The following is a 57,671-nucleotide window of genomic DNA, read 5'->3' on the forward strand; positions in this document are numbered from 1 at the left end:
GAAAAATAGCGCCCCGGGACATGCCGGTGGCCTCTTCGAGCCGGTGGACCGTCGCGCCGTTGTATCCGAATCGCGCGAAACACGTGCGGGACGCGCTGAGGATCTCGTGGCGTCGAGCATCGAGCTGGTCCTGACTCACCCTGGGCACACCGGTGATCGTGTCATGGGCCAGGACTTTCTTGCAATCCGTACGTACGGCTTACTAGAGCCGGGTGTCCCACGATCGGATGATGCGAATTGCGTCATGCTCTCAGTGTTTTGTTAACAGTCCTGGACTGGTTGGTTCCGGGTGTGCTCACGTAAAGTGCCCGCGTGCCTCTAGTCTTCCTCGCTCTGGACGACACCCTGCTCGATCGCAGCGGTGCGTTCCGGCTGTGGGCCAAGGGGTTCCTGGACGAGATCTCGGCGCCACAGGACGACCTGGAGTGGCTGGTCGGGGTCGACGCGGACGGTCTGACCTCCCGTTGGGACCTGGCGGATCTGATCCGTGACCGCTATCGGCTGCGGATTCCGTCGATCGATCTGGTCGACGAGCTGAACGGCGGGCCGCTCACCTACGAACGCCTCGACCCGATGGTCGGTTGCGCTCTGGAGATCGCCGGTGACGCGGGGCTGGTGCCGGTGGTGGTCACGAACGGGGCGGCCGAGCAGCAGGACGCCCGGATCCGGCGGACCGGACTGGACCGTTATGTCGCCGACTGGGTGATCTCCGAGGAGTGCGGCGTCAGCAAGCCCAATCCGCGGATCTTCGCGGTGGCCGCCCAGCGGGTGCGGATGCGGCTGGCCGGGGCCTGGGTGGTCGGCGACAGCCCGGAGGCCGACATCGGCGGGGCCGCGGCGCTGGGTCTGCCCAGCGTGTGGCTACATCGCGGGCGGGAGTGGGTGGACAACCGGTTCGCGCCGACCCACGCGGTGGGCAACGTGATCCAAGGCCTGTCCGCGATCATGGCGGCACGCTGAAGGGCGACACGCTGAGGGGCGGCACCCCACAGGGCGGCACGCTGAATTAAATGGGTTGCGCTCGTGCGGGTGATCCGCGAGAGTCGACCGCGCACTGAAGTCCCCGGGCGATCAGCCCGACGAGAGAGAAGGGGGTGGACCAGATGGCTGTCGTTGTGATGCCTGCTGTCCTCGCTTCCCCGAAAACTTCTTTCTCCGAGGAGAACCTCCAGTGCGCGAGCACGACTCTCACAGCTCCACCACCATGCGCGGCAAGCGCCGCAAGTTCGACGACGACGACCCCACTTTCGTAAAGCGCGGCCGGATCGAGCCGGCCCTGAAAGAGGACCCGGATCTGCCCGAGGAGGGCGACCGCTGGTCCACGTGGGACGGCGCTCTGCACGGCCCCGAGCCTCGCCCCGACTGGGTCCGCACCGAGTACGGCGCGGTCGACACCGAGCTGGGCATGCTCAAGACCGGCAAGGAAGCCGATGTGTTCCTGGTGCGCCGGGCCGTTCCGGGCACCGACAAGATCAGCATGTTGGCCGCCAAGCGCTATCGCGACGGCGACCACCGGATGTTCCACCGCGACGCCGGCTATCTCGAGGGGCGCCGGGTCCGCCGGTCCCGGGAGATGCGGGCGATGAGCAACCGCACCGCCTTCGGCAAGGAGATGATCTCCGGGCAGTGGTCGGCGGCCGAGTTCGGCGCGCTCGGCCGGCTGTGGGAGATCGGGCAGGAGAGCGGCCTGGTCTGCGTCCCCTACCCGGTGCAGTTGATCGGCACCGAGCTGATGATGGAGTTCATCGGCGACTGGGAGACGGGGGAGGCGGCGCCACGGCTCGCCCAGGTCCGGGTCGACCCCGATCAGCTGGCCGACCTGTGGCGGCAGATGACCGACGCGCTGTCGGTGCTGGCCCGGGCGCAGGTCGCGCACGGTGACCTGTCGCCGTACAACACGATGGTGCACGACGGACGGCTCGTCATGATCGATCTGCCGCAGATCGTCGACGTCATCGCCAATCCGCGCGGGGGCGAGTTCATCGCCCGTGACGTGCGCAACGTGGCGAGCTGGTTCCGGTCGCGGGGCCTGACCATCGACGATGACGAGCTGATCGAGCGCCTGCACTTCGAGGCGGGGTTGCGCTGACCGGCGACTCTCCGCTGACGGGCCGGAGCCGGGGCCGCGTGGCCCCGGCTCACCTCACTGAATGTAGCCCTCCACCTCGGCGGTGCTGTGGGCCTTCTCGCCGTCCGGATCGTGGCCGGCGTCACGGGCCGCCCGGCGGCGGCGCAGCAGGTCCCAGCACTGGTCGAGCGACTCCTCCAGGTCCTTGAGACGGGCGTGCTCCTCGTCGGACGAGATCTCGCCCTCGCTCAGCTGGCGGCGGAGCCGGTGCTCCTCGTCGACCAGGTCGTTGATCCGGCCGAGCACTGTCTTGTCATCCATGACCGAAGCCTATTCACCACACCGGCTCCGGTGGCACACCGCGTGGTGCGTCCGGCAGCCCGAGGCCGGACCGCATCTCCGCGATGTCCTCCCGGAGCCGGTGGAACAGCGCCGGCGGGTCGTCGGCGAGGGCGCCCAGCGCCGCGGCCCGCCGGCCCAGGTCGTGTTCCCACCCCACGGCCAGGCGGTCCGGGCGGATCCGGTCGAAGTGCTTGCGCGCCAGCGCGACGTCTCCGCTCAGGCCGGCCGCCGCGCCGGCGTGGAAGGCGTTCCACCACGACGTGGCGTTTATCCGGCTCTGCGGGGCCGACAGCACCCGCGCCACGTCGGCCGGCGTGGCGATCTCCTGCCGTAACTGCTCGACACGCCGCCGGGCGATGCCGGTGAGCTGCTCGAGATCGGTGGCGAACTGGTCGTCGCGCACGTGCCGGATGCTCTGCACCCACACGTGACCGTCCTGGGACCGCTCGGTGGCGAAGTCACCGGTGTCCTCCCGCCAGTAGACGGGGCCGCCCAGGTCGTAGGTGAGCTCTCGCATCGGGCCCCACAGGAACTTCGCGGCGACCGCCAGCCGCGTGTCGCCGCCGCGGGTCCGTTCGAGGACGACGAGGAGCAGCCACCAGCCGCGATCCTCGACCCACGTGCGGGTGCGGTTCTGGCGGCGCAGGCCGAGCGGGCGCAGCGCTGCCTGGGCCGCGGCGACGACCATCTGATCGGGTGTGGGCATCGATCGACCCTAACGGGGATAGGGTCGGCCGGTGACGCTTGACGCTCAGAGAGAGCACATTCTCTCCGGCCGGATGTACAACGACCTCACCACGGAGCTGGTGCAGGCGCGGGAACGGACCGTGCTGCTGACCGACGAGTACAACCGGAGCTTCGGTCAGCCGCAGGCCGGGCGGGAGGCGATCCTGCGGCGGCTGCTGAAGTCGGTGGGTGAGGGTTGTCACTTCGAGCCGACGTTCCGGTGTGAGTTCGGCTTCAACATCAGCATCGGGGACGCGTTCTACGCCAACTTCGACTGCGTGATGCTCGACGGCGGCGGGATCACCATCGGCGACCACGTGCTGTTCGGGCCGCGGGTCGGGATCTACACGTCCAACCACGCCATCGACGCGGTCGAGCGCGCGGCCGGGGCCTGCTACGCCAAACCGGTGACGATCGGGGACGACGTGTGGATCGGCGGCGGCGTCACCATCAACCCGGGCGTGAGCATCGGCGACGGGGCGATCGTCGCCTCCGGCAGCGTGGTCACCAAGCCGATCCCGGCCGGGGTGATCGCGGCCGGCGTCCCGGCCCGGGTGCTGCGCGAGATCACCGAGGCGGACGAGACCGGCTTCCAACCTTGATGCGGTACGGGGGAGCGCCTCTTGCGTGAAGTGGGGGCGCGTGGACCGTACCCCTATGGGAAAGCCCGCCTCCCGGAACCGGAAAGCGGGCCTTGACCAGGCAATATCAGCTGCGAAGCATCTTGCGCAGCACGTACTGCAGGATGCCGCCGTTGCGGTAGTAGTCGGCCTCGCCGGGCGTGTCGATGCGGACGACGGCGTCGAATTCGACGCCGGTGTCCGTGGTGACCTTGACCGTGCGCGGCGTGGTGCCGTCGTTGAGCGCGGTGACGCCGGCGAAGGAGAAGGTCTCCGTGCCGGTGAGGCCGAGCGACGCGGCATTCTCGCCCTGCGGGAACTGGAGCGGGAGCACGCCCATGCCGATCAGGTTCGACCGGTGGATGCGCTCGTAGCTCTCGGCGATGACCGCGCGGACGCCGAGGAGCATGGTGCCCTTGGCCGCCCAGTCGCGGGACGAGCCCGAGCCATACTCCTTGCCGGCGAGGATGACCAGCGGGATGCCGGCCTCCTGGTAGGCGACCGAGGCGTCGTAGATGGTCGTCTGCTCGCCGGTCAGGTGGTTGAGCGTGAAGCCACCCTCGACATCGGTCAGCAGCTGGTTGCGCAGACGGATGTTGGCGAACGTGCCACGGATCATGACCTCGTGGTTGCCGCGGCGCGAGCCGTAGCTGTTGAACTCGGCGCGCGGGACGCCGTGCTCGGCGAGGTACTTACCGGCGGGCGAGTCCGGCTTGATCGAGCTGGCCGGGGAGATGTGGTCGGTGGTGACCGAGTCGCCCAGCTTGGCCAGCACGCGGGCGCCGGTGATGTCGGTCACCGGGCTCGGGTCGGCCTGCATGCCCTCGAAGTACGGGGGCTTGCGGACGTAGGTGGAGTCCTCGGACCACTCGAACGTCTTGCCGGTCGGCGTCGGCAGTGACTGCCACTGCTCGTCACCGGCGAAGACGTCCTGGTAGGCGGCGCTGAAGCCCTCGGCACCGATCGCCTGCGCGATGGTGTCGTCGATCTCCTTGGCCGACGGCCAGATCTCGTGCAGGTAGACCGGCTCGCCGTCCGACCCGGTGCCGAGCGGCTCGGTGGTGATGTCGATGTCCATCGAACCGGCCAGCGCGTACGCCACGACCAGCGGCGGGGATGCCAGGTAGTTCATCTTGACGTCCGGGTTGATCCGGCCCTCGAAGTTGCGGTTGCCGGAGAGGACGCTGACCGCGGTCAGGTCGTTCTCGTTGATGGCGGCCGAGACCTCCTCGGGCAGCGGGCCCGAGTTGCCGATGCAGGTGGTGCAGCCGTAGCCGACCAGGTTGAAACCGATCTTGTCCAGGTACGGCGTGAGGCCGGACCGCTCGTAGTAGTCGGAGACGACCTTCGAGCCCGGGGCCAGCGTGGTCTTGACCCACGGCTTGCGGGTCAGGCCGCGCTCGACGGCCTTCTTCGCGAGCAGCGCCGCACCGATCATGACCTGCGGGTTGGACGTGTTCGTACAGGACGTGATGGCGGCGATGACGACCGCACCGTGGTCCAGCTCATACTCCACGCCGTCCTCACCCTTGACCCGGATGGGGTTCGAGGGGCGGCCGTTCGCGCCGTTCGCCGCGCTGAAGATGTGCGGCTTGTCGGCCGGGTCCTCGACGCCGTTGGCCGGCGAGTCGCTGGCCGGGAACGACTCGGCGCTGGCCTCGTCGGCGTGGCCCTGGGGCTGAACGTAGTTCTTGAGGGCGTCGCGCCACATCGGCTTGGCGGTGTTCAGCGGGACGCGGTCCTGCGGGCGCTTCGGGCCGGCCAGCGACGGGACGATCGTCGAGAGGTCGAGCTCCAGCTTCTCGCTGAAGTCCGGCTCGGCGGCGGGGTCGAGCCAGAGGCCCTGGCGCTTCGCATACGCCTCGACCAGCGCGACCTGCTGCGCGGAGCGGCCGGTGAGCTTCAGGTACTCGATCGTCTGCTCGTCGATCGGGAACATCGCGGCGGTCGAACCGTACTCCGGCGACATGTTGCCGATGGTCGCGCGGTTGGCCAGCGGGACGGCGCTCACGCCGGGGCCGTAGAACTCGACGAACTTGCTGACCACACCGTGCTTGCGCAGCATCTCGGTGATGGTGAGCACCAGGTCGGTGGCGGTGGTGCCGGCCGGCGCCTCGCCGAACAGCTTGAAGCCGACGACCCGCGGGATCAGCATGGAGACGGGCTGGCCCAGCATGGCGGCCTCGGCCTCGATGCCGCCGACGCCCCAGCCCAGCACGCCCAGGCCGTTGACCATGGTGGTGTGCGAGTCGGTGCCGACCACGGTGTCCGGGTAGGCCTGGCCGTTGCGCTCCATGATCGTGCGGGCCAGATACTCGATGTTGACCTGGTGCACGATGCCGGTGCCCGGCGGGACGACCTTGAACTCGTTGAACGCGGTCTGGCCCCAGCGCAGGAACTGGTAGCGCTCGCGGTTGCGCTGATACTCCAGGTCCACGTTGCGCTGGAAGGCGTCCGCCCGGCCGAACAGGTCGGCGATGACCGAGTGGTCGATGACCATCTCAGCCGGCGACAGCGGGTTGACCTTGGTGGGGTCGCCGCCCAGGTCCTTCACGGCCTCACGCATGGTGGCCAGGTCGACCACGCAGGGGACGCCGGTGAAGTCCTGCATCAGCACCCGTGCCGGGGTGAACTGAATCTCGACGTTCGGCTGTGCGTCCTTGTCCCAGCTGCCGAGCGCGTTGATGTGGTCGGCGGTGATGTTCGCGCCGTCCTCAGTGCGCAGCAGGTTCTCCAGGAGGATCTTCAAGGAGTAGGGCAGGCGCTCGTGCCCCTTCACCTTGTCGATCGTGAAAATCTCGTAGCTCGCGTCTCCGACGCGCAGCTCGCTCTTCGCACCAAAGGTGTCGAGGCTGGCCACCGTCATCTCCTTCACACCCAGCGACTGGAAGTCAAGTCTTTCGCACCGAAAGGGCGACCTCTTGGTTAGGTATGCCTAACTCTCGGTTGCGCGTCTTCGGTAAACCGTACGTCCGTCTTGCTAGAACCTGCAAGGCGGGTCCCACGCGACGATCCTCGCAGTCCGTCGTCGGGACACCCGGAAAATGTCGTATCCCGCTGGGATGATGTGCCGGTGACGACGATGGAGATCATTGCGAGCGCGTCGGCCGCCGCCAGGACACGGCCGCAATGGCTGATCGTGCACTACCAGCGACCCGACGGCGACTATGCCGACTGGGTCCTGCACGCCTGGGGTGACCTCGCGCCCGGCGCCGACTCGCTCTACCCCGACGGCGTCCCCTTCGCCGGTGAGGATGCGTGGGGCCGCTTCGCCTGGGTGCGGGTCGCCGACGACGCACGGGAGATCGGCTTCCTCATCCTCAGCCGGCAGGGCGCGAAAGACGTCGAGATCGACCGGTGGGTCACGCTGAGTGAGGGCAGTGAGATCTGGGTCACGGCCGGCGACCGCCGAGTCGTGACCACATCGCCGGACGTGCCGGTGCCCGCCGCCGAGACCGTCGTGATCCACTACCGGCGCCCCGGCGGCGACTACGCGGGGTGGGGCCTGCACTGCTGGGAGGGCGTGCCGGTCACCGAGAAGACGCGATGGCACCGACCGCACATGCCCACCCGCTTCGACGCGTTCGGCGCGGTCTTCGAGGTGCGGGTCCGGGCGGACGCCGTCGGGCTGCGCTATGTGCTGCACCGGGGCGAGGAGAAGGACCTGCCCGACGACCAGCGCCTCGACCTCACCGTGGCGCGCGAGGCCTGGCTGGTCGCCGGGGTCCCCCAACCGGTCCGGCCGGATGTCGGGACGCTCGGGCCCGAGCTCGACCCGGCCCGGGCGCACGCCGTCTTCATCGACCGGGGGACCGTCGCGCTGCCCGAGTGGTTCGCCTCCCGGGCCGTGAGCCTCACCCTCGGCTCGCTGCCCCTGGTGCCCCGGCCCGGGGGCCTGTTCCAGGCGCAGAGCCGCCGCTTCCCGCACCTGCGCGCCTACCGGGCGTTCGCGGTGCGTGAGCTCGACGAGGCGGCTCTCGGTGAGCTGCTGCGTGATCAGCTCCTGGTCACCGGGCGCGACAGCGCGGGCGAGGTGGTGGCGGTCACCGCCGTGCAGCTGCAGGGCGTCCTCGACGACCTCTACGCCGGCGCTGCCGACGCCGAGCTCGGCCCGGTGATCGACGACGCGGAGCGGCCGCGCCTGTCGGTCTGGGCGCCCACCGCCCGCACCGTCGAACTCGAGCTCTTCCGGGAGCCTGGCGAGGAGCCGCGGATCCTGCCGATGGAGCGCGACGACACGACCGGCGTCTGGTCGATCACCGGCAAGCGCAAGTGGCTCCACCGGTGGTACAGGTTCCGTGTCCAGGTCTGGCAGCCGGCCGCCCAGCGGGTGGTCACGACCAGCGTCACCGACCCGTATTCGGTCTCCCTGGCCACCGACTCCACCCACAGCCAGCTCGTCGACCTCGCCGACCCGGCGCTGTGCCCGCCCGGCTGGGCCGACTCCGTCCCACCGGAGCCGGTGCCCCCGGCCCGGAGGCAGATCACCGAGGTCTCGGTCCGTGACTTCTCGATCGCCGACGTCACGGTGCCGCCCGAGGACCGCGGCACCTATCTGGCGTTCACCCGCCACACCTCGGCCGGGATGCGCCACCTGCGCTCGCTCGCCGAGGCCGGGCTCACCCACGTGCACCTGCTGCCGGTCAACGACTTCGCCACCGTGCCCGACCGGCGGGCCGACCAGGCGGTTCCCCTCTGCGACCTGGCGTCGTTCCCGCCCGACTCGCCGGAGCAGCAGCGGGCCGTCATGGCGGTGGCCGACTCCGACGGCTTCAACTGGGGCTACGACCCGTGGCACTGGACGACTCCGGAGGGCAGCTACGCCACCGACCCGGCCGGCGCGGCGCGGATCGTGGAGTTGCGCGCGGCCGTCGCGGCGCTCCACGCGGCGGGCCTGCGGGTGGTCCTCGACGTGGTCTACAACCACACCATGGGCGACGGGCTGGACAGGTTCAGCGTCCTCGACCGGATCGTCCCCGGCTACTACCACCGCCTGCTCGCCGACGGCAGCACCGCCGAGTCGAGCTGCTGCCCCAACACGGCGACCGAGCACACCATGATGGGCCGGCTCGTGGTCGACTCGCTGGTCACGTGGGCACGCCACTACCGGATCGACGGCTTCCGGTTCGACCTGATGGGCCATCACCCGAGGGAGAACATCCTGCAGGCGCGGGCGGCCCTCGAGCGCGTCCGGCCGGACATCGCGCTCTACGGCGAGGGGTGGAATTTCGGCGAGGTGGCCTACGACGCGCGGTTCGCGCAGGCCACCCAGGTCAACATGGCCGGCACCGGGATCGGCACGTTCAACGACCGGCTGCGCGACGCGATCCGCGGCGGCGGGGCCTTCGGCGACGACCCGGCGGTGCGCGGCTTCGCGACCGGGCTCGGCGCGGCGGTTCCGCTGTGGCTGCACGACCAGGTCAAGGTGGGGCTGTCCGGGGCGCTGGCCACCTACCGGTTCCTGGCCCACGACGGGGTCGAGCGCAGCGGCGCGCAGATCGGCTACAACGGCTCGCCCGCCGGTTACGCCCACGAGCCGGGCGAGGCGGTCAACTACGTGGACGCCCACGACAACGAGATCCTGTATGACGCGATGGCGTTCAAGCTCCCGGCCGGCATCTCCCAGATCGACCGGGCCCGCATGCAGGTCCTCGCGCTGGCGCTGGTGGTGCTGAGCCAGGGTGCCGGGTTCGTGGCCCTCGGCTCCGAGCGGCTCCGGTCGAAATCGCTGGACCGTAACTCGTACAACTCCGGTGACTGGTTCAACCAGATCCGCTGGGATCCGGCTCTCGGCAACGGGTTCGGGGTGGGGCTGCCACCGGAGGCCGACAACGGCGACAAGTGGGACTGGGCACGACCGCTGCTCGGCGACCCGTCGATGGTCCCGTCGCCGGACGTGATCGAGCTGGCCGCCGAGCGGTACCGGGAGTTGCTACGGATCCGCCGGTCGTCGCCGGCCTTCGGGCTGCCCACCGCCGAGGAGGTGGAGCGGCGGCTGTCGTTCGCGCCCGGCGGCCCGGCCGAGCAACCGGGCGTGATCGTGATGTGCCTGGACAGCAGCGGGCTGGACGCCCACTGGGCCCGCGTCGTCGTGGTGTTCAACGCCACCGACGGCACGGTCCGCCCGGCGATCCCGCAACCGGACCGGTTGCGGCCACACCCGGAGCAGACGGGCTCGGCCGACCCGGTGCTGCGGGCCGCCACCCCGTTCGAGGTGCCTGCCCGGTCGGTCGCGGTGTTCGTCGACGACATCTCGTGAGGCGCGGCGCTTCCTGAAGTCACGGCGGTCCGGGAGTCACGGCGGTCCGGGAGTCACGGCGATCCGGGAGGTGCCGCGGTTCGGAGGTGCCGGGGTCCGTGGGGCGTGGCGGTCCGGGAGTCACGGCGGTCCGGGAGGTGGGTGGCGGTCCGCGGAGGCATCCCGTGGCCGGAGGGCTGCGCGACTGCGCTACATTGCGCCGCGTGAGGCGTCGAGCGGAGGTCGTGGTGCGGGTAGAGCGTGCCCTGTGCGCGTTGATGGTGGTCGGGCTGGTCGGCGGCTGCACCTCGTCCAGCGACGACAAGCCGAAGATCGAGGACCCGAGTCCGGCCGTCGCCGCGTCGGCGCCGCCCTGGACCGAGCCGGCCGCCTACAGCTTCACGCTGACCCGCGGCTGCGAGTCCACGCCGGTCGGTGAGTACCGGGCGACCGTGAAGGACGGGGTGCTGAGCGCCGCCGAGCGGGTGGGCGCGGTGGCCGTCGTGCCGTCGGCCTCGGCGGAGGTCGACCTCGGCCCGGTCACCGAGGGGCAGCAGGGCGAGGAGATCGACGTGCCGACGCTCGGTGAGCTGGTCGCCATGGCCGAGACCGCCGGTGAGGACGGCGCCACGGTCGCCACCCGCTACGACACCACCGACGGCCACCCGGTCCAGGTGAAGATCAACGTCGAGGACGATCCGGCCGCCGCCGAGTGCTGGAACGTGACGGAGTACAAGCCGGGATCCTGACGGCGAGTCCAGGTTCCAGGGCGCCGCGGGAAATCGCCGTCCCGGGGCCGGCGCCGCGGGGAGAGAACGCCGTCCCGGCGCCCGGATCAGGGGCGCAGGACGTCGCCGGAAACGCCGTCCCGGTGCCGGATCAGGGGTGCAGGGCGTCGCGCAGGAAGTCCCCGCCCTGCCGGGTCGCGGCCTTCGCGGCGTGCGTGTCCTTGAGTGCGTTGAGCAGCACGAAGTCGTGGATGATGCCCTGGTAGCGGACGGCCGTCACGTCCACGCCGGCGGTGCGGAGCTTGGCCGCGTACGCCTCGCCCTCGTCTCGCAGCACGTCCGCCTCGGCGACGATGACCAGCGCCTTCGGCAGCCCGGCCAGGTCCTCGACGGTGGCCCGCAGCGGTGACGCGGTGATCTGCGCCCGCTGTGCCTCGTCGGTCGTGTACTGGTCCCAGAACCACTGCATGCCGTCCCGGCGCAGGAAGTAGCCCTCGGCGAACTGGTGGTACGAGTCGGTGTCGAAGCTCGCGTCGGTCACCGGGTAGAACAGCAGCTGAGCGGCGATCGCCGGGCCGGAGCGCTGCTTCGCCAGGATGGTCAGCGCGGCGGTCATGTTGCCACCGACCGAGTCACCGGCGACCGCGATGCGGGTGGCGTCCAGGTCGTGCTCGGCGCCGTGCGTGGCCACCCACTCGAGGGTGGCGTAGACCTGCTCGACGGCGACCGGGTAACGGGCCTCGGGGGAGCGGTCGTACTCGACGAAGACGGTGGCGGCGTTCGCCCGTACGGTCAGCTCGCGGACCAGCCGGTCGTGGGTGTTCGCGTCGCCGAAGACCCAGCCCGCGCCGTGCGTGTAGATCAGCACCGGCAGCGGCCCGGTCACCCCGGCCGGCCGCAGGATGCGGACCTTGACCTCGCCGGTCGGGCCGCCCGTGAAGGTCAGGTCCCGCACGTCGGCGGCGGGCGTGTCGACCCCGGCGCCGTCCTGCACCGACTCGACCGCCTTGCGGCCCTCCTCGGGACCCAGGTCGAAGAGGTACGGCGGGTTCGCGGTCGCCTCGACGAAGGCCTGCGCGGCCGGTTCGAGCACGGGCTTGGGGTAGCTCATCTGATCCTCCTGGAGATCGGTCGAGGATCAGCCAACCGGAGATCAGTGCGTCATCAGTGCATTTCCGATGCACTCGTGATCCGGTCCACGGTGGCGACGTACCGGTCCACGTGCTGATGACCGAGAACCTGCCGATAGGCCGGCCCGTGCCGGCGCATCAGGTCCCGGAAGGTGTCGCACGCGGCCCGCGCCTGCTCGTGATCGCCCAGATGGTCGCAGGCCTCGGCGAGGAACGCGTAGATCGGGAGCTGGATGTGGATCTCGCCGGGCGGGACGTGCTCCGCCGCCCACCGGGCCATCGCGGCGGCCTGCCGGTGATCGCCCAGCAGCAGGGAGGTCTCGGCGAGCCGGGCGGCCGCATTGTTCCGGAGGTCGTCGAGCTCGGTGGCGTGGGCGATGTCGAACGCCTCCCGGGACAGCGCGACGGACTCGGTCAGCTGACCGTCCTCCTGCAGGGTCCGGGCGAGCGCGTCGACGCAGTAGACGAGCACCGTCGGCTCGCCCGTGAGCCGGGCCGCCCGTACCGACTGCCGTAGGAGGGGCAGGGCGCGCTCCCGGTCCTCGACGGCGGCGATCAGCCCGAGGTTGCGCAGCAGATGCGCCTGACCGATCACGTCACCCGCCTGGTCCGCGATGTCCAGCGCCCGCCGCAGCAGGATCCGGGCGGTCGCCGGGTCGGAGGGGCTCTCGACCAGGGCGGCCTCGCGCAGCAGCGCCGCCTCCAGGACCGGCTCGCCGAGATCCCCGGCCGCGGCCAGGACCCGCCTGGTCTGCTCGCGGGAGTCGGCGTACGGTTCGAGCCGCGCCGACCGGACCGACCGCAGGTACAGCACCATCAGCACGGCTTCCCGGAGATGGCCGTGCAGCAGGGCCAGGTCGATGACGCAGGCCAGCACCGCCTGCTCCCGGTTGTACCAGCGCAGCGCGGCGGCCAGGTCCGTCATCGGTGTGGGCGTCATGTCCGGTGAGACGGGGCCGAGCGGGGCGATCTCGGGGCGCCCGAAGGTCGAATACGCGGCCCGGGCGTCGCGCAGGGTGTGCTCGACCAGACGCGCCACCGCCTCGGCGCGCTCGTCGCCGAGCAACTCCGCGGCATACGCCCGGAGCAGGTCGTGCAGGGTGTACCGCTGCCGCCCGGCCTCGGTGATCATGTTGGCCGCGCTCAGCTCGGCCAGCGCCGCGCGGACGGCCGGACCGGTGCCGGCGATGCTGGCCGCCGCCTCGACCGGGATCTCCGGGCCGGTGTGGACGGAGAGGAGCCGGAACAGCCGTGCCGCCGCCGGGCTCAGCGCCAGATAGGACCAGGACAGCGCCGACCGTACGTCGTCGTGCGGCTCGCCGGTCGTGAGGGCGTCCAGCCGGGCCTGTGAGGCCAGCTCCTCGACCAGGTCGGCGAGCTTGAGACCGGGTCGGACCGCGGCGTGGGCCGCGGTGATCGACAGTGCCAGCGGCAGACCGGCACAGAACCGGACCAGGTCGGCGGTCGCCTCGGGCTCCGCGGCCAGCCGGGCCGCGCCGATGCGCTTCGCCAGCAGGTCACGGGCGCCCGCGTCGCTGAGCCGGCCCACCGGGACCGCCTGGGCGCCCTCGTGCGCCACCAGGCCGGCGAGCCGGTTGCGGCTGGTCACCAGCACCAGGCAGCCGGGCGCGCCGGGCAACAGCGGGCGCACCTGCTCGGAGTCCCGCGCGTTGTCCAACAGAATGATCATGCGCCGCTCCGCGACCGCCGACCGGAACCGGGCGGAACGGGCGTCGACGTCGTCCGGCAGCCCGGCGGGGCCCACACCGACCGATTCGAGAAGCGTGGCCAGCGCGTCGCCGGGAAGGACCACGCGACCGCTCGGATCGAAACCGCGGAGGTTGAGGTGGAGCTGCCCGTCCGGGTAGTTCGGCGCCAGCCGGTGCGCCCAGTCCACGGCGAGGGCGGTCTTGCCGATCCCGCCCATGCCGCTGAGCACCACGATGCCGGCACCGGGATCGGGCAGGGCGCCGCGATCGACGAAGCCCGCCACCCGGTGCGGCAGCTGTGCCGGCCGGCGCGCCGGTGGCGGCTCCGGCTCGTCGTCGGCGAGCGCGGCCAGATGGGCGGCGCGCAGCTCGGCGCCAGGGTCGGCGCCCAGCTCGTCGGCGAGCAGCCGGCGCACCTCGTCGAAGAGCACCAGCGCCTCGGCCCGCCGGCCGGCCGTGGTCAGCAGGCGGATCACCCGGGCCTGCAGCGGCTCGTGCAGCGGCGCCGACGCGGCGATCCGCTGGAGCGGCGGGAGCAGCCGCGGCTGGAGCAGATCGGCGGCCTCGACCGCGATCTGGATCCGCTCCTGCTGGAGCGCGACGAACGCCGGATGGTCGAGCACCTCGGCGTCCAGGCCGGCGAAGACCGGCTCCTGGACGAGCTCGAGCGCCTGGAGGACCGCCCCCGGCGTGTCCAGCAGCGCGCGCACCGCCATCAGGTCGCAACCGCGCGCGTCGGCGACCAGACGGTAGCCCTGACCGGCCGGGAGCACCCAGCTCCCGGTGGCGCGGCTGGCCAGCTCCGGCTCGAACAGCCGCCGCGCCTGCCCGACCAGCCGGTGCAACTGGTTCACCGCGCTCGGCGAGGGCTCGGCGCCCCAGATCAGCTCGATCAGCGTGTCCACCCCGACCACGCCGCCGCGGGCCGCGAGCAGTGCCGCCAGCAGGGTCCGTAGCCGGGGCGCCCCGATGTCGACCTCGACACCGGAGCGCCACATGCGGAGCCCGCCGTAGCAACGCAGTCGCACGGCGGGCTCGGTGGTGCTCATGCCCTGATCCTGCCGGACGGTCACCCGGGCAGGCGAGGACCGGCCTCCCGCTGCGACGCGAGCCACTGCTCGACCTCGCCGGAGGAGCGCGGCAGACCGGCCGACAGGTTGCGGCAGCCGTCCGCGGTGACCAGCACGTCGTCCTCGATCCGCACGCCGATGCCCCGCAGCTCCTCCGGCACCAGCTCGTCCTCCGGCTGGAAGTAGAGGCCCGGCTCGACGGTCAGCACGTAACCCTCCTTGAGCCGGCCCTCCCGGTACGTCTCGCTGCGTGCCGCCGAGCAGTCGTGCACGTCGATGCCGAGCATGTGCCCGAACCCGTGCAGCGTCCACCGCCGGTAGACCGTGCTGTCGTCGGCCATCGCCTCGTCGACGCTCACCGGCAGCAGGCCGAGGTCGTGCAGGCCCTCGGCGAGCACCCGCATGCAGACCTTGTGCACGTCCTTGAAGACCACACCCGGCTTGATCGCGTCCATGCCGGCCTGCTGTGACGCATACACGATGTCGTAGACCTGCCGCTGCAGCGGCGTGAACGTCCCGCTCACCGGAACCGTCCGGGTCACGTCGGCGGTGTAGAGGTTGTGGCCCTCCACCCCCATGTCCATGAGCAGCAGGTCGCCCGGCGTGGTGACCCCGGTGTTGCGGACCCAGTGCAGGATCGTCGCGTGCGATCCGGCGCCCACGATCGAGGTGTAGCCGACATCGTTGCCGTCGTGCCGGGCCCGTAGCCCGAACACGCCCTCGAGCAGGCGCTCCTTGACGCCCCGGTCGGCCGGCAGGATGCGTGCCACATCCTCGAAGCCGAGCACCGTGGCGTCGATCGCGGCCTGCAGCTGCGCGATCTCCCACTCGTCCTTGACCAGTTTCAGCTCGGAGATCACCGCGGCCAGCGCGCGGTCGCGCGGCTTCGTCCGGTCCGGCTCGTAGGCCAGCACCGCCCGGTCCACGTTCGCGTCGAGGCCGCGCAGCACCCGGGTCCGGCCCGGCGGCGACCCGGCCAGCGCCGCGCCCAGGTCGCCCAGCGGCGCGGCGGTCAGGCCCAGCTCGGTCGACTTCTCCGCCAGCGTGTGGGTGCGCCCCACCCAGAGCTCGCCGTTGCGGTCCCGGAAGAAGCGGTCGCTGTCCTTCGAGTTGCGCTGCCGGGTGTAGAGCACCGGGTCGTGCCCCGACCCGCTCGGGTGCAGGACGAGCACACTGTCCGGGTCGCGGTCACCGGTCAGGTAGAAGAAGTCGCTGCCCGGGCGGAAGTGGTAGTCGGTGTCGTTGGCACGCACCTTCTCGGTGCCGCTGGGGATGATCAGCGTCTCGCCGGGGAACGCCTCGGAGAGCGCGTTACGGCGTTTCGCATAGTTGGGCACCTCGGGCAGGGGCGTCACGGCCAGGGGGTCCTCCCGCCAGCCCTGGCGCATGAAACTCAGGAACGCCTCGGGGAAGTCGGGGTCGTGCGACTCCGTCTTCGCTGCGGGCTGGGCGCCGCTGTTCTCGGCCATGTGGGTGCCTCCGTTCTCGGTGCCCCCGACGTTACCGCCGAAGCGCCGGACCCGGCAGGCCCGGGCCCGGCGATCGACCCGGGCCCGGCGGTGCTGATCAGCCCAGGGTCAGGCAGGCGAGCCGGGTGCCGGCCGTCCCCGCCACACCGGCCGCGGTGTGCGTGTGCTCGGCGTGCAGCACCAGCGAGCGCGGCTGCCGGTCGTCGGCGAACGTCCAGTCCTGCGCGCTGATCGCCCGGCCGACCCCGTTACGGTCGGCGATGAAGTCGAGCCAGATCTCGTTGCGCGGGTTGGCGTAGGCGGGATCCGTGGACGGGCGACCCGGCCCGGCGGCGGGGTCGGGGCGGTGCTGATGGTGCGGGCCGGCGGCGGCCGGATCCTTCCCGCACGGGTTGGTGTGCAGGTGGGCGCCGTACGACCGGCCCGGCGTCAGCCCGGTTGCCAGCAGGTTCACCCGTACACCCTGATGGGTCTGCATGATCTTGACTGTGGCTCTGGCACCGGACGGAACCGCCGCCATGTCGTAGGTGACGGCCCGTGCCCCGTCGCGCCAGGTCTTGAAGGTCCCCTCGGAGACGGGCGCGGGCGTCAGCAGGAGCGGCGCCACCATCGCCAGCACTAACGTATTCATCTCCAGATTGTCGCAAATTTACGGAAATGAGCGTGATGATCGGATGGCTCCGTCCCACTTGGGACGCCCGCCCGAGGATGAGAGGCTGGCACCGTGGGCTACGCGATGGTGATGGGTGAAGCGCTGATCGACCTGCTCGAAGCAGACCTCGACGGCGCACAGGTCTACCGGCAGGCGATCGGCGGCGCGCCCCTCAACGTGGCCGTCGGCATCGCCCGCCTCGGCGGCGACGCACGCTGGGCGGGCACCCTCAGCACCGACGTCCTCGGCGACCGGATGGCCGCGTTCCTCCAGGCCGCAGGCGTCGACGGCCAGGGGGTACGCCGCGTCGCCGTCCCCACCACCCTCGCCGTCACCACGTTCGAGGGCGCCGAGCCGACCTTCACCTTCTACGGCGAGCCGCCCTCCTACGCCCTCCTCACCCCCGCCGACCTGGATCTTCCGCTGATCACCGGCGCGGCGGTCCTCTACACCGGCTCGATCAGCCTGCTCCGCGAGCCGTTCCGGTCCGCCGCCCGGGCCGCCTGGTCCGCCGCGCCGGATGCCACCGGCTCGGCGCCGTTGCGGGTCTTCGACCCGAACGTGCGGCCCACGCTGCTGCCCGACACCGCCGCCGTGAACGCCCTCCGTGACCTCACCGAGGAGTTCTTCGCCACCGCTGACCTGGTAAAACTCAGCTCAGCCGATGCTGTCGTCCTCTACGGCGAACAGGATCCGTCAGCCGCCGCGGCCCACATCCTCGCGCTCGGCGCGGGCGCGGTCGTCGTCACCTGCGGCTCCCGCGGCGCGCACGTCGCCGCCGCCGACGGCGCCACCGACATCCCCGCCCCGCTGGTCCAGGCGATCGACGCCACCGGCGCCGGCGACTCGGTGATGGCCGCCCTGATCAGTCGCCTACTCACCGACGGCCGCCCGGAAGGCCTGGCCGATTGGACCGGCCACGTCCGATTCGCCCTCTCGGTGGCCGGCCTCGTCTGCGAACGACAGGGCGGCGCCACCGCGATGCCGACCCCGTCCGACTTGCGGGCCCGCTGGGGAGACCTCTGATCCGGTACGGCACGCGGTGTCCCGTGGCTACCCCGCGACGCGGGCGAGACACCGGACCGCAGGGCGTCCGCCGGGCTGAGGCCTCTGGTCACCGTGACCCCGGAGGCAGTTCGCGGCCGAGTCGGCGTGTGGCATCGAGGTGGTGACCGACGTGAGAGCACGACGCGGACGGTGGGCATGCGCGGGGACGGGGGTTCGGGCGGAGTCCGCAGGTGCCCCGGTCAGTCGCCGAGAGCGCGGGCGATGAAGCGCTGCCGGTCCAGGAGGACCCGCTCGATGCGGACCTCGGCGACCAGCACGTCACCGTCGTGGACGCTCACCTCGAACAGGAGCTTGGGCCCGTCCGTCTTGGTCAGAGTGGCCTGGGCGGTGACGCGGCGGCCGACCGGGGTCGGCGCCCGGTGCTCGATGTCGATGCGGCTGCTGACGGTCGTGATGCCGCCGGGGATCTGCCGGGCGGTGGCGGCGACCGTTGCCGCTTCGGCGAGGGCGAGCAGCCGTGGGGTGCCCAGAACCGGCACGTCACCGGAACCGAGGGACTGGGCGGTATCGGCGTCGGTGACCGTCAACTCCACCCGGGCGCTGAGACCGGGCGCGAACTCCGGAAGCTCCATCGCCAAAGCTTAGGACGGCTCGGGCCGCTGCCAGTACGTCTCATCGTCCGGTTCGCTGAACGGCCGCTCGGCCGCGCCCGGCGGCACCGCTCCGGGCGCGACAGAACCGGGCGGAGCAAAGCCGGGCGAAACAAAGCCGGGCGGAGCAAAGCCGGGCGAAACAAAGCCGGGCGGAACAAAGCCGGGCGGGGCGAAGCCGGGCGGAGCAGGGACGGGCGGGGCGAAGCCGGGCTGGGCGAAGGCGGGGACGGCGTCGACGGCCGGGTGCGGGATCGCGGGGACGGCCCCGGCGTCGTGGCCGTGAGCCTGGTGCGAGCGAGCCCGACGGGAACGGCCCGCCAACTGGTCGGCGATCGCGTACGCCTCGACGAGGTCCCGGTCGTTGGCGACACCGGGCCGGCCGCCCGCGGTGTCGGCATACACGGTGGCGAGGCCGAGCCTGCGCTGGAGCGGCCCCTGGACGATCCGGACGCTCTGCATACGCGCGTACGGCACGAGCGTCATCTCCCGGGTGAGCCGCCCCGACCGGCTGACGAAGACCTGGTCGCTGAGCCCGGCCCCGTAGAAGCGCAGTCCGAACGGGTGCAGCCACCGCGCCCGCAGCGGAGGCGGCGACGTGGCGAGGCCGGTCAGGTCGACGCCGGGGAGGGCCGCGGCGACGAGGGCGCGGGCCGCGGTCAGGTCGCCGACCGGCATGAGACGGTCGGAGCTGTGGTCCTCACCCGGCTCGGGACCGGAGACCCCGGCGACGTCGAGGGTCAGGTGCAGCCACTTCTTGGCCCGCCACAACAGCGGCCAGGTGACCCGCACCGTCTGCACGCGGTGTGTCGACAGGACCTGGCTGCGCGTCTCGGTGAGCCCGTAGTGCAGGACCAGCCGCTCCCCGCGGAACAGCCGGAAGTCCCAGTCGCGCAGCACCCGCCGGATGGGTTGCAGCAGGACACCGGCCATCGCGGTGACGGTGCTGGCGATGCCGATGAACGTCCAGGTGCCTTCCATCACGAACTGGGTGATCACCCACGCGACCCCGAACGGCAGGAAGAACGCCTGCGGGGTCAGCAACTGGCTGACCAGCAGATCCTGGTTGCGGACCTGGTAGAGCGGCACCTCGGCGGCGCCGTCGGGCGTGGGCACGGACACGGCGGGCGCCTGCCCGGACAGCGACAGCAGCCGTTCCCGCAGCATCCCGGCGTCACGCACGGTGAGGTACGCCAGTGGCGCCTCGGTCTTGCTGCCACCGACCACCTCGAGCCGCAGCTCCGCGAGCCCGGTGAGCTGGGCGAGCAGCGGCCGCCGCACCTCGACGGCCTGCAACCGGTCGAGGGGGATGGCCCGGTTGCGCCGCCACACCAGGCCCTCGGTGATCCGCAGCTCCCGCCCGACGACGTGATACCCGGTGTTCCACCATCCGATCGCCGCGACGATCACCACGGCGACGGCCAGCGCCAGCACGATGAGCGCGAAGTCGGTCGCCCCCACCTCACCGAGCGTGTTCCAGGACAGCGCCGCCACGATCACGGCGATGCTCTTGGCGCCTTTCAGCAGCGGGCTCAGCGGATGCAGCCGCTGCCGGGCCTCCTCGGGCGCGACCCCCGGCGTCCCTCCCGGCCCGGCCGCGCCGGACGATCTCCCGGCCGCCGCAAACCCCTCATCCGGTACGGCCGACGAGCCCCCGCCGCCCGCAAGAGGCGACGACGGGTCGCCCGGGGTGGCGGGGTCGCCCGGGGTGGCGGGGTCGCCCGGGGTGGCCTGCGAGGGCTGGGGGAGTCCGGCGCTGGTCACAGGCCCTCGGCCCGGTCCTCGCCGAGGGCGGTCAGCCGGTCGCGGAGCCGGGACGCCTCGTCCGGTGGCAGGCCCGGCACCCGGGCGTTGCTGGCCGCGGCGGCCGTGTGCAGCTGGACGGTGGCGAGCCCGAAGGCGCGCTCCAGCGGCCCGGCCGTGACGTCGACGTACTGCATTCGCGCATACGGCACGATGGACAGGTGCCGGACCAGCAGCCCGTGCCGGACGAGCAGGTCGTTGTCGCGCTCGGCGTAACCCCACGCGCGGACGGCCCGGGCGGCGACGACGGCTCGCCAGACGGCCAGGGCCAGCACCGCCCCCATCCCGTAGAGCCACGGCGTCCCGCCGACGATCAGGTGGCCGGCGAGGAGCCCGCCGAGCAGCACCACCGTCCAGACGGCGATGCCGATGAGGTGGACGGCGATCAGGCGGCTGGAGACCGGGCGCCAGGCGACGGTGCCGGGCCACGGCTCTAGGGCATCGACAACGGTTGGCGCGGACGGCTCGCTCACAACTAGAGCCTAGGAGACGACCGCACCGTCCGACGAGGCGAAGGGAGTGACCTCACGCAGGAATCCTCGCGCATCGAGGAACGAGCTCAGGCTCGCCCGGTGATCGTCGCAGGCCAGCCACGTCTTGCGGCGTTCCGGCGTGTGGATCTTCGGGTTGTTCCAGAGGAGCCGCCACTCGGCGGACACCCGGCAGCCCTTGGCGGAGCACTGGGGTGGGAAGTCCTCGACCATGCCGTAACCCTACGGCCGGGAGGTGAGAGTTTGAGCGCCGGGCGGCCACGGGGGAAGCCGCCCGGCGACGATGCAAATGCTACACGGTTCCCAAGGTCGCGTGAGTACCCGGTGACGGTGCCCGATCCGGCGGATCGCGCAGAAAGATCCACACTTTCGGCCCATGGCATCCTGGGCTGCGAAGACATCTGAATCCGGCGATGATGACGGCCGGATGACGACACGGGCCCCTAGGCTCCCGTGCGGTACGGACGTGGGTTCTTAGGAACCTCTCAGCCGTGTCCTGTTGTCTGTCGTGTAAGTCTTGACAGTCGGCGTCGAAGAGTCGGCATATCTCGACCGTTGTGGAGGACCGGTGGCGCAGCCCAGCACGCCCGATACCGAGACCAGCGCCGACACCGGCGCGCCGGTTCCGCCCGCGCAGGACGCGTCGCAGCTCGAGCGAGCCATGTTCGAGGTCAAGCGGGTCATCGTGGGCCAGGACCGGATGGTCGAGCGGATGTTCGTGGCGCTGCTGGCCCGTGGTCACTGCCTGCTCGAGGGCGTGCCCGGCGTGGCCAAGACCCTCGCCGTGGAGACGCTGGCCAAGGTCGTCGGCGGCACGTTCTCCCGGGTGCAGTTCACGCCCGACCTGGTGCCCGCGGACATCGTCGGCACCCGGATCTACCGGCAGTCGACCGAGCAGTTCGACGTCGAGCTGGGCCCGGTGTTCGTCAACTTCCTGCTGGCCGACGAGATCAACCGCGCTCCGGCGAAGGTGCAGTCGGCGCTGCTCGAGGTGATGGCGGAGCACCAGGTGTCGATCGGCGGCAAGAGCTACGACGTGCCCGACCCGTTCCTGGTGATGGCCACGCAGAACCCGATCGAGCAGGAGGGCGTCTACCCGCTGCCCGAGGCCCAGCGTGACCGGTTCCTCATGAAGATCGTGGTCGGCTACCCGACCGACGCCGAGGAGCGGGAGATCGTCTACCGGATGGGGGTGAGCGCCCCGGAGCCGAAGCAGATCTTCACCCCCGAGGACCTGCTGGCCCTGCAGCGCCGCGCCGACCAGGTGTTCGTTCACAACGCCCTGGTCGACTACACGGTCCGCCTCGTGTCGGCGACCCGTGCCCCGGCGCAGCACGGCATGCCCGATGTGGCCCAGCTGATCCAGTATGGTGCGAGCCCCCGCGCGTCGCTCGGCATCGTCCGGGCGACCCGTGCCCTGGCCCTGCTGCGCGGCCGTGACTACGCGCTGCCGCAGGACGTGCAGGACGTCGCGCCGGACATCCTGCGTCACCGCCTGGTGCTCAGCTACGACGCGCTCGCCGACGACATCCCGGCCGACCACATCGTGGCCCGGATCATGCAGATGGTCCCGCCGCCGCAGGTGTCGTCCCGTCAGGGCTCCCCGAACGGCCAGCCCGCCCCGCCGCCCGCGTTCGGTCAGCCGGGCCAGCCCGGTGGACAGCCGGGCCAGCCGGTCTTCGGCCAGCCCGGTCAGCCGGTCCCGGCCCATCCGGGCCCGCTGACCCCGGTCGCCTCCGGCCAGCCACCGGCCGGCCAGTTCGTCCACGGCCCCACCGGCCCGTCCGGCCCCACCGGCCTCGCCGGGTTCGGGGGCCAGCCCGGTCAGCCCGGGGTCGGGGGTCCGTCCGGGGCGCAGCCGACCAGCGGTGTTCCGGCCGCCACGTTCGACAGCCGGCCCCCGCAGCCGGGCGGCGCCGGCGGCTGGCCGAGCCAGTCATGACCCCGCCGGCCGTCGCCCCGGACGAGGCGGCCCGAGCCGAGGCCGTCCTGGCCAAGCTGCAACTGCTCGTGACCCGCAAGCTGGACGGCCTGCTCCAGGGCGACTACGCCGGCCTGCTCCCGGGCCCGGGCAGCGAGGCCGGCGAGTCCCGGGAGTACCGGCCGGGCGACGACGTGCGCCGGATGGACTGGCCGGTGACGGCCCGCACCACGATGCCGCACGTGCGCCGGACGGTCGCCGACCGCGAGCTGGAGACCTGGCTGGCCGTGGACCTGTCGGCGAGCCTCGACTTCGGCACCGCGAAATGGCTGAAACGGGACCTGGTGATCGCGGCCGCCACAGCGATGGCCCATCTGACCGTCCGGGGCGGCAACCGGATAGGCGCCGTGGTGGGCACCGGCTCGGGCGTACCGGCGAAGGGGCCCTCCGGAGGCTGGTGGCGCCGTAAGGCGGCCGCACCGGCCGAGCCACCGCCCTCGGCGCCGGTGTTGCGCCTGCCCGCGCGGCCCGGCCGCAAGGAGGCGCAAGGCCTGCTGCGGGCGATCGCCGGGACAACGATCCGGCCGGGGCGCGCCGACCTGGGCGCGCTGATCGACATGCTGAACCGGCCACCCGGCGGCGCGGCGTCGCCGTGGTGATCTCCGACTTCCTGGCGCCGGTGGAGGGCTGGGCCCGCCCGGTGAAGAAGCTGGGTGTCCGCCACGACGTGCTGGCGATCGAGGTGGTCGACCCACGTGAGCTGGAGCTTCCGGATGTCGGGGTGCTGACCCTGGCCGATCCGGAGTCCGGCGCGCTGCACGAGGTGCAGACGTCGGACGCGAAACTGCGCCATCGGTACGCCGAGGCGGCCGGGCAGCAGCGGGCCGCGATCGCCCGTGCGCTGCGTGCGGCCGGCGCCAGCCATCTGCGGCTGCGCACCGACACCGACTGGCTGCTCGACATGGTCCGCTTCGTGGCCGCTTCGCGCCACGCCCGTACCCGAGGGACCACACGATGATCCGTTTTCTGGAGCCGTGGTGGCTGCTGACCCTGCTGCCGGTCCTGGCGATGGCCGGGGCGTATGTCTGGCGGCAGTTCCGTAAGCGGCAGTATGCGATGCGGTTCACCAACGTCGACCTGCTGCGCACCCTGGCGCCCAAGGGGCTGGGCTGGCGCAGGCACGTGTCGGCGGCCGCGTTCCTGCTGATGATGGGCGCGCTGGCGGCGGCGACGGCCCGTCCGTCGGTCGACACCGAGGAGCCGCTCGAGCGGGCCACCGTGATGCTCGCCATCGACGTGTCGCTGTCGATGCAGGCCGAGGACGTGGAGCCGAGCCGGATCGAGGCGGCCCAGGAGGCGGCGAAGGCGTTCGTGAGCGAGCTGCCGCCCACCTACAACCTGGGCCTGGTGTCGTTCGCGAAGGCGGCGAACGTGCTGGTCGCACCGACGAAGGACCGGTCCGCGGTGATCTCCGCGATCGACGGGCTGACGCTGGCCGAGGCGACCGCGACCGGTGAGGCGGTGTTCACCTCGCTCGACGCGATCCGGACGGTGCCGTCGGACGGCGCGGACGGCGCCCCGCCGGCCCGGATCGTGCTGCTCTCCGACGGGTACCGGACGTCGGGCCGGTCGATCGAGGACGCGGCGACCGCGGCGGCGCAGGCGAACGTGCCGGTGTCGACGATCGCGTTCGGCACCGACACGGGCGTGGTCGACATCCGCGGCTCGGTGCAGCGGGTGCCGGTGGACCGGCTGTCGCTGCAGGACCTGGCCGAGCAGACGAAGGGCTACTTCTACGAGGCGGCGTCGGTCAGCGAGCTGAAGCAGGTCTACGAGGACATGGGCAGTTCGATCGGGCACCGGACCGAGCCACGTGAGGTGACGCAGTGGTATGCGGCGATCGGCCTGATGCTGGGGTTGGCCGGGGCGGCGATGAGCCTGCTCTGGACGTCCCGGCTACCGTGACCGGGTCGCGGGTCAGGGCGTGTTGTGGGCGAGCACGAAGAGCACCAGGACCCACGCCGAGAGCAGGGTGAAACCGAGGGGCGCGACGAAGTTACGCATGATTGAACCGTCTTCCGCTGGCGACTGAGCAAAGGGCGCTGGGTCACTCGCGGCCGGAAACCATCGCACGCGAAACTGCCGGCGAAAAGCCGGTGGGCGTGCGGATGGGGAGTCGTCTGTCAGCGGTCAGAAACGCTGACGAGCGTCCCGGCCACGACTAGGAGGATCGCTATCTCGCACAGCGATCACCTCCATAGCTCGTCGGGCCTGGGAACAGGTTGGGAGCGTACTCCTTAATCGCAACTTAAGAAAATCGGCCCGGCACTGAACGGGGGGTAAGTCGGCGGGCCCGTCCCTCGGGGTGGGACGGCGGGCCGATAGTCTCGCTCTTCAGGGCCCCTGTGACCCTGCGTGAGTGAAGCCTGTCGAATGGAGTGTGTTGTGGCTCGCACCGTTCTGGTGACCGGAGGAAACCGCGGTATCGGCCTGGCCATCGCCCAGGCGTTCGCGAAGCAGGGCGACCGGGTGGCCGTCACCCACCGTGGCTCCGGCGCGCCCGAGGGCCTGTTCGGGGTGCAGTGCGACATCACCGACTCGGACGCCGTCGACGCCGCGTTCACCACCGTGGAAAATGAGCTGGGCCCGGTCGAGGTGGTCGTGGCCAACGCCGGCATCACCGACGACACCCTGCTGCTGCGGATGAGCGAGGAGCAGTTCGAGCGGGTCATCGACACCAACCTGACCGGCGCGTTCCGGGTCGCGAAGCGGGCCAGCGCGAAGATGCTGCGCGCCAAGTGGGGCCGGATCATCTTCATCTCGTCGGTCGTCGGCCTGTACGGCGGACCCGGCCAGGTGAACTACGCGGCGAGCAAGGCCGGCCTGGTCGGCATGGCCCGTAGCATCACGCGTGAGCTGGGCGGCCGCAATATCACGGCGAACGTGGTGGCCCCGGTTTCATCGAGACGGAGATGACTGCCGTCCTGTCGGACACCCGCAAGGCGGAGATCATCAAGGCCGTCCCCGCCGGTCGTCTGGCCTCCACCGACGAGGTCGCCGCGGCGGTCACCTTCCTGGCAAGCGACAGCGCGGCCTACATCTCGGGCGCCGTGCTGCCGGTCGACGGTGGTCTCGGAATGGGCCACTGAAGTCCCGGGATATTTTTTCAGGAGAGTAAATAAGTGTCTGGACTGCTGGCCGGAAAACGGCTGCTCATCTCGGGGGTCATCACCGACGCCTCGATCGCCTTCTCGGCGGCGAAGATCGCCCAGGAGCAGGGGGCGACGGTCGTGCTGACCGGCTTCGGCCGCCTGTCCCTGGTGGAGCGGATCGCCAAGCGGCTGCCGGAGCCGGCGCCGGTCATCGAACTGGACGTGACCAACGAGGAGCACCTCGCCGGGCTGGCCGACAAGGTCCGCGAGCACGTCGACGGGCTGGACGGCGTGGTCCACTCGATCGGCTTCGCTCCGCAGAGCTGCCTCGGCGGCGGGTTCATGGACGCGCCGTGGGAGGACGTCGCCACCGCGCTGCAGGTGTCGACGTTCTCGTACAAGTCGCTGGCCAAGGCCGCCCTGCCGCTGATGTCGCCGGGCGGCAGCATCGTCGGCCTGACCTTCGACGCGACCAAGGCGTGGCCGGTCTACGACTGGATGGGCGTGGCCAAGGCCGGTTTCGAGTCCGCCTCCCGCTACCTCGCGCTGCACCTGGGCAAGCAGGGCATCCGCAGCAACCTGGTGGCGGCCGGCCCGCTGCGCACCATGGCGGCCAAGTCGATCCCCGGCTTCGAGCAGTTCGAGGACGCATGGGCCGAGCGGGCGCCGCTCGGCTGGGATCTGTACGACACCGCGGCCGCCGGCAAGGCGATCTGCGCCCTGCTGTCGGACTGGTTCCCGGCGACCACTGGTGAGGTTGTGCACGTTGACGGGGGTTACCACGCGATCGGGCATAGCCCGGTGGCAGGATGGACGAGTGGTTTACGACGCGTTCGTCCTGCTCTCCTTCGGTGGGCCCGAGAAGCCCGATGACGTGATGCCGTTCCTGCGCAATGTGGTTCGCGGGCGCGGTGTCCCGGACGAGCGCCTCGCCGAGGTGGCTGAGCACTACATGCACTTCGGCGGGGTCTCCCCGATCAATCAGCAGTGCCGTGACCTGCTCGCGGCGATCGATGCCGAGTTCGCGGCGCACGAGGTCGGCCTGCCGACCTATTGGGGCAATCGCAACTGGCACCCGATGCTCGCCGACACCGTGGCCCGGATGCGCGACGACGGTGTCGAGCACGCCCTCGGCTTCGCCACCAGCGCGTACGGCGGCTATTCCTCCTGCAAGCAGTATTGGGAGGACATCGCCGCCGCCCGGGCGCACGTCGGCCCGCGGGCTCCGCGGATCGCCAAGCTGCGGCAGTTCCACGACGATCCCGGTTTCGTCGGCCCGCACACCGAGGCCGTGACCGCGGCGCTGGCCGGCCTGGACCCGGCTCGCCGGGCCACCACCCGGCTGGTCTTCACCGCCCACTCCATCCCGGTGAGCATGGCCGAGACGGCCGGCCCGACCGGTGGCCGCTACAACGCCCAGCTGGAGGAGACCGCGCGCCTGGTGCACGCGGCCGCCGCCGCGGACCTGCCCTACGACCTGGTCTGGCAGAGCCGGTCCGGCCCGCCGCAGGTGCCGTGGCTGGAGCCGGACATCAACGATCACCTCGAGGCCCTCGCCGCCAAGGGCGTGACCGACGTCGTGGTCAGCCCGATCGGCTTCGTCTCCGATCACCTCGAGGTCGCCTGGGACCTCGACAACGAGGCGAAGGACACCGCTGAGCGGCTCGGCCTCGGATATGCGCGGGCACTGACACCCGGCGTACACCCGGATTTCGTGTCGATGATCCGCCGGCTGGTCCAGGAGCGGACCGGCGACCGGTCGCGGGAGTCGCTCGGTACGCTCCCGATCTGGGATGTCTGCCCCGCGGACTGCTGCCCCCCACCCGCGCGACGAAAGGCATCCTGATGAAGGAGCGCAAGGCGATCGAGAGCTGGCTCACCGACATGGACGGTGTGCTCGTCCACGAGGGTGAGCCGGTGCCGGGCGCAACCGAGTTCGTCAACCGGATGAAGGAGAGCGGCAAGCCGTTCCTCATCCTCACCAACAACTCCATCTACACGCCCCGTGACCTGCAGGCGCGCCTCTACCGGATGGGCTTCGACGTCGACGAGAAGTCGATCTGGACGGCCGCGCTCGCGACCGCGCAGTTCCTCGCCGACCAGCGGCCCGGCGGCACCGCCTACGTGATCGGCGAGGCCGGCCTGACCACGGCCATGCACGCGGCCGGTTACATCCTCACCGAGTTCGAGCCGGACTATGTGGTCCTCGGCGAGACCCGCACCTACAGCTTCGAGGCGATCACCAAGGCGATCCGCCTGATCAGCGCCGGGTCCCGGTTCATCTGCACCAACCCGGACGCGACCGGCCCGTCCAACGAGGGCCTGCTCCCGGCGGCCGGCTCGGTCGCCGCGATGATCTCCCAGGCGACCGGCGTGAAGCCCTACTTCGTGGGCAAGCCCAACCCGATGATGATGCGCTCGGCGCTCAACGCGATCGGGGCGCACAGCGAGACCACCGCGATGATCGGCGACCGGATGGACACCGACGTCCTCTGCGGTCTCGAGGCGGGGCTGGAGACGATCCTGGTGCTGACCGGCATCAGCAGCCGGCTGGAGAGCCAGACCTACCCCTACCGGCCGTCCCGCATCATCAACTCGGTCGCCGACCTGATCGACGAGATCTAGACGACAACCACCACCACGGGGGTACGAGGAGAGCCAGCGCCGTCACCACCAGGAGCGGATACCTGCCCTCGAGCCACCACAGCACCGGCAGTCCGAGGTAGGGCACCCGTAGCCGCCACACCCCGGTGACCGTTCCGGTCGGCACCGGGGTCACGTCGGCGACCCGGTTGGCGTCGCCTTTCGTGACGAGCCGCCCGTCGCCGCCGACCCGGACGATGCGGTGCAGCACGTACCGTCCGGGCCGGTGCGGGTCGTGGAACCGGATCACGCGCCCCGGCCGCAGCCGTGCCGGGGCGGCCGGCGAGGTGACGACGACGTCCCCCGCCTCGACGGCCGGGCTCATCGAACCGGAGATCACCACCGACGTCGACCACCCGAACCGCGCCGGGACCGTGCCACCGACCAGCAGCACCCCCGCCGCGGCCACCACCACTGCCGACCGGCTCACATGTATCCGGTCGGCCGTCCCGGTCCCCGCCTGAGCCCGGCCGCGGCGCTGGGATAGCGTTTCGCGTATGACGGTCACGGACGTCGTCGTCGCGGCGGCCTGGGTGCATGTGCGCGAGCGGCGGGTGCTGACCGTGCGGGCGGACGACTCGGATGCGTTCTACCTGCCCGGCGGCAAACCGGAGCCGGGCGAGACCGACGCCGAGGCCGCGGCCCGCGAGGTGGCCGAGGAGGTCGGCCTCGTCGTCGACCCGGCCGCGCTGGAGCCGTTCGTCACCATCGACGCCCCGGCCCACAACCGACCACCGGGCACCCGCGTCCGGCTGGTCTGTTTCACCGGCCCGGCGGCCGGCACCCCGGCTGCGGCCGCCGAGATCGCCGAGTTGGGCTGGTTCACCTCCGCCGACCGCCCGCGCTGCGCCCCGGCCATCCGCCTGCTCCTCGACGAGCTCGTCAAGGCCGGGCTGATCGACTAGCCGGCCCGCGCCGGTGGGCCACCTGGCGGAGACTTCTCCTCCGCTCGCTCACCAGCGCCGGTGCCGTCCCCCGTCCGGTCGGGCCCACGCGTACAGCACGGCCCCGATGAGGCAGGCCAGGCAGCTGCCGATCATGACGGACGCCAGGTTCGTGCCGGTGCTCGGCAGGTCGGGCTCGGGCCGGCCGCCGGGGGGTGGTGTGACCGCCGGTGGTGAGGTCCGTGGTGGTGTCGTGCCGGGCGGCCCGGCGGTGGGCGACGTGGTCGGGCGGCGCGTGGGCGTCCGGCTGACCGGAACGGTGGGGGCCGGCGGTACGACCGTCGGCGTCACCGGCGGGGTGGTGGGCGGGTCGGGTGTGGGCGGTGCCGAGGTCACCGGGGTGGGCGACGGCCCGGCCGGCGCGGGCACGGTCACGGTGATGGTGCCGTAGGCGATGTTGCCGTCCGCGTCCACGATCTCGTAGCTGAACGAGTCGACACCGGTGAAGCCGGGCTCCGGCGTGTAGGTGATCGTGCCATCCGGGTTGACCTGTACCGTCCCGTGCTGCGGCCGGCCGATCTGTCCCACGGTCGCCGGGCGGCCCCACTCGTCGGTGCTGGGCAGCGGTATGCCCACCGGGAGGCCGGGCGGTGTGACCACCTCGCGGTCCGGGGCGGTCGGCGGCGTGCCGACGGTGACGGTCAGGCTCGCGCTGGTCCCGGCGCCATCCGCGGTGACGGCGGTGTAGGTCAGCACGGCGACCCCGGAGAACCCCTGCGGTGGGGTGTAGGTGACCGTCTCGTCGTCGGCCCGGGCGCTGCCGTGGTCCGGCTGCGTCACGGCGACGATCCGCAGGGTGCCGCTGGGGTCCAGGTCGTTGGCGAGCACCGGAACGGTGACCGGGCGGCCGTACGGGGTCGAGCGGGAGTCGGCGACCGCGTACGGAACCTGGTAGGTGACCGTCACCTCGACCGTTGCCTCCGCCGTCCCGCCCTGGTCGTCGCGTATCCCGTACCGGAAATGGTCCTGACCGCTCCATCCGGCCGGTGGCGTGTAGCGGACCCGGTCCCCGGCCCGCGTCGCGGTGCCGTGCTCGGGTGTGCCGACCGTGGTGAGGCCGAGGGTCTGTCCGGGGTTGTCGTCGGTGTCGTTGGCCAGCACGTCGATCACCACCGGATGGTCGGCGAGAGCGGCGGCGTCGTCGTCCCGGGCGATGGGGGGCGCGTTGGCGACCTGGACGGTGACCTGCGCGGTGGCGGTGTTGCCGATCGGATCACGGACCGTGTAGCGGAAGGTGTCGGTGCCGGCGAACCCGGGCCACGGCGCGTACCGGACGGTGCCGGCGGAGGGCAGAGTGGTGAATCCATGCGCCGGCGTCCCGGTCCCGACGATCTCCAGGGCCTGTAGTTCCGGGTCGGAGTCGTTGGTCAGCACCGCGACGTCCACCGGCGTCGACGGTCCGGTGGACGCCGTGTCGTCGACCGCCGCCGGGGCCGCGTCGATGGTGATCGCCACGGTGGCCGTGTCGGTGCCGCCCAGATCGTCGCGCAGCAGGTAGCCGAAGGTGTCCGCACCGGTGGCCCCGGGTGCGGGGGTGTACTCGAACGTGCCCGCCGCGGTCGGTACGGCGGTGCCCCGCGCGGCCGCGCCGACGGAGCTGACCGTCAGTGGCTGGCCGGTGTTGGCGTCCCGGTCGTTCTGGAGCACCGCGAGCGTGGTGGTGCCCTGCTGGGCGACGGTGTAGACGTCGTCGACCGCCACCGGCGCGGAGTTGCGCACCGTGATCGACACGAGGGTGGCGGAGCCGGCCGCGTGCGGGTCGGCGGCCGTGTAGCCGAAGCCGTCGACCCCGGTGAAGCCGGTGTCGGGGGTGTAGAGCAGCGATCCGGCCGGGCCGACGGCGACCGTGCCGTGTGCGGCGGTGGTCCAGCCGGAGACGGTCAGTTGCTCGCCGTTGGGGTCGCTGTCGTTGGCGAGCACGTCGATGCCGACCGTCGTGTCGGTGTCGGTGACCGCGGCGTCCGGCCGGGCCACCGGAAAGGCGTTGACCAGCTCGATCGTCACGGTGGCGCCCGACGTGCCGGAGCGCCCGTCGCCGACCGTGTAGTGGAACGAGTCGCCACCGGACCAGCCGGGCGCCGGGCGGTACTCGACGAGGCCGCCGCTGACGATCGCCGTCCCGTGCCCGGCCGGCGTGTCGATCGTGATGCCGAGCGGGTCGCCGTTCGGGTCGTCGTCGTTGGCCAGCACGTCGATCACCGACAGCTGCCCGGTCGGCAGGGTGACCGCGTCGGTACGGGCGGTCGGTGGCGCGTTGAGGACGGTGATCGTGATCGTGGCGGTGCCGGTACCGCCCCGGTTGTCGGCGATGGTGACGGTGAGGATGTCGGGGCCGGACCACCCGTCCGCCGGGCTGTAGGTGACGGTCCCGTTCGGGTTGTGCACGACCAGTCCGTGGGCCGCCGCCGTGATGCCGGCGACGTGCAGCGGATCGTTGTTGGCGTCGGTGGCGCCGGCGAGCGGGCTGAACGTCGCCGGTGTGCGGTAGGCGGTGCTCACGGTCGCGTCGGCGGCCACCGGGGCGGCGTTGGCCACCACGACGGTGATGTGCCCGGTCGCCGTGCCCGCGTGGTTGTCGGCGATCGTGTAGTCGAAGTCGACGGGCCCGACGAAGCCGGCCGCGGCCTGGTAGACGACGTCGTCGCCGGCCGGGGTGGCGGTGCCCGAGGACGGCGGGTCGACGCCGGTGAGGGTGATCGGGTCGAGGTTGCCGTCGGCGTCGTTGGCCAGCACCGGGATCGTCACGCTGCCCAGGTGCGCGACGGTGGCCAGGTCGTCGCCGGCGGTGGGGGCGGCGTTCGCCACGTCGACCAGGATCTGTGCGCTCGCGGTGTCCCGGCCGTCGCTGACGGTGTAGCCGATGACGGCCTGCCCGACGAAGGTGGGCGACGGCAGGTAGCCGACCGTACCGCTGCCGGCGATCCGGACTGTTCCCGCGCCGGTCTGCGGGCCGCTGACCGCGGCCACGGTGAGCGTGTCACCGTTCGCGTCGGTGTCGTTGCCGAGCACGGAGACGATCACCTCGATGCCGGACGGGGTGGCGTCGGCGTCGTCTCGGGCGACCGGCACGGCGTTGGCGGTCCGCACGGTCACCGTCGCCGTCGCGGTGCCGCCGTCCGCGTCACCCAGCACGTACGTGAACGTGTCGTCGCCGGCCCATCCGGCCGTCGGCGTGTAGGTGATCGTCCCGTCCGCCTCGGCCATCGCGGCGCCGTGCCCGGGTGAGGTGCCGATCGAGGCGGTCAGCGCGCTCGCCGGCCCGTCCGGGTCGTCGTCGTTGCCGAGCACCGGGATGTTCACCGCCGTCATGTTCGTGGTCGTCGCCGCGTCGTCGACGGCGACCGGCGCCCGGTTGACCAGAAAGGCGGCCGTGGCGGTGTCGTTCAGGGCGTCGGTGTCGCCTCCGGTGCCGGTCGGCGTCAGGGTCGCCGCCGGGGCGGCGGACGCGGACGCGCCGACCGTCGCCGGGATGACCACGGTGCCCGTCGTACCGGGCGCCAGCGGCCCGACGGCGCAGGTGACCACCTGGGCGAAGGCGCCGCAGCCGGCGGGCAGGACCCCGGCGGTCACCCACGGCGGCAGGGTCAGCTCGGCCGTCGCGGCGTTCTCCAGCACGGTCCCGTTGTTGGCCACCGTGCCGGTGTAGACGATCGGGCCGGGCAGGGCCGGTCGCTGGAGGACGGCGGGGGCGACCGTCAGGCCGGCGACCAGATCGGTACCGCCCGCGCTGACCGCGGTGGCCGCCGCGGCGGCGGGCCCGGAGACACGGACGCCGGCGGTGTGGCCGGTGTAGCTGAGATCGACCAGGCCGGTGATCGAGTAGCCGGGTGGCACACCGGAGCTCACCCGGACCCGCAGGAGCGCGTACACCACGCTGTTGCTCGGGACGTCATCGAGGACGAGCTCGGCGCGGCCGCCGGCGAACGTGCCGGCGTCGTCGCCCGCCGTGTCGGTCACCGGGTCGCCCCGGACGCGCATCGAGCCCGGCACGTACGTGGTCCAGGTCGGCACCACCGCGGAGATCACCGCGTCGTCGGCGATGTCGTTGCCGTCGTTACGGACCATGATCAGGTACTCGATGACGTCACCGGGCAGCAGGTCGCCGCCGTCGATGTCGGTGCCGGTCATGGTGGTGGTCATGCGCGGGGCGTACAGGTCGATGGCGAACGTGACCACGCCCGGGAAGTAGGTGTCGCTGGTGGTGCTCAGGGTCAACGTGGCCGAGGTGGCCGCATGACCGAGCCGGCCGGTCGCGTCGGACTGGTCGATGTCCACGCCGAACAGGTTGGACCATCCCGGATCGCGCCCGCCCACCTCGGTTCCACCGCTGCTGACCGTGCTGTTGAAGAAGTTGTCCGCCGGGTTGGCGCCATCGCTCACCGCGGTGCCGTCGATCTCCAGACTGTCCCCGGTCTTGCCCCGGTCGCCCTCGTAGACGACCGTGCCGATCTCAGCGCGCACGGTCCCGCTGTGCGGGGTCTCGAAGCCGCCCACGGTGATGTTGACGTCGCCGGAGGTGCTGCTCACCGAGCCGTAACCGTCGTAGATGCGCAGCGCGCGCAGGGCCTGGACCGGGTTGCGGTACGCGACGGCCAGCGTCCACCCGGCGTACCGGTCCTGCCCCAAGCCGGCCTGGATGTTCGCCACCCCGTACACGCCGTTGCCGGCTCCCGCCACCAGCGCGGTCACATCGGCGAAGCTCTGGTAGGCGCCCCCGCCACCGCCGAACATGGTGGACGCGATCACCGGCTGCCATCCGGCCACGGGGGTACGGAAGAGCACGCGATTGCGGTTCCCCGGCGTCGGGGCACTCGCGCCGGAGGCGCCGGCCGTGGTGTCCGCCGCCCAGTACAGCGCGGCGAACAGCACCGAGCTGCCCGGCGGGACGGCCACCGTGGCCGTGCTGTCGTTGACGGTGGTCACGCCCAGATCCCCGTCGGCGTCCGCGTTGATCATCACGTGGCCGTTGTTGTCGAGCGACTCACCCGAGGGCCGCAGGCCCCGACGTGCGTTGAGACAGCCGCCGACCGGGGTGCAGACCAGGTTGGCGTTGCCGCGCAGCAGGATCGAGCCGTTGGTGTTGGCGGCGTAGCGCAGCGTGAACGGGTTCGTCACCGCGGCGGTGACGGGCCGGGCGACGAGAGCCGTCGCGGTCAGCAGAGTGGCATAGATCAGCACAACCGCGATTCCGGTCCGGTGCATCGCTCGTCCTCGCGGCCTGCGTCGGGCCCCGGTGACCCGGCGTGGTTAGTACGCTAACCGCCGCCAAGGTGGTAATGCTGACTAATTGCCTGCATATCGGATAAGAGCGGCACCAACGTGGTCGGCATCGCCCCGGCGGGCCATGTCCGGAGTCAGGAGCGGCGCTCGGTGAACCAGCGGGTCGCGATCGCCGTGTGGATGCTGAACCCCAGCTCGGTCGGCCCGTAGAGCACCTCGCGGCTCAACGTCTCGTCCTCCTCCGGCGGCGGAGGCAGATGGCCCGTGCTCGGCAGCGGCGGCAGCAGCCCGAACACCAGGATCGTCCCGTCCGGGGCACTGATCGTGTCGTAGAGGCGCACGCCCGAGGGGTCCGCTTCCACACCGGTCTCCTCGAACAGCTCGCGGGCCGTCGCCGCCTGCCACGTCTCGCCGACGTCGATGAAACCGCCCGGCAGGGCGAGGCGGCCCCGGGCCGGTGCGATGCCGCGGCGCACCGCCAGCAGGCCGAGACCGACCGGCTGGATCGCCACGGCGACCGGGCTCGGATTGAGATAGCTGGTCTCACCGCACGCGCCGCACCGCCGCGGCCAGGCCTGACCCGACGGGAACCGGGCCCCACAGAACGTGCAGTGCGCATACCGGTCCGGCACCGCCGCCGTCACGGGTGCAGAGGGGAGTTGCAGGCCGCGACCAGCGCCTGACGGCACGCCGCGGTCAGCGGGCGCAGCGCCTCGTCACGCTGCTGGGCCTCGTAGCCGTTGACCGCCCCGCCCGGCGCGTTCGTCCCGGCGAGGGCCAGCACCTGGTCGAGGACGCTGGCGCGGGCGAACAGGCGACGCGACCGCGGGTCGAACCCGGGCGGCAGGGTCTCGGTGCTCTCCGGACGGCGCAGCGCCTGCAACGCCCCGGCCAGCTCCGGTTTCCACTGGGCCACGTCCAGTTTGGTGAGCCGGGCGGTGGCCTCGCCCAGCGCCGCGGTCAGCTGCGCCTCGGCCTCGGCCGCGCCCATCTGGAACACCGGCCGGTGCTCGGGCGCCGGCATCACCCGCCACAGCACCGTCTCGAACTCCACACCGGAACCGGACGTGTGCCGCCGCACCTCGGGCACCACCCCGAACGACGGCGTCATCACGGCCTCACCGGCCAGCAGCGCCGCGCCGGTCAGCTCACCCGGGCCGGGCAGGCCCCGCGGGTCGCCGGGCGCCGGCAGCACCAGCCGGATCTCGTCGGGCCGCAGTTTCGCGAAGATCGGCAGGCCCTGGCCGAGCGGGACGTCGGTCCAGGTGCCGGGGGCGTCGGCGACGAGGTGCTCCTCGTCCGCCGCGATCTCGTCGGCCAGCTCGTCGAACGGGACGAGGCCGGCGCGCCAGGCGCGCACCCAGGCGACGAACCTGGTGGACCGGCGTGCGGTACGGGTGGCCGCATCGGCTGCGGGTGACATGCGAGCAAGGGTACGTGGAGGTCGTGACAGTTGTCTCGGCTCGGAGCGTCACCGAGGGTGTGTCCGTGATCGCGCATACAGTGCGGGGCATGTATGGGGAGGATGTGATGGCGGGCAACTGGCGCCGCCGCAAGGTGATCCCGGAGGTGGAGGCCGAACCGGATCTGGTCGTCGAGGACGCCGACTCCGGGTTCTGCGGGGCCGTCGTCGGGTTCGAGCTCGGCGCCGTGGTGCTGGAGGACCGGTTCGGGAAGCGGCGGAACTTCCCGCTCACCCCCGCCGCGTTCCTGCTCGACGGCAAGACGGTCACGCTGGTCCGGCCGGCTCCCCGGCAGCAGCCGCAGCAGCGCCGGGTGACCGCGTCCGGATCGATCGCGGTCGCCGGTGTGAAGGCGCAGGTGGCCAAGGCCAGCCGGATCTGGGTCGAGGGCATCCACGACGCCGCGCTGGTCGAGCGGATCTGGGGCGACGACCTGCGCATCGAGGGCATCGTCGTCGAACCGCTCGACGGCATCGACGACCTGCGTTCCGCGGTCGCCGAGTTCCGCCCGAGCGGCCACCGCAGGCTGGGCGTCCTCGTCGACCATCTCGTCGCCGGGTCCAAGGAGAGCCGGATCGTCGCCGCCGTCACCGACCCGAACGTCCTGGTCACCGGCCATCCCTACGTGGACGTCTGGCAGGCGGTGAAGCCGGAACGGGTCGGCCTGCGCGCCTGGCCGGTCATCCCGCCGGGCCGTCCGTGGAAGGAGGGCGTCTGCGAAGCTGTCGGCGTCCGCGAGCCGGCCGACATGTGGCGGCGCATCCTTTCCTCGGTCAGCTCCTACAAGGACGTCGAGACACCACTGATCAACTCGATGGAGCGGCTGATCGACTTCGTCACGGTCCCTTCCGAGGACTGAGAGCGGCGGTCTCCGCGGCCTGCCGAGGGGCGGCGGTCTCCGCGGCCTGCCGAGGGGCGGCGGTCTCTGTGGCCTGCCGAGGGGCGGCGGTCACCGTGGTAGGGCTGAGGATGCGGTCACCGTGGTGGGCTGAGGGCGCGGCCTATCCGGGCGGCGGCTTCGGCCAGGCGGTCCGGCGGGTGTGCGGCGTAGCCGATCACCAGGCCCGGCGGGCCGGGACGGCGACGATGCCAGGACAGGGGATGCACCTGTACGCCGGTCGCCGCGACCCGGTCGGCGAGGACGGTGTCGTCGGCCGTGCCCGGGAGCAGCACCAGCACGTGCAGCCCGGCCGCGACGCCGGCGACGCGGGCCTCCGGCAGATGCGCCCGCAATCCGGCGAGCAGGGCGTCCCGGCGGGTCCGCTGGCGGGCACGGACGGCGCGCAGATGCCGGTCGTGGTCCCCGGAGGACAGCAGCTGCGCCAGGACCAGCTGCGGCAGAGCCGGATTGCCCAGATCGGACGCGTGCTTGACGGCCAGCAGCTCGGCCTGCATGCCGCGCGGCGCGATCAGCCAGCCGGTGCGCATCGCCGGGGCCAGCGACTTCGACACGCTGCCGAGGTAGGCGACGCGGTCCGGTGCCGATCCCTGCAGGGCGGCGACCGGTGCCCGGTCGTACCGATGCTCGGCGTCGTAGTCGTCCTCGATCACCAACCCGCCGCCCGTCGGGCCCTCGGTGCTCTCCGTCATCTCGTCGTCCGCCGGGCCCTCGGTCGCCGCCGTCGTCCCGCCGCCCGCCGTGGGTCTGCCGGTGGCCCAGGCCAGGAGCCGGCGGCGGCGTTCCGGGGACAGCACCACACCCGTCGGGAACTGGTGCGCCGGCGTCAGCAGGACCGCCTCCACCCCGGCGCCGGCCAGCTCGCCCACCCGCATGCCGTGCTCGTCGACGGGCACGCCGACCTGCCGCATCCCCCAGAACGCCAACTGGTCGGCGGCACCCCGCGACCCCGGGTCCTCGACCGCGAGCGCGTCCACGCCGCGGGCCCGCAACACCTGCGCGAGCAGGGCGAGCCCCTGGGCGACACCCGCGGTGACGACGATGTCGTCCGCTTCACACCGCACTCCCCGGGTACGGGCCAGCCACCCCACCAGCGCCGCCCGCAGTCGTGGGGTGCCGCCGGGGTCGCCGTACCGCAGGTCGGCCGCGGTGACCCGGTCGAGCACCGCCCGTTCCGCCCGCAGCCACGCCGCCCTCGGGAACGCCGACAGGTCCGGCACCCCCGGGGACAGGTCGATGTCGATGCCGTCCGCCGTGGAGATCGGCAGCCGAAGCTCGTCGAGGGCCCGCCGCCGGTCGCCCGCCGGCCGTGGCGCCCGCGCCGCCCCGCGCCCGGTGATCACCGTCCCCGAACCGGTCCGGGCCGCGGCCAGCCCTTCGTCGACCAGCCGCTGGTAGGCCTGCACCACGACGCCCCGGGACACGCCGAGCTCGCCGGCGAGCAACCGGGTGGCGGGCAGCCTCGACCCGGGGGACAGCCGCCCGGCCGTGACCGCCGCCCGCAGCCCCTCGGTCAGCCAGGCGGTCAGTCCCTTGGCCGGCGCCTCCTCGGCACGCAGCTGCAGGAAGTCCGATCCAGAAATTGGTCCACCTCACTGCCGTCGAATTGGCCCTCGAACCGGACCATACGCTGTCCGACGATCGGTGCATGAAAGCTCTCCCGATCCTCGCCGGCTCGGCCGGCATGGTCTTCGTGGGCGGCAGCGTCGCCGTCTCGGGCCACCTCGCCGACGCCCCGATGCACACCGTCCAGGCCCTCCGCTACGCCGTCGCCTGCCTCCTGCTCCTGCTCTGGGCCCACCTGACCCGCGGCGCCACCACCCCGCGCGTCGCGGACCCACCGCCGCCCGGCGCACACGCCGGTCGCCCGCCGGGTTTCGGCCCGCGGGCCGGTCGGACACCGCTGCTCATGCCTCGCGGCGGGGAGTGGCTGTGGCTGCTCGGCGTCACCGTCACCGGTCTGGTGATCTTCAACGTGGCGCTGGTCCAGGGCTCCCGGCACGCCGAACCCGCCGTCATCGGTGTGGCCGTCGCGTGTGTCCCGATCCTCCTGGCCGTCGCCGGCCCGCTGCTCGAAGGCCGCCGTCCCGCGGCCCGGGTGCTGACCGCCGCCTCGGTCGTGACCGTCGGCGCGATGCTGGTGCAGGGCCTCGGGCGTACCGATGCGGCCGGCCTGCTCTGGGCGGCCGTCACCTTCGCCTGCGAGGCCGCCTTCACCCTGCTCGCCGTGCCCGTGCTCGGCCGCCACGGCCCGCTCGGCGTCTCCGTGCACGCCACCTGGATGGGCGCTGCGATGTTCGCCGTGATCGGGGTGCTCACCGAGGGCCCGTCCGCGGTCACCCGGATCCGCCCCGACGACCTGCTGGCCGGCGCCTACCTCGCGGTGCTGGTGACGGCCGTCGCGTTCCTGCTCTGGTACACGTGCGTGGCCCGCATCGGCGCCGGTCGCGCCGGCCTGCTGACCGGGATAGCCCCGATCGCTGCGGCCGCGACCGGCGTGGCCCTGGGCGGCCCGTTCCCGGCCCCGGCGGTGTGGTTCGGCATCGCGACGGTCGCCGTCGGCCTGGCCCTGGGCCTCTCCACTCCCACGCCGGCGGCCCACCCGCCGTCGCCTACCCGCCGGCCGTCGCCGACCCCGGCAATCCCGGCCGACGCACGTCCCTGACCGACGGCTGCCCCTGCCGGCCGTCGCCGAGGGCGGGTTCGGTGGGCGGGATACCGGGCTGGGGGCGGCTCTCGTCCGGGCGGTGACCGTCGCATCCGCCCGGCGGGCGCGGTGCGGTCCGGAGTGGGCAGCCACCTCGCGCGGACCCTACGGGGCGGCACAGGTGCGGTCGGGCGGCGGGTGGCCGTACCCTATGCCGGTTTTGAATCAGGCCAGGTGCATGGGGTCGCGGCTGAAGGCGAAGGTGGCGATGTCCAGGCGGTCGACCGTGCCCTCCGGAGTGCGGAGGATGCGCAGGACCTCGCCCTCGTTGGGCCCGGAGAGGCCGCGCCAGCGGTCCGGGGCCTCCCGCGCGTAGCGCGTCGGAGCGAACGGCCCGGACATCAGCAGGGTGTCGCCGTCGGGGGTGATCGAGTGCTCGCGTCCCATCCACCACCAGCGGCCGCATATCTCGGCCGCCTCGCCGTGCGGTGGGGCCGGCGGGCGCCAGACCGGCACCGGGACGGGCTCGCTGTCCACCGCCGTGGTCAGCGCGTCGAGGCAGACCTGCTGGAGGCTCGTGCCGTCCAGGCTGTACGTGTTGGCGAACACCACCACCCCGAGCCGGCTGCCGCGGTGCACCGCCACGTGCGCCAGGTATCCGGGCATCGAGCCGCCGTGGCCGACGTAGACGCGCTCGCCGACCCGGAACAGTTGCGGGCCGAGGCCGTGGCCGGCGGTCCACGACTCCAGGTCGCTGATCACCACCGGCGCGCACATCTCGTCGACGCTCTCCCGGGCCAGGACCGCGGGCGCCGGATCGGCCAGGAACCCGGCCCACTTCGCCATGTCGGTGACCGTCGACCAGAGCTGCCCGGCCGGGGCCATGGCGCCGGTGTCCGGGCGCGGCTCCTCGTGCAGGGCGCCGCTGAGAGCGTGCACGACGTACCCGCGGGCGTACGGCTCGACGGGGTGGCAGCCGGTGCGTTTCATGCCGAGCGGCTCGAGGACGCGTTTGCCGGCGAGCTCGCTCCACGCCGCGCCGGTGACCCGTTCCAGGACGGCGCCGAGCAGGCCGTAGGCCAGGTTGGAGTAGCGATAGCGGCGGTACGGGGCGCCCGCCAGCTTCTCGTAGGTCAACTCGGCCAGCAGCGCGTCCACGTCACCGCCCGGGCGGCGCTCCCACCACGGGCCGTCCGGTTCGCGCTGGAGGCCGGAGACGTGGCCGAGCAGTTGCCGCAGGGTGACGCCGCCGATCGGGGTGCCGGGCAGGTGCCGGTAGAGCAGGTCGTCGAGGGCGAAGAACCCCTCGTCCCGTAGCTGCATGACCAGCGTCGCGGTGATCGTCTTGGTGATCGAGCCGAGCCGGTACTGGGTCTTCGGGTCCGGGCGCGGCTGCTCGCCGGCGCCCGCGAAGTGCAGCACCGCGCGGTCGCGGACGACGGCGAGCGCGAGCGACGGCGCCCGTCCGCCGGACTGTGCCCGGGCGGCCATCTCATCGATCCGGCGGGACGTCTCCGGAAGCAATGTCACGGTGTGTCCTCTCCTGGTGACGAACTCATGGGTCCAACTGTTCGGAGCGTGCACGGACGTGCCACGATCGGGGAGTGGAAGCCGTGCTATGGGTCGTCCTCGCCATAGGCCTGGCCATCGCCGAGGCCTTCACCACAACGTTCCTGGTCATCTTCTTCGCCGCCGGCGCCCTGGCCGCGGCCGGCGCCGCCGCTCTCGGCGCGGGCCTGCTGGTGCAGCTGATCGTCTTCGCGGCCGTCTCCGGTGTCTCGGTGGCGGCGCTGCGGCCGATCATCGTGCGGCATGCCCGCCCGGCGGTGGAGACGGGGGAGCGGCCGTTCGGCATCGAGGCGATCGCGGGCTCACTGGGCACCGTGATCGATGAGGTCACCGGCGACCGCGGCATGGTCAAGATCGACGGCGAGCTGTGGCAGGCCCGGTCCGCCGACGACCGGGAGATCTTCGCTCCCGGCGAGCGGGTCCGGGTCGTGGAGTTGCGTGGCGCGACGATCCTGGTGTGGCGCGACGACCTGCCCAATCTTTAGGGAGCGACGTCATGGAAGTGGTTCTGGCAGTTCTCGGCATCGTGATCGTCATGTTCGCGGTGATCACCCTCGCCAAATCGGTTCGGATCGTCCCGCAGCAGCGGATGGACGTCGTCGAGCGGCTCGGTAAGTACAAGCGGACCCTGTCGCCCGGTCTCAACCTGCTGGTGCCGTTCGTCGATGCGGTCCGGACCAAGGTCGACATGCGTGAGCAGGTCGTCTCGTTCCCGCCGCAGCCGGTGATCACGTCGGACAACCTGGTCGTCTCGATCGACACGGTGCTCTACTTCAAGGTCGTCGACCCGGTGCGGGCCACCTACGAGATCTCGCACTTCCTGCAGGCGATCGAGCAGCTCACCGTGACCACGCTGCGCAACGTGATCGGTTCCCTCGACCTGGAGCGTGCGCTGACCAGCCGTGACCAGATCAACAAGCATCTGTCGAGCGTGCTCGACGAGACCACCGGCCGCTGGGGCATCAAGGTCACCCGGGTGGAGATCAAGGCGATCGAGCCGCCGCCGAGCATCCGCGACTCGATGGAGAAGCAGATGCGCGCCGAGCGGGAGCGCCGGGCCACGATCCTGAACGCCGAGGGTCACAAGCAGGCGCAGATCCTGACCGCCGAGGGTGAGAAGCAGGCGGCCGTGTTGCGTGCCGACGGTGACCGGCAGGCCCGGATCCTGCAGGCCGAGGGCCAGGCCAAGGCGATCCGTACCGTCTTCGACGCCATCCATCAGGCCAACCCGTCCCAGAAGGTGCTCGCCTATCAGTACCTTCAATCGCTGCCGCAGATCGCCAACGGCACCGCCAACAAGGTGTGGATCCTGCCGACCGAGTTGACCAAGGCCCTCGAGGGTCTCGGCGGCGCGCTCGGTGGCCTGGCGAACATGGTCGGCGACGAGCCGCGGCACGGCGGCCTCGACCCGGTGGCCGTCGAACGCGAGGCGACGGAGGCGGCCGAAGCAGCGGCCGCCGAGGCGCAACGACTCGACGCCGAGGTGCGGCAGGCCCAGGCCGAGGCGCTGCCGGCGCCGGACCCGATCCCGCCGAACGCGGCGCTGGGCGGGGCCGACTACGACGGGGTGGCGCACGTCGAGAAGCGCTGAACGCCGCGCACGGCGGAGTGACGCGTATCGAAAAGCGCCGAATATGTGAGATCGGCCGCAATTCAGGCGTGTCGTTTGGCATGCTCGCAGCAGGAATCCCGACCGGTGCCCCGGCCGCTCGGCTTGTTGCCCCTGCTACTGAGGCGGAGCCATGAGCATCAGCCATCGTCAGACGGCGAGTGGGCGGCCCTTACGGGTCGCCCCGGCCTGGGTCGGCGCACCGACCCCGGCCGAGCCGGACGGCCACCTGCTCCCGGTCCGGGACGCGATCTGGATCTGGTCGGTCCGGAGGTACGCCCGGCTGGCCCTGTGGGCGCTGCCGGCCGCCGCGGTCCTCTACGGCTGGCTGACGCTCGGCGTCGAGAGCCCACCCGGCCCGCTCGCGGTCGGCCTGCTCGCCGGCTGGCTCACCGTGATCGCCGTGATCGCGCTGGCCGGCCTGCTCGCCGGCTCCCGCACCCGGGGGTGCGCCCTGGCCGGCCTGCTCGTCACGCTGGCCGGGGGGACGATGCTGGTCCCGCTGGCCGCCCTGCCCGAGAACGCCGTCGTGAAGAGCGCCCCGCTGGCCGAGGGGCACGTCGCCGACCTGCGCACCACCGCGGTCGTGATCGCGGCGGCCGGGCTGCTGCTGCTGGGCTGGGCGGTCTTCCGGTCGAAGCTGGTCAACCCGGCCGACGGGGTGCTGCTGATGCTGGCCGCCCTCGCGATGGGCGCCGGCACCACGATGGCCCAGCCGGTCCCGACGGTCGGCGCGCTCCTGCTGCTCGCCGCCGGGATGGGCCTGGCCTGGACCGGTGGCCGTCTAGTCCCGCGCTCCTAGCTCGTAGAACGCCACGGCGGCGGCCGTCGCCACGTTGAGCGAGTCGACGCCGTTGAACATCGGGATGACCACCCGTACGTCGGAGGCACCCAGCGCCGCGGCGGTCAGCCCCGGCCCCTCGGCCCCGAGCAGGAGCGCCGGCCGTGCCCGCTGCTCCGGGGTGAGCCCGCGCAGGGGTACCGCGTCCGGGGCGGGGGTCATCGCCAGCAACGTGAACCCGGCCGCCCGGATCGCCTCCAGTGTCACCGGCCAGTCGTCGGACTTCGCGTAGGGTATGGCGAACACCTCACCCATGCTGACCCGTACGGCCCGTCGGTAGAGGGGGTCCGCGCAGTTCGGCGACAGCACCACCGCGTCGATGCCGAGGGCGGCCGCGCTCCGGAACAGCGCGCCCAGGTTGGTGTGCGTGTTCAGCCCCTCCAGCACCGCGATGCTGCGCGCCTTCGCCAGCAGATCGGGCATGTCCGGCAGGGGACGGCGATGGAACGACGCCAGGATCCCCCGGTGCACGTGGAACCCGGTGATCGACTCCAGGACGTGCGGGGGAGCGGTGTAGAGCGGCGCGTCCGCCGGCAGGCCGGTCAGCTGGTCCGCCCGTTTCTGATCGACGAACGCCGACCGCATCCGGTACCCGGCACGCAGCGCGCGCCCGATCACCAGCTCTCCCTCGGCGATGAACAGCCCGTTCGGCGGCTCCCACCGGGTTCGCAGCTCGACGTCGGTGAGGGCGCGGTAGTCGCCGATCCGCGGATCGTCCGGGTCGGTGATGGTCAGTGCTGGCACACCGGCATTATTCGCGGCGTATGTGCCGGGGCATGCGGGTAGGGTTCTTCTGTGTCGTCTGGTTCGGGTCCGGGGTCAGACCCGCATCTGCTGTCCCTGCTGCGGGCCATCCGGCTGCGCCAGAACGCTCCGGATGCCGCCGCCGCGGGTGCGGCCGACACCGCCGCCGCGCTCTCCGAGATCGCCGCACGGAAGAAGACCGACGAGGAGGCGACGGAGCTGGAGAAGCCCCGCCCCGACGCCGGCCTGCTCTGGGGTGCCGACCCCGGCGCCGCGCTGCGCCGCGCGAGCATGAAAGCCGTCCCGCCGGTCGGTGGCGTCAACCCGTCCGGCCCGGCGACCCCCGTGCCCCACATTCCGCCGCTCGCGGGGGTGCGGCCGATCGGCGCGCCCGGCACCGAGTTCCCGCCCGCCCAGGGCTATCCGTCGATCCCTCGCGGTTTCCCCGGCAAGACCCTGCCGGGTTCCGGGCCGCACCGCGACGGCATGGACCCGGCCGACGACGCCGCCCTCCGCGACACGCAGCGCCTGCTCAGCACCAGCCTCACCTTCGCCGGCGGCCCCGAGGAGGTGGCCGGCCGGCTGTGGGCCGCGCTGCGGCAGGCCCGGCCGGCCCTGCTCGACTCGATGCCCGGCGCGCCCGAGGGCCAGCGCGTTCAACTGGCCCGGGCCATCACCTGGCTGGTCCACACCATGGACGATCCGCCGACCCTGGTGTCCGGCTGCTCCGCGCTCGGCGCGGCGCTCGCCGAGTGCGGCATCCAGTGGAACCAGCTGCACCTGGTCGGCGCGGCCCTGGCCGAGTCGATGCGCACCGGGATGGCTCCCGGCGCCTGGCGGCAGGACTTCGACCAGGCGTGGCGCTGGACGTGGCAGCACACCTACGAGTGGATCGTGCACGGGGGGACGCTCACGGCGTACCAGCCGACGATCTGGGACACCGAGGTCGTCGAGCACGACCTGCGCCGCGACGACCTGGCGGTGGTCCGGCTGCGCTCGTTCCTGCCGATGCCGTACAAACCCGGGCAGTACGCGCGCTTCGAGGTCCCCGGCGTCCCCGGCATCTGGCGGCCGTATTCGCTGGCCGGCGCCCCGCACCGGGACGACGTCATCGAGCTGCACGTCCGCGCCAAGACCGAGTCCGGCGTCAGCGGCACCCTGGTGCACCACACCCGCCCCGGCGACCGCGTCCGCGTCACCCGGGCCGAAGGCGAGATGGCGCTGCCCACCGAGCCCGGCCGCGGCATCCTCATGATCGCCGGAGACACCGGGGTGGCGCCCATGAAGGCGATGCTCGCCGAGCTCGCCGCCACCGCCGACACCCGCCAGGCGGTCCTCTTCTGGGGCGTCCGCGACCTGACCGAGCTCTACGACATCGAGGCCCTCACCGCCCTGGCCGCCGAGATACCCAGGGCCACGATCATCCCGGTCGTCGCCGAGGGCGATCCCGGTCCATACCCGTCCGGCCTGGTCACCGACGCGGTGGCCGCCTACGGTGAGTGGTCGCGCCACGAGATCTACCTGGCCGGCCCACCCCTCATGATCGCGAGCACGAGCGCGGTCCTCCAGGAGCTGGGCGTCCCGCTCGCCCGCATCCACCACGACCCACCCGAATAGCGCGGCCGGTCCTCCGCTCCCGGCTCGCGGCGCGCCGCCGGGTTCATCCTCAAGACCCCTCGGTGGTACGCCGTCGACCGCCTCAACCCGACGGAGCCCCTGAGTGCGAAGGGTATCTAGCGGACGGCGTAGCCGGGGACGGACGGCCAGCGCACCGTCAGGACGACCGATTCCTCGGCGGCATACCAGGAGTGGTCGACGCCGCGGGGCCACACCACGTAGTCGCCCTGCTTGTCGAGGACGACGGTTCGCTCCGGGAACTCCATGTGGAAGCAGCCGCTGATCAGGACCAGCAGGGCGGTGCGCTCCTCGCCGCGGACCCATGCCGCGCGCCGGTCGCCCTTCGGGTGCCGCCCCCACTTGATCTCGACGTCGGTGCTGTGCCGCGGGTCGCCCTCCGGTTTGAAATATCCCAGGAGCCAGCCGTTGTCGGCCAGCGCGTCCGGGTCGGCGTTGCCCACATAGATCTCGTCACCCACGTCCGGGAAGGTTACCGTCCTCCCGTGCCGGCCCCTATGGTCACCCGCCGATATAGTCACTAAAGGTGACTGTCAGAGGTTGTTATCATCTCGCGCATGCGGCGCAGCGAACGGAAGCAGCAGGATCCGGACCTCGGGGTGCTCGCCAGCCGGCTCCTCTTCTCGGTGCAGGGCGAGCTGTTCGCCACCCTGGCCGGGCAGGGCCACGCGGGGCTCCGGCCGCAGCACGGGGCGGTGCTGGCCTACCTGGACGCCGAGGGCAGCCGGGCCACCGACCTGGCCCGGCAGTCCGGGCAGCACAAGCAGGTCGTCGGCAAGCTCGTCGACGAGCTGGAGGCCCTGGGTTACGTGGAGCGCCACCCCGACCCCAGTGACCGCCGCGCCAAACTGGTCGTGCCGACGGCCCGCGGCCTGGACCAGATGCGGCGCTCCGACGCGATCGTGGCCGCCATCGAAAAGCGCGCTGCCGCCTCGGTGGGCGAGGCGGCGTACGCGTCCTTCAAGAGCCTGCTGCGCCAGGTGGCCGCGAGCACGGGTCAGGGCTGAGCCACCGCCTCGTCCAGGAGCTTGCGGTAGGCGGGCGGGATGTGGTGCGGCCCGCCCGGCGTGAAGACGTTCGAGTGGGAGGCGTCGGCCCACGCCGAGTCGGGGACGGCGGCGCGCAGCGCGACCAGCACCGGCGCGTCGTCGGTCAGCAGGGAGAGGGCGACCAGGCACTCCTCGGCCTCGCCGACGCACTCGAACGGCTTGTGCGCGTCGACGCCGAGCAACTCCAGGAAGCCGGGCGTCTGGGCCGGGTCGGCGAACAGGTCGTGCCCGAAGATGTGTGCCAGTCGCTCGCGGGACATGTGCGGCGCCATCGCCAGGAAGACGAACCGGCACTTCGGACAGTCACCGCACCACCGGGCCGTCGGGTCGTGCAGCTTGAACGCCTTGTTACAGCTCGTGACGACGTCATCGTACGCTGTGTGACCGGCGAACAGCTGCGCGATGTGCAGCTCCGAGAGCGGCCGCAGCAGCGAGAAGTACGGGTCGGTGAGCCCCGCGTACGCCGCCACGGCGTCACGCAGGAGCCCTTCCGCGACCACGCCCTTGGACCACTGGTGGTTGACCTCGTGACCGTTCCAGACCAGGTTGGGGTCGGAGGCCGACCGCTCGTTGGACATCACCACCGGCCCGAGCCCGTGCCAGACCGCGGTGGCGATCGCGATCAGCGAGTTGATCGCGGTGACCGGGATGTGCCCGTTCAGCGCGCCCGCCTTGTTCAGCTCGAAGAGCCGCGGGTCGAGCCGGCGGCGGGCGGCCAGTGCGGGCAGGCCGGAGGCGGCGTTCACGTTCTCGATCACCGGGTTGGGGTTGACCGAGAACGGCACCGGGTCGAGACCGGCGGCCCGCAGGATCTCGAGGGTGACGATCGAGTCCTTGCCCCCGCCGACGGCCGAGAGCGGGCGGCCGGACGGGGCGTCCGACGGGGTCGCGGCGGGGATCTCGCCGGGCGTCTCGACGGTGAGCTCCAGCACGTGCGGCAGCTGGTTGCGATACGCGTACTCCGCCATGCCCTCGGTGTAGACGGCGGTGAAGAAGGCGGCCGCCGCAGCCGGGACCGGCCTGGGCGCCACCACCCGGGCCGGCGCGCCGACCTTGAAATAGCTCACCCCGGCGACCACGTGCAGCAGGTCGAGCACCCTGGTCAGCGCCTCCGGCACGGCCGGGTCGGCCGGAACCGGCAGGGTGATGGTCTCGGTGAACCGCAGCGGCGACGGCCCGTCCAACAGGTAGTCGAACGTCGCCACCCCTGTCGCCGGATCGAACGCGTACGAGGGGAAGCGCATGACGTCGAACTGCACCCGGAGCTCCTGTCGTGAAGGTCGAGGGGCAATATTAGTGCGTCCGAGGCGGAGCGACCCGAGGAGACAGACGTGCGCCTGGCAGACCTGCGGGGCCGATCGGTGGCGGTCTGGGGGACCGGCCGTGAGGGCCGGGCCGCGGTGATCGCGATCGCCCGGCACGAGCCGTCCCGCCTCATCGCGGTCGACGACAGTGCGAACTACCTGTCCGTCGAGTGGACCGGGGACCTGGCGCGGCTGGCCCCGCTGGCCGGCGGCGAGCACGCGTTCGCGGCCCTGGCCAGCGCGGACGTGGTGGTGCGTTCCCCCGGCGTGCCGTCCACCCACCCGTTCATGATCAAGCTTCGTGAGCGCGGGATCACGGTGACCGGCGGCAGCGCGCTCTGGATGGCCGACCACGCCGCGCAGACCGTCGGGGTGACCGGCAGCAAGGGCAAGAGCACCACGTCCAGCCTGATCAGCCACCTGCTGACCGCGGTCGGGCGGCCCAACGCCTACGGCGGCAACATCGGCGTGCCGCTGCTCGACATGCCCGAGGCCGGGCTTTATGTGCTGGAGCTCTCCAGCTATCAGTGCGCCGACCTGACCGACTCGCCCCGGGTCGCCGTGGTGACCTCGCTGTTCCCGGAGCACCTGGACGCGCACGGCGGCGAGCGTGAATATTATCGGGACAAACTAAACCTTCTGGCGTACGAGCCCGAGCTGATCGTGGTGAACGGGACGGACCGGCGGCTGCGCGACGAGATCCGTGGGGTGCTCGACTTCCCGCCGGTCACCGCGGCCGCCGCCGACTCGCGGTTCCGGGTCGAGGACGGCTGGTTCCGGTGCGGCGACGAGCCGCTGTTCGAGCGGGCTGCGCTGCGCCTCAAGGGCAGGCACAACGAGGGCAACCTGTGCGTGGCGCTGGCCGTGCTGGAGGGCATGGGCGTGGACGTGCCGGGGGAGCGGGCGGTCCTGGAGGCGGCCGTGCGTGACTTCGCGGGGCTGCCGCACCGGCTCGCCGAGATCGAGGACCCGTCCGGGCTGACGTTCGTCGACGACACCCTGTCGACGAGCCCCTACGCGGCGATGCACGCCATCGAGGCCTACGAGAGCCGGCCACTCACCGTGTTGGTCGGCGGCTCTGATCGCGGCCTGGACTACACACCGTTACGTGACTTCCTGGCCGATCGGGAACTCACCGTGATCGGGCTGCCGGACAGCGGGCCCCGCATCCTGGAGGCTCTGGCCCGGCTGCCGCGCGTGCGCACCGAGCCGGCCGAGGACCTGGTCGACGCGGTCCGCCTGGCCCGCAAGGTCACCCCGGCCGGCGGTGTGGTCCTGCTCTCGCCCGCCGCGCCGAGCTACGGCCGCTTCCGCAACTTCGAGCACCGCTCCGAGGTCTTCGCCCAGGCCGTCCGCGAGACCGCGGAGTAACCCTCCGGCGGCTCCGTGGTCACCGTGCGCTCCTGGGGGAAGTACACCTGGATGTCGCGGAACTCGGCGGACAGGCCGGCCGTCACCGTCGTGTTCAGGTAACTCACCGAGCGGATGTCGCCGCCGCGCTCGTCGGGGCAGGGCAGGCCCGGCTCGGGGGCGACGTTCATGCTGGACGCGCCGCTGGTGGCGCCGGTCAGGCGGAAACCGGTGAGCCGGCCACGGTTCCAGGTGACCACGGTGGTCAGGCCGGCGCTGGTGCTGCCCGGGTTGTGGCTGGTCTCGGCGCGGACGCCGCCCTTGCAGACGACGGAGTAGTTCGCCGCCTTCCCGACGTGGTAGGTGAACCCGATATCGGGCGAGTTGCGGGCCAGGCCGGCCTCGTCCCAGCCGAAGGCCGTGCGGACGTCCTCGGCGTCGATGAACCCGGTGTTGGTGGCCGGGTCGAACCGGATCGCCGCCTGGGCCGCGGCGGGGGCGAGGACGCTGCCGGCGACGAGTGCGCCGGTGATCACGGGAAGCAGTCGCATGCCCTTTTCTCCTGTTTTGCGAACCGATCACTCGATGCTTCCACGGCCCGGCGCGAGTACTGACCAAAGGGGAGAACTCCGGCCATTCGGATGAGGGTGATCGCCTCTTTCGTGCTTTGACCGGCGCGTGGCCCGTACCGGAAATTTTTTTGATCTTGTTTCGTGAGTAACGACGAGGTTTCACCGCGTCACGGAGAGCGGCCGAAAGGCCTATCGCGGGATGGCCGAATGGCCGCCTGCGCTCAACGAACGGGCAGGGCGAAAACGGTCGTAAATCGGACATGTGATGGCGGTCACGTCCTTTCGGCCATTTGTGGATCGATGGTCGTCATCCGCCTGCGCCGAAACGCGCCGTCATTCGGGCTGGTCGGTAACGGTTCTGAAAACATCCTTCACAGTCTTGACAGCAAGGGGCCTTTAGTAAGAACTTTTACCGCGACAGTAAACAGTCCTTCCTGAAAGGGTGACCGATGGCTGAGCCGGAGATGGACGGCACCGCGCACACCGCGGTCGCCGACTCCCTGGTTCGCGGCGCCGCCCGGATCGGGACTGACCACGGGGGCGAGCGAATCACCACGAACGGCGTGAACCGCGCACCGGTCGACGGGGTGCTCGCCCGGGTCCGCACGCTGCTGCCGGACTTCACCGGAGCACTGCAGCGGGTCGCCGAGCAGGTGCTCACCGACCCGGCTGCAGCCTCCCGGGCCACCATCGTCGAGCTGGCCGAGCGCAGTGGCACCTCCCCGGCGACGATCACCCGGTTCTGCCGGGCGGTCGGCTTCGACGGCTACGCGGACCTCCGCCTCGGGATCGCGGCGGAGACCGGCCGGGCGCGCTCGGCCGGCTGGACCGTGGACATCGGCCGCGAGATCCAGCCGAACGACCCGCTCGAGCGGGTCCTCGGCCAGATCATGGCGGCCGACACCCGGGCCATGCACGACACCGCCACGCTGCTGGACCTGGGCGAGGTGGAGCGGGCCGCGGGGGCGATCGCCGCCGCGCAACGCGTGAACATCTTCGGCGCCAGCGGAAGCGCGCTGGTCGGCGAGGAGATGCAGTTCAGTCTGCATCGCATCGGCATCCCGGTGTGGGCCTGGACCGACGTGCACAACGGTCTGGCCAGCGCCGCGCTGTCGCGGCCCGGCGACGTCGCGCTCGGCATCTCGCACAGTGGCGAGACCGGCGAGACGATCGAGCTGCTCGCGGAAGCGAACAGCCGGGGCGCCACCACGATCGCGCTCACCAGCTTCCCCCGTTCCCCGCTGGCCGAGTTGGCGGACATCGTCCTTCTCACCGCAACCCAGGCGACGACCTTCCGGCCGGACGCGCTCAGCGCCCGGCACCCGCAGCTGGTCGTTCTCGACCTGCTGTACGTCGCCGTCGCGCAACGAACCCACGAACGTTCACACGCCGCGTTCCAGCGCACCGCGCAAGCCGTGCACGGGCACAAGGCCGTGAAGGACAGCTGATGAACCCCTTTCTGCATGTAAATCCCTCGGGAGGAATTGTGAAGCGCAAGATCGCGGTCGCCGCGGCGCTCGCCGCGTCGGTGTTCGGTGTGGCCGCCTGTGGTGGCAACAGCAGTGACGAGGGTGCGACCTCGGCCACCGGGCAGGTCGACGGCAAGGGCAAGACCGTCAAGGTCTGGCTCATGGTCGACGCCGAGACCGCCTGGAAGGGCGTCGTCGACGACGCCACCAAGCGGTTCACCGCGGCCACCGGGGCCCAGGTCAACGTCGAGTACCAGCAGTGGGCCAACCACCTGACCAAGCTCGACGCCACCCTGGCCGGCTCGGACGTGCCGGACGTGGTCGAGCTGGGCAACACCGAGTTCTCCAAGTACGTCTTCTCCGGCGGCTTCGCCGAGCTGAACAAGGGTGACTTCGAGAACTCCGGCACCTGGCTGCCCGGCCTCTCCGGCGCCTGCGAGTCCGACGGCAAGGTCTACTGCGTGCCCTACTACGGTGGCGCCCGCGTGATGATCTACCGCACCGACCTCTTCCAGAAGGCCGGCATCACCGAGGCTCCGAAGACCTACGCGGACTTCACCGCGGCGGCCGAGAAGCTGAAGGCCGGCAACGCGAACGACCCCAAGTTCAGCGCCGTCTACATGCCGGGCCAGTACTGGTACGCGGCGATGTCGTGGGTGAAGTCCTCGGGCGGCGAGATCGCGAAGAAGGAGGGCGACAAGTGGGTCGGCCAGCTCTCCAGCCCGCAGTCGCTGGAGGGCCTCCAGAAGTGGGTCGACCTGACCAAGAACTTCTCCAAGGCTGACGTCACCAAGAACGAGAACGAGCAGGCCGGCATCTTCGCGCAGGGCTCGGGCGGCATCTTCTACGGCAACGCCTGGGAGCAGGGCTCGGCCGAGGAGACCCGCAAGGACCCGAACGACCCGACCTCCCCGCTGGTCCCGACCAAGATCAAGGGCAAGCTGGCCGCCGCTCCGATGCCGGAGATCCCGTCGTTCCTCGGTGGCTCGAACCTCGGCGTGACCGCCAAGAGCCAGAACAAGGAACTGGCCGCTCAGTGGATCAAGGCCTTCACCGACGCCAAGTCGATGGAGGGTCTGGCCAAAGCCGGCGCCCTGCCGAACGCGACCAACCTGCTGGACAAGGCCGCGACCGACAACCCGAAGATCGCCCCGGCCGCGCTCGCCGCGAAGAACAGCTGGTTCCCGCCGAACGCCGAGAAGTGGGCCGACGTGGAGAAGGCCAGCATCCTGCAGACCATGCTGACCGACATCCTGACCGGCAAGAAGACGGTCGCCGACGGCGCCAAGTGGGCTGACGAGCAGATCGCCACGACGCTCAACGAGGCCTGATGACCTGCCGCCCGCCCGACCTTCTGCCGGGCGGGCGGCACACCACTCCCACGGTGGAAGAGGATCTTTGATGCACGCCGTCGACTCCCGGCCGAACCCGGCGGAGGCGCCGCAGGCACCGCCGCCGCGGCACGTGGCCCGGGCCCGCAACCGCAGCCAGCGCGACTCCCGGGTGGCGTGGCTGCTCTCCCTGCCCACGCTCGTGATCCTGATCGCGATGCTGGCCTACCCGCTCTACCGCATGATCGTGCTGTCCTTCCAGAACATGCGGTTGAAGGAGCTGTTCTCCGGCGCGACGCCGCCGTGGGCCGGTTTCGACCAGTACACCAAGGCTCTGACCGACGGCGTCTTCTGGGGCGTGGTGGGCCGTACCGCCGCCTTCACCGTCGTCTCGGTGACCCTCTCGGTCCTGCTCGGCCTCGGTATCGCGCTGCTGATGCGCCGGGTGCACGCCCGGGTCCGGATCTTCATGATGATCGCGATGATGTTCGTCTGGGCGCTGCCGCAGTTGGTCGCCGCGCAGTCGTTCCGCTGGCTCACCGACTCCGACTTCGGTGTCCTGAACTACGTCCTGACCCAGTTGGGCTTCGACTACGCGACCCACAGCTGGTTCGTGAACCCGTGGGAGGGCTGGGCGGTCATCACCACGCTGGTGGTGTGGGCCGGCATCCCCTTCCTGGCGATCTCGCTGAGCGCCGGGCTCACCCAGGTGCCGAAGGAGTTGCTGGAGGCGGCGACGGTGGACGGCGCCTCGCCCTGGCAGGCGCTGCGCAACATCACCCTGCCGATCCTGAAGCCGCTCCTGATGATCGTCACGACGCTGTCGGTGATCTGGAACTTCGGCCTCTTCACCCAGAACTGGGCGCTGCGCGACGGGCACCCGGAGCCGGTCTACCAGACCCTGGCGACGTTCTCGTACACCCAGGCGTTCGGCCGGTCCAATTACAGCTACGGCTCGGCGATCGCGGTGATCACCGTCCTGCTGATGCTCGGCGTGATGGTCTTCTACATCCGCCAGATGTTCAAGATCGGGGAGGTCGACTGATGGCCAAGCACGACGAGGGCGTCGTCACCGTAGGCCGTAGCCGTATCGGTACGTTCTTCGCGAACACCACCGGCATCGTCTTCGGCCTGGTCATGATCTTCCCGGTGTACTGGGTGCTCAACACGGCGTTCAAGCCGGACTCCGAGGTCCGCAGCTTCACGCCGACGTTCTTCCCGAACGAATTCACCCTGGACAACTTCAAGTCGGCGCTCGGTGAGGAACTCTTCATCCCGAGCATGATCAACGGGCTGATCATCACCGCCATGGCGGTGGCCTGTGCGCTGGTCGTGGGCTTCCTGGCGGCGCTCGCGATCGCCCGGTTCAGCTTCTATGGCCGCAAGGCGATCATCCTGGTCATCCTGGCCGTGCAACTGGTGCCCTTCCTGGCACTGCTGATCCCGCTGTTCCTGATGCTCCAGGGCGCGAACCTGACCAACTCGCTCGTCGGCGTGGCCCTGGTGTACCTGGTGCTGCTGCTGCCGTACACGGTCTGGACGCTGCGTGGTTTCATCTCCGGTATCCCCCGGGAACTGGACGAGGCCGCGATGATCGACGGCTGCACCCGGCCGCAGGTGTTCTGGCGGATCATCCTGCCGCTCACCGGCCCGGGTCTGGTGGCCACCTCCGTCTACGGGTTCATCCAGGCGTGGAACGAGTTCATCATCATCAACACGCTCAACAACCCGCAGAAGCAGAACCTGATGGCCTGGCTGCTCTACAACCAGACCGAACGCGGTACCGCCTGGGGCCCCCTCATGGCCGGTGCGATCATCACGTCCATCCCCGTGGTGGTCTTCTTCCTGATCATTCAGCGCAACATCGCCACCGGTCTGACGGCCGGCGCCGTCAAGGGTTGACCCGAGAGGAATATCGATGTCTGACATAACGAAATCCGAGTTGGACCGTCGTAGCCTGCTGCGCCGTGCCGCCGCGGTCGGCCTGGCGGCGACCCCGGCGGTGGGCATGCTCAGCGCCTGTGTGGGCGGTGGCTCCGACGAGAAGAAGGACCAGGCCACCGGCACGAAGTCGGCGGACAACCCGCTCGGCATCGACCCGAAGGCCCCGGTCGAGATCGTGATCTTCGACGGCGGTCTGGGCACCAAGTACGCCACCGACGTCGACACCCCGATGTACAAGAAGAAGTGGCCGGAGTCCGAGGTCAAATACACCGGCACCGAGCAGATCGCCACCACGATCAAGCCGCGGCTGAACGCCGGCAACGCCCCCGACATGATCAACAACTCGGGCGCGGACATGATGGACTTCGGCGCCATCGTCAAGGCGGGCCAGGCGGCCGACCTGACCGACCTGTTCGGGGCCCCGTCGTTCGACATCGCGGGCAAGACCGTCGCCGAGACACTGGTCCCGGGCGCGATCGAGCAGGGCACGTACGACGTCGAGGGCGGCCGCAAGCCGTTCGCGGTGAACTACTCCTTCACCGTCTTCGGCCTGTACTACAACAAGAAGCTGTTCGACAAGAACAGCTGGACCGTCCCCACGACGTGGGCCGACTTCACCGCCCTGTGCGACAAGATCAAGGCGGCCGGCATCACCCCGTTCGCCTACGCGGGCGCCAACGCGTCGTACTACATGGTCCGCGCGATCATGACCAGCGCGGCCAAGATCGGCACCGAGCAGGTTCTCAAGGACCTCGACAACCTCAAGCCGGGCGCGTGGCAGGCGCCGGCCGTCAAGCAGGCGGCCGAGGCCTGGGGCCAGATCGGCGTCAAGTACCTGAACAAGAGCTTCCTCGGCCTGCGCCACACCGAGGTCCAGCTCCAGCAGAACCAGGACAAGGTCGCGTTCTACCCGTGCGGCTCCTGGCTGGAGAACGAGCAGGCCGCCAGCATCACGCCGAACTTCGAGTACGCGGTCGCGCCGTACCCGAGCGTCACCACGTCGGACCAGCTGCCGGCGACCGCCATCAACGCGGCCGCGGGGGAGATCTACTTCGCGTCGACCAAGGGCACCAACGTCCAGGGCGGCAAGGAGTACCTGCGCGTCATGCTCTCCAAGGCCGCCGCGCTGGAGTTCACCAAGCTCACCAAGTCGCTCACCGTGGTCGCCGGCGCCGCCGACGGCCAGACCATCTCGCCCGGCCTGACCAGCGGCAACGACATGCTGACCAAGGCCGGCAAGGACATCTTCATGGGTTACCTCTGGGACACCTGGTACAAGAAGATGAACGACGCCTCACTCGAGGCCGTCAATGCCCTGATGTTCAACGGCGGCGACGCGCAGAAGTTCTGCGACACGATGGAGAAGGTGGCGCAGGACGTCGCCAAGGACTCCGCGATCGCCAAGAACACCCGCGCCTGAGCAACCCGGTAGTCCCGCACCCCGAGCAGTAGGACGGTAGAGCGCCATGCGGCACGGCAAGTATCCCTTCATCATCGGTTTCCTTGCCGTGCCGGTGGCGCTTTACGCCATCTTCGTGGTGGGCGCCTATCTCCAGATGTTCCGGCTGTCGTTGACCGACTGGTCGGGCTACGGCACGTTCAACGACGTCGGCTTCGACAACTTCGTGAAGCTCTGGAACGACGAGGTCATCTGGACCGCCCTGCGGCACAACGGCTTCCTGCTGCTCCTGATGCCGATCATCACGATCGCGGTCGCGCTGGTCTTCGCCTTCCTGCTTAACGTGGGCGGCGGCTCCCACGGCGGCATGACCCGGGGCGTCTGGGGCTCCAAGGTGTACCGGGTGGTCTTCTTCTTCCCGCAGCTGCTGGCGCTGGCCCTGGTCGCGGTGATCTTCCAGCGGGTGTACGGCCCGGACAAGAGCGGCATGATCAACGGCCTGTTCCCGGACTCGTGGGAGCCCTGGCTGTTCCTGGCCGACGAGCGGTGGGCGCTGACCTGCATCCTGGTCGTGCTGATCTGGCAGGCGGTCGGCTTCTACGTGGTGCTCTTCTCGGCCGGCATGGGCTCGATCGGCCAGGAGGTCTACGAGGCGGCCGCCCTGGACGGCGCCAACCGGATCACCCTGTTCTTCAAGATCACGCTGCCCCTGCTCTGGGGCAACATCCAGGTCGCCTGGATCTACCTGGGCATCGCCGCCTTCGACTGCTTCGCGCTGGTCAACATCATGACCGTGAACCAGGGCGGCCCGAACAACTCGACCCAGGTGCTGAGCATGCAGATCTATCTCAACGCCTTCAAGTACTCGCAGGCCGGTTACGCCTCGGCGATCGGTGTCGTGCTGTTCTTCCTGGCCCTGAGCTTCGCCTGGCTGACCCTGCGGGTCAGCCGTCGCGACAGCGTCGAAGCCTGATCGCCGAGAGAGGCGCCGAGACGATGACGAACCTCACCACCCTCCCCGGCAAGCGCTCGAAGAGCCCCGAGCCGGCCGCCCCCGCCAAGAGCACCGGCGGCCGGGCCAACCCGCTCGGCGGGGTCGCGCACCTGGCACTCTTCCTGTGGGCGCTGGCCACCGTCGCGCCCCTGATCTGGGTCGCGCTGGCCTCGTTCAAGAGCAACGAGGAGATCTTCCTCGACGAGCCGTTCGGGCTGCCGCAGAGCTGGGCGTTCACCAACTTCGCCGACGCCTGGAGCGAGGCGCAC

Annotated in this window: 46 protein-coding genes and 5 pseudogenes (2 of these 51 running past the window's edge); 29 read left to right on the forward strand and 22 right to left on the reverse strand. The window is 71.3% G+C overall.

The annotated features are described in order from the left end of the window. A protein-coding gene (locus ACQPZW_RS09040) for a TetR/AcrR family transcriptional regulator (protein ID WP_433794368.1) crosses the window boundary here: on the reverse strand, positions 1-148 show its 5' portion. Its footprint begins 431 nt before the window's first position; only the first 148 of its 579 coding nucleotides appear in the window; the start codon lies at positions 146-148; the stop codon falls past the left edge of the window. Between the two features lie 164 nt (positions 149-312). On the opposite strand from ACQPZW_RS09040, the gene ACQPZW_RS09045 reads away from it, so the two are divergent. Both ACQPZW_RS09045 and ACQPZW_RS09050 read left to right on the forward strand, forming a co-directional pair. After that, a complete protein-coding gene (locus ACQPZW_RS09045; protein ID WP_433794369.1) occupies positions 313-960 on the forward strand; it encodes an HAD family hydrolase in 648 nt (215 codons plus the stop codon). A gap of 211 nt (positions 961-1,171) precedes the next feature. After that, on the forward strand, positions 1,172-2,089 hold the full coding sequence (locus tag ACQPZW_RS09050; protein ID WP_433794370.1) for a serine protein kinase RIO: 918 nt from the start codon (positions 1,172-1,174) through the stop codon (positions 2,087-2,089). Positions 2,090-2,143: 54 nt separating this feature from the next. On the opposite strand, the gene ACQPZW_RS09055 is transcribed toward ACQPZW_RS09050, so the two are convergent. Continuing rightward, the gene (locus ACQPZW_RS09055) at positions 2,144-2,389 is read right to left on the reverse strand and encodes a DUF2630 family protein (RefSeq protein WP_433794371.1); all 246 of its coding nucleotides are present in this window, start codon (positions 2,387-2,389) and stop codon (positions 2,144-2,146) included. Positions 2,390-2,402: 13 nt separating this feature from the next. After that, positions 2,403-3,116 carry a hypothetical protein gene (locus ACQPZW_RS09060; RefSeq protein WP_433794372.1) on the reverse strand — a complete coding sequence of 238 codons (714 nt, stop codon included), beginning with the start codon at positions 3,114-3,116 and terminating at the stop codon, positions 2,403-2,405. Positions 3,117-3,147: 31 nt separating this feature from the next. On the opposite strand from ACQPZW_RS09060, the gene ACQPZW_RS09065 reads away from it, so the two are divergent. Continuing rightward, complete coding sequence (locus ACQPZW_RS09065) at positions 3,148-3,738, forward strand: sugar O-acetyltransferase (RefSeq protein ID WP_433794373.1); 591 nt, start codon at positions 3,148-3,150, stop codon at positions 3,736-3,738. A gap of 106 nt (positions 3,739-3,844) precedes the next feature. On the opposite strand, the gene acnA is transcribed toward ACQPZW_RS09065, so the two are convergent. Beyond that, positions 3,845-6,631 (reverse strand): aconitate hydratase AcnA, encoded by a 2,787-nt coding sequence (gene acnA / locus ACQPZW_RS09070; RefSeq protein WP_433794374.1) that lies wholly within the window; start codon positions 6,629-6,631, stop codon positions 3,845-3,847. A 198-nt stretch (positions 6,632-6,829) separates the two neighbouring features. Here acnA and pulA point away from each other — a divergent pair, with 198 nt between their 5' ends. Together pulA and ACQPZW_RS09080 are read left to right on the forward strand one after the other, a co-directional pair. After that, positions 6,830-10,015 (forward strand): pullulanase-type alpha-1,6-glucosidase, encoded by a 3,186-nt coding sequence (gene pulA / locus ACQPZW_RS09075; RefSeq protein ID WP_433794375.1) that lies wholly within the window; start codon positions 6,830-6,832, stop codon positions 10,013-10,015. 203 nt (positions 10,016-10,218) lie between these two features. Beyond that, the gene (locus ACQPZW_RS09080) at positions 10,219-10,743 is read left to right on the forward strand and encodes a hypothetical protein (RefSeq protein WP_433794376.1); all 525 of its coding nucleotides are present in this window, start codon (positions 10,219-10,221) and stop codon (positions 10,741-10,743) included. Between the two features lie 130 nt (positions 10,744-10,873). On the opposite strand, the gene ACQPZW_RS09085 is transcribed toward ACQPZW_RS09080, so the two are convergent. The 4 genes from ACQPZW_RS09085 to ACQPZW_RS09100 form a co-directional block, all read right to left on the reverse strand. Continuing rightward, positions 10,874-11,833 (reverse strand): alpha/beta hydrolase, encoded by a 960-nt coding sequence (locus tag ACQPZW_RS09085; protein ID WP_433794377.1) that lies wholly within the window; start codon positions 11,831-11,833, stop codon positions 10,874-10,876. Positions 11,834-11,886: 53 nt separating this feature from the next. Next, the gene (locus ACQPZW_RS09090) at positions 11,887-14,610 is read right to left on the reverse strand and encodes an ATP-binding protein (RefSeq protein WP_433794378.1); all 2,724 of its coding nucleotides are present in this window, start codon (positions 14,608-14,610) and stop codon (positions 11,887-11,889) included. Between the two features lie 20 nt (positions 14,611-14,630). Then, positions 14,631-16,100, reverse strand: a complete 1,470-nt coding sequence (locus ACQPZW_RS09095) for an aminopeptidase P family protein (protein WP_433794379.1) — start codon at positions 16,098-16,100, stop codon at positions 14,631-14,633. A 97-nt stretch (positions 16,101-16,197) separates the two neighbouring features. After that, positions 16,198-16,731: a superoxide dismutase family protein gene (locus ACQPZW_RS09100; RefSeq protein ID WP_433794380.1), complete on the reverse strand. Its 534-nt coding sequence runs from the start codon at positions 16,729-16,731 to the stop codon at positions 16,198-16,200. A 93-nt stretch (positions 16,732-16,824) separates the two neighbouring features. Between ACQPZW_RS09100 and ACQPZW_RS09105 the strand changes: the two genes are divergently transcribed. Continuing rightward, the gene (locus ACQPZW_RS09105; protein WP_433794381.1) at positions 16,825-17,778 is read left to right on the forward strand and encodes a carbohydrate kinase family protein; all 954 of its coding nucleotides are present in this window, start codon (positions 16,825-16,827) and stop codon (positions 17,776-17,778) included. Between the two features lie 221 nt (positions 17,779-17,999). Here ACQPZW_RS09105 and ACQPZW_RS09110 read toward each other — a convergent pair whose 3' ends face one another. The 4 genes and pseudogenes from ACQPZW_RS09110 to ACQPZW_RS09125 all read right to left on the reverse strand — a co-directional run bounded on the left by ACQPZW_RS09110 (position 18,000) and on the right by ACQPZW_RS09125 (position 20,917). Then, on the reverse strand, positions 18,000-18,392 hold the full coding sequence (locus ACQPZW_RS09110) for a thioesterase family protein (RefSeq protein ID WP_433794382.1): 393 nt from the start codon (positions 18,390-18,392) through the stop codon (positions 18,000-18,002). Positions 18,393-18,707: 315 nt separating this feature from the next. Further along, positions 18,708-19,955 (reverse strand): annotated as a pseudogene (locus ACQPZW_RS09115) (PH domain-containing protein); the annotation flags it as partial. 215 nt (positions 19,956-20,170) lie between these two features. After that, positions 20,171-20,686 carry a PH domain-containing protein gene (locus tag ACQPZW_RS09120; protein ID WP_433794383.1) on the reverse strand — a complete coding sequence of 172 codons (516 nt, stop codon included), beginning with the start codon at positions 20,684-20,686 and terminating at the stop codon, positions 20,171-20,173. Between the two features lie 9 nt (positions 20,687-20,695). Continuing rightward, entirely contained in the window at positions 20,696-20,917 is a 222-nt protein-coding gene (locus tag ACQPZW_RS09125) for a hypothetical protein (protein ID WP_433794384.1), read from the reverse strand. Between the two features lie 355 nt (positions 20,918-21,272). On the opposite strand from ACQPZW_RS09125, the pseudogene ACQPZW_RS09130 reads away from it, so the two are divergent. From ACQPZW_RS09130 to ACQPZW_RS09160, 7 genes and pseudogenes are all read left to right on the forward strand, one after another. Continuing rightward, a pseudogene (locus ACQPZW_RS09130) lies at positions 21,273-22,370 on the forward strand (AAA family ATPase); the annotation flags it as partial. Between the two features lie 272 nt (positions 22,371-22,642). After that, positions 22,643-23,643 (forward strand): annotated as a pseudogene (locus ACQPZW_RS09135) (DUF58 domain-containing protein). Further along, entirely contained in the window at positions 23,640-24,590 is a 951-nt protein-coding gene (locus ACQPZW_RS09140) for a 26S proteasome regulatory subunit RPN10 (RefSeq protein ID WP_433794385.1), read from the forward strand. Before ACQPZW_RS09135 ends, ACQPZW_RS09140 begins: the two are co-directional and overlap by 4 nt. A gap of 480 nt (positions 24,591-25,070) precedes the next feature. After that, positions 25,071-25,774: pseudogene (fabG, locus tag ACQPZW_RS09145) on the forward strand (3-oxoacyl-ACP reductase FabG). Between the two features lie 33 nt (positions 25,775-25,807). Beyond that, positions 25,808-26,569, forward strand: a pseudogene (fabI, locus tag ACQPZW_RS09150) (enoyl-ACP reductase FabI); the annotation flags it as partial. A 25-nt stretch (positions 26,570-26,594) separates the two neighbouring features. Beyond that, positions 26,595-27,623, forward strand: a complete 1,029-nt coding sequence (locus ACQPZW_RS09155) for a ferrochelatase (RefSeq protein ID WP_433794386.1) — start codon at positions 26,595-26,597, stop codon at positions 27,621-27,623. After that, positions 27,566-28,402, forward strand: coding sequence for an HAD-IIA family hydrolase (locus ACQPZW_RS09160; RefSeq protein ID WP_433797485.1), 837 nt, complete (start codon positions 27,566-27,568; stop codon positions 28,400-28,402). Before ACQPZW_RS09155 ends, ACQPZW_RS09160 begins: the two co-directional genes overlap by 58 nt. On the opposite strand, the gene ACQPZW_RS09165 is transcribed toward ACQPZW_RS09160, so the two are convergent. Continuing rightward, positions 28,368-28,850: a signal peptidase I gene (locus ACQPZW_RS09165; RefSeq protein ID WP_433794387.1), complete on the reverse strand. Its 483-nt coding sequence runs from the start codon at positions 28,848-28,850 to the stop codon at positions 28,368-28,370. The genes ACQPZW_RS09160 and ACQPZW_RS09165 overlap by 35 nt on opposite strands. A 67-nt stretch (positions 28,851-28,917) precedes the next feature. On the opposite strand from ACQPZW_RS09165, the gene ACQPZW_RS09170 reads away from it, so the two are divergent. Continuing rightward, entirely contained in the window at positions 28,918-29,325 is a 408-nt protein-coding gene (locus ACQPZW_RS09170) for an NUDIX hydrolase (RefSeq protein ID WP_433794388.1), read from the forward strand. Between the two features lie 48 nt (positions 29,326-29,373). Here ACQPZW_RS09170 and ACQPZW_RS09175 read toward each other — a convergent pair whose 3' ends face one another. The 3 genes from ACQPZW_RS09175 to ACQPZW_RS09185 all read right to left on the reverse strand — a co-directional run bounded on the left by ACQPZW_RS09175 (position 29,374) and on the right by ACQPZW_RS09185 (position 36,007). After that, positions 29,374-34,566: an Ig-like domain-containing protein gene (locus ACQPZW_RS09175; RefSeq protein WP_433794389.1), complete on the reverse strand. Its 5,193-nt coding sequence runs from the start codon at positions 34,564-34,566 to the stop codon at positions 29,374-29,376. A gap of 152 nt (positions 34,567-34,718) precedes the next feature. Next, positions 34,719-35,228, reverse strand: coding sequence for an NUDIX domain-containing protein (locus tag ACQPZW_RS09180; RefSeq protein ID WP_433794390.1), 510 nt, complete (start codon positions 35,226-35,228; stop codon positions 34,719-34,721). Then, a complete protein-coding gene (locus ACQPZW_RS09185) occupies positions 35,225-36,007 on the reverse strand; it encodes a hypothetical protein (protein WP_093610224.1) in 783 nt (260 codons plus the stop codon). The genes ACQPZW_RS09180 and ACQPZW_RS09185 overlap by 4 nt, the downstream gene beginning before the upstream one ends. 89 nt (positions 36,008-36,096) lie before the next feature. Between ACQPZW_RS09185 and ACQPZW_RS09190 the strand changes: the two genes are divergently transcribed. Then, positions 36,097-36,906: a DUF3097 domain-containing protein gene (locus tag ACQPZW_RS09190; protein WP_433794391.1), complete on the forward strand. Its 810-nt coding sequence runs from the start codon at positions 36,097-36,099 to the stop codon at positions 36,904-36,906. Between the two features lie 116 nt (positions 36,907-37,022). Here ACQPZW_RS09190 and ACQPZW_RS09195 read toward each other — a convergent pair whose 3' ends face one another. Then, on the reverse strand, positions 37,023-38,528 hold the full coding sequence (locus ACQPZW_RS09195; protein WP_433797487.1) for a PLP-dependent aminotransferase family protein: 1,506 nt from the start codon (positions 38,526-38,528) through the stop codon (positions 37,023-37,025). Between the two features lie 65 nt (positions 38,529-38,593). Here ACQPZW_RS09195 and ACQPZW_RS09200 point away from each other — a divergent pair, with 65 nt between their 5' ends. Beyond that, positions 38,594-39,610, forward strand: a complete 1,017-nt coding sequence (locus ACQPZW_RS09200; RefSeq protein WP_433794392.1) for a DMT family transporter — start codon at positions 38,594-38,596, stop codon at positions 39,608-39,610. Positions 39,611-39,817: 207 nt separating this feature from the next. On the opposite strand, the gene ACQPZW_RS09205 is transcribed toward ACQPZW_RS09200, so the two are convergent. Next, entirely contained in the window at positions 39,818-41,122 is a 1,305-nt protein-coding gene (locus ACQPZW_RS09205) for a serine hydrolase domain-containing protein (RefSeq protein WP_433794393.1), read from the reverse strand. A 74-nt stretch (positions 41,123-41,196) separates the two neighbouring features. On the opposite strand from ACQPZW_RS09205, the gene ACQPZW_RS09210 reads away from it, so the two are divergent. From ACQPZW_RS09210 to ACQPZW_RS09220, 3 genes are all read left to right on the forward strand, one after another. Then, a complete protein-coding gene (locus ACQPZW_RS09210) occupies positions 41,197-41,646 on the forward strand; it encodes an NfeD family protein (RefSeq protein ID WP_433794394.1) in 450 nt (149 codons plus the stop codon). Between the two features lie 11 nt (positions 41,647-41,657). Then, complete coding sequence (locus tag ACQPZW_RS09215) at positions 41,658-42,752, forward strand: SPFH domain-containing protein (protein WP_433794395.1); 1,095 nt, start codon at positions 41,658-41,660, stop codon at positions 42,750-42,752. A gap of 421 nt (positions 42,753-43,173) precedes the next feature. Then, on the forward strand, positions 43,174-43,572 hold the full coding sequence (locus ACQPZW_RS09220) for a hypothetical protein (RefSeq protein ID WP_433794396.1): 399 nt from the start codon (positions 43,174-43,176) through the stop codon (positions 43,570-43,572). Here the strand turns inward: ACQPZW_RS09220 and ACQPZW_RS09225 are convergent. Further along, positions 43,555-44,355: a TrmH family RNA methyltransferase gene (locus ACQPZW_RS09225; protein ID WP_433794397.1), complete on the reverse strand. Its 801-nt coding sequence runs from the start codon at positions 44,353-44,355 to the stop codon at positions 43,555-43,557. The genes ACQPZW_RS09220 and ACQPZW_RS09225 overlap by 18 nt on opposite strands. 51 nt (positions 44,356-44,406) lie before the next feature. Here ACQPZW_RS09225 and ACQPZW_RS09230 point away from each other — a divergent pair, with 51 nt between their 5' ends. After that, the gene (locus ACQPZW_RS09230; RefSeq protein WP_433794398.1) at positions 44,407-45,972 is read left to right on the forward strand and encodes a flavohemoprotein; all 1,566 of its coding nucleotides are present in this window, start codon (positions 44,407-44,409) and stop codon (positions 45,970-45,972) included. Positions 45,973-46,088: 116 nt separating this feature from the next. Here the strand turns inward: ACQPZW_RS09230 and ACQPZW_RS09235 are convergent, their stop codons facing one another. Next, complete coding sequence (locus ACQPZW_RS09235; RefSeq protein WP_433794399.1) at positions 46,089-46,451, reverse strand: signal peptidase I; 363 nt, start codon at positions 46,449-46,451, stop codon at positions 46,089-46,091. 96 nt (positions 46,452-46,547) lie between these two features. Between ACQPZW_RS09235 and ACQPZW_RS09240 the strand changes: the two genes are divergently transcribed. Beyond that, complete coding sequence (locus tag ACQPZW_RS09240) at positions 46,548-46,997, forward strand: MarR family winged helix-turn-helix transcriptional regulator (RefSeq protein WP_433794400.1); 450 nt, start codon at positions 46,548-46,550, stop codon at positions 46,995-46,997. Here ACQPZW_RS09240 and ACQPZW_RS09245 read toward each other — a convergent pair. Continuing rightward, positions 46,988-48,283, reverse strand: a complete 1,296-nt coding sequence (locus ACQPZW_RS09245) for a hypothetical protein (protein ID WP_433797489.1) — start codon at positions 48,281-48,283, stop codon at positions 46,988-46,990. The two genes, ACQPZW_RS09240 and ACQPZW_RS09245, sit on opposite strands and share 10 nt — an antisense overlap. Before the next feature lie 87 nt (positions 48,284-48,370). On the opposite strand from ACQPZW_RS09245, the gene murD reads away from it, so the two are divergent. Then, a complete protein-coding gene (gene murD, locus ACQPZW_RS09250) occupies positions 48,371-49,714 on the forward strand; it encodes a UDP-N-acetylmuramoyl-L-alanine--D-glutamate ligase (protein WP_433794401.1) in 1,344 nt (447 codons plus the stop codon). Here the strand turns inward: murD and ACQPZW_RS09255 are convergent. Next, positions 49,642-50,244, reverse strand: a complete 603-nt coding sequence (locus ACQPZW_RS09255) for a hypothetical protein (protein WP_433794402.1) — start codon at positions 50,242-50,244, stop codon at positions 49,642-49,644. The two genes, murD and ACQPZW_RS09255, sit on opposite strands and share 73 nt — an antisense overlap. 470 nt (positions 50,245-50,714) lie before the next feature. Here ACQPZW_RS09255 and ACQPZW_RS09260 point away from each other — a divergent pair, with 470 nt between their 5' ends. The 7 genes from ACQPZW_RS09260 to ACQPZW_RS09290 form a co-directional block, all read left to right on the forward strand. Continuing rightward, the gene (locus ACQPZW_RS09260; protein ID WP_433794403.1) at positions 50,715-51,713 is read left to right on the forward strand and encodes a MurR/RpiR family transcriptional regulator; all 999 of its coding nucleotides are present in this window, start codon (positions 50,715-50,717) and stop codon (positions 51,711-51,713) included. A gap of 38 nt (positions 51,714-51,751) precedes the next feature. Continuing rightward, positions 51,752-53,065, forward strand: a complete 1,314-nt coding sequence (locus ACQPZW_RS09265; protein ID WP_433794404.1) for an extracellular solute-binding protein — start codon at positions 51,752-51,754, stop codon at positions 53,063-53,065. Positions 53,066-53,135: 70 nt separating this feature from the next. Further along, positions 53,136-54,110, forward strand: coding sequence for a carbohydrate ABC transporter permease (locus ACQPZW_RS09270; RefSeq protein ID WP_109603139.1), 975 nt, complete (start codon positions 53,136-53,138; stop codon positions 54,108-54,110). Next, entirely contained in the window at positions 54,110-54,967 is an 858-nt protein-coding gene (locus tag ACQPZW_RS09275; protein ID WP_109603140.1) for a carbohydrate ABC transporter permease, read from the forward strand. The genes ACQPZW_RS09270 and ACQPZW_RS09275 overlap by 1 nt, the downstream gene beginning before the upstream one ends. A gap of 16 nt (positions 54,968-54,983) precedes the next feature. Continuing rightward, positions 54,984-56,429, forward strand: a complete 1,446-nt coding sequence (gene ngcE / locus ACQPZW_RS09280; RefSeq protein WP_433794405.1) for an N-acetylglucosamine/diacetylchitobiose ABC transporter substrate-binding protein — start codon at positions 54,984-54,986, stop codon at positions 56,427-56,429. Positions 56,430-56,475: 46 nt separating this feature from the next. Beyond that, positions 56,476-57,381 (forward strand): carbohydrate ABC transporter permease, encoded by a 906-nt coding sequence (locus tag ACQPZW_RS09285; RefSeq protein ID WP_433794406.1) that lies wholly within the window; start codon positions 56,476-56,478, stop codon positions 57,379-57,381. Positions 57,382-57,404: 23 nt separating this feature from the next. Next, a protein-coding gene (locus ACQPZW_RS09290) for a carbohydrate ABC transporter permease (protein ID WP_433794407.1) crosses the window boundary here: on the forward strand, positions 57,405-57,671 show its beginning. 639 nt of this gene lie beyond the right edge of the window; the window shows 267 of its 906 coding nt (coding positions 1-267); it begins with the start codon at positions 57,405-57,407; its stop codon lies off the right edge, out of view.

It is taken from the genome of Actinoplanes sp. CA-252034, from assembly GCF_050956125.1.
Taxonomy (GTDB): Bacteria; Actinomycetota; Actinomycetes; order Mycobacteriales; family Micromonosporaceae; genus Actinoplanes.

What these genes read in the sequence shown, in the direction of transcription:
- ACQPZW_RS09085 (WP_433794377.1), bottom strand. Translation starts at nt 11,833, where the DNA reads ATGAGCTACCCCAAGCCCGTGCTCGAACCGGCCGCGCAGGCCTTCGTC.
- ACQPZW_RS09260 (WP_433794403.1), top strand. Translation starts at nt 50,715, where the DNA reads ATGGCTGAGCCGGAGATGGACGGCACCGCGCACACCGCGGTCGCCGAC.
- ACQPZW_RS09185 (WP_093610224.1), bottom strand. Translation starts at nt 36,007, where the DNA reads ATGTCACCCGCAGCCGATGCGGCCACCCGTACCGCACGCCGGTCCACC.
- ACQPZW_RS09140 (WP_433794385.1), top strand. Translation starts at nt 23,640, where the DNA reads ATGATCCGTTTTCTGGAGCCGTGGTGGCTGCTGACCCTGCTGCCGGTC.
- ACQPZW_RS09215 (WP_433794395.1), top strand. Translation starts at nt 41,658, where the DNA reads ATGGAAGTGGTTCTGGCAGTTCTCGGCATCGTGATCGTCATGTTCGCG.
- ACQPZW_RS09090 (WP_433794378.1), bottom strand. Translation starts at nt 14,610, where the DNA reads ATGAGCACCACCGAGCCCGCCGTGCGACTGCGTTGCTACGGCGGGCTC.
- ACQPZW_RS09175 (WP_433794389.1), bottom strand. Translation starts at nt 34,566, where the DNA reads ATGCACCGGACCGGAATCGCGGTTGTGCTGATCTATGCCACTCTGCTG.
- ACQPZW_RS09170 (WP_433794388.1), top strand. Translation starts at nt 28,918, where the DNA reads ATGACGGTCACGGACGTCGTCGTCGCGGCGGCCTGGGTGCATGTGCGC.
- ACQPZW_RS09200 (WP_433794392.1), top strand. Translation starts at nt 38,594, where the DNA reads ATGAAAGCTCTCCCGATCCTCGCCGGCTCGGCCGGCATGGTCTTCGTG.
- ACQPZW_RS09245 (WP_433797489.1), bottom strand. Translation starts at nt 48,283, where the DNA reads ATGCGCTTCCCCTCGTACGCGTTCGATCCGGCGACAGGGGTGGCGACG.
- ACQPZW_RS09060 (WP_433794372.1), bottom strand. Translation starts at nt 3,116, where the DNA reads ATGCCCACACCCGATCAGATGGTCGTCGCCGCGGCCCAGGCAGCGCTG.
- ACQPZW_RS09125 (WP_433794384.1), bottom strand. Translation starts at nt 20,917, where the DNA reads ATGGTCGAGGACTTCCCACCCCAGTGCTCCGCCAAGGGCTGCCGGGTG.
- ACQPZW_RS09110 (WP_433794382.1), bottom strand. Translation starts at nt 18,392, where the DNA reads ATGGAGCTTCCGGAGTTCGCGCCCGGTCTCAGCGCCCGGGTGGAGTTG.
- ACQPZW_RS09270 (WP_109603139.1), top strand. Translation starts at nt 53,136, where the DNA reads ATGCACGCCGTCGACTCCCGGCCGAACCCGGCGGAGGCGCCGCAGGCA.
- ACQPZW_RS09190 (WP_433794391.1), top strand. Translation starts at nt 36,097, where the DNA reads ATGTATGGGGAGGATGTGATGGCGGGCAACTGGCGCCGCCGCAAGGTG.
- ACQPZW_RS09100 (WP_433794380.1), bottom strand. Translation starts at nt 16,731, where the DNA reads ATGAATACGTTAGTGCTGGCGATGGTGGCGCCGCTCCTGCTGACGCCC.
- ACQPZW_RS09255 (WP_433794402.1), bottom strand. Translation starts at nt 50,244, where the DNA reads ATGCGACTGCTTCCCGTGATCACCGGCGCACTCGTCGCCGGCAGCGTC.
- ACQPZW_RS09095 (WP_433794379.1), bottom strand. Translation starts at nt 16,100, where the DNA reads ATGGCCGAGAACAGCGGCGCCCAGCCCGCAGCGAAGACGGAGTCGCAC.
- ACQPZW_RS09055 (WP_433794371.1), bottom strand. Translation starts at nt 2,389, where the DNA reads ATGGATGACAAGACAGTGCTCGGCCGGATCAACGACCTGGTCGACGAG.
- ACQPZW_RS09285 (WP_433794406.1), top strand. Translation starts at nt 56,476, where the DNA reads ATGCGGCACGGCAAGTATCCCTTCATCATCGGTTTCCTTGCCGTGCCG.
- ngcE (WP_433794405.1), top strand. Translation starts at nt 54,984, where the DNA reads ATGTCTGACATAACGAAATCCGAGTTGGACCGTCGTAGCCTGCTGCGC.
- ACQPZW_RS09240 (WP_433794400.1), top strand. Translation starts at nt 46,548, where the DNA reads ATGCGGCGCAGCGAACGGAAGCAGCAGGATCCGGACCTCGGGGTGCTC.
- ACQPZW_RS09275 (WP_109603140.1), top strand. Translation starts at nt 54,110, where the DNA reads ATGGCCAAGCACGACGAGGGCGTCGTCACCGTAGGCCGTAGCCGTATC.